Origin of the sequence: Micromonospora yangpuensis, from assembly GCF_900091615.1 — a bacterium.
In the GTDB taxonomy this organism is placed as follows: domain Bacteria; phylum Actinomycetota; class Actinomycetes; order Mycobacteriales; family Micromonosporaceae; genus Micromonospora; species Micromonospora yangpuensis.
Map to the genome: position 1 here is coordinate 3,141,460 of NZ_FMIA01000002.1, position 56,757 is coordinate 3,198,216.

A 56,757-nucleotide genomic window follows, 5' to 3' on the forward strand; every position below is an offset into this window, starting at 1 on the left:
CAACACCTGGCCGTTCATCCGAGTCAACATCAACCAACCGCCGTTGAGGATCAGCGCGGCGTCCTCCGGCCGGCTCCGGAGGACCTTTCCGACAGTCCGGATCATGTGCGGTCGGCCTTTCTCGGCGAGCACCTCGCTGTCCATGTGAAAGGTGACGTCCACACTCCTTGCCGGCTCCCACTGCCACATCTCGCCGTCATCGCTCTCGGCCTCGTAATAGCCGTCGTCGGTCTCGATGATGCTCACGACGTAGCCGTGTTCGTCGTTCAGGCTGGCGCTCAGCACCCGGTTACCAGCGGGTGACCAACTCTCCGTCGCCCCGGGCGCGGCGATGCTCGCTACCTCATCGAGGGTGAGGTCCCCGCCGAGGGTCAGACGGTAGTCGACGGACATGTCACTGCTCCTGTCGGTGTCGCTGAGTGAACTGTGAGATGCGCCCGGTTCGATCGAGGATCGCGAGCTCCTTGAGGCCGCTGACGGGCCAGGAGTCGAACTGCCGCTTCAGCATCGCGATATCCCCCCGCCAGTCGGTGAGGTTGATGACCACTCGTTGGGTCTGCTCGCTCCTCACCTTGTGGCTGACTTCCGTCCAGATCGATCGCACCGACGTCTTCTGCTGGGGTGAATAGCAGTCGAAGACATGACCCTCGATCAGGTAGTCCGGCCTTCGTGACGGTCTGCCGGTGTCCCCGGTCCGCTCTCTGGCTTCGGCGACCTCCTGGATGGCCGGGCGCTGATGTACCCGGTAACCCTTGTGCGCGATCGTAGCGGCGCACTCGTTCTCCAGTTCGTAGGAGCGCCGCTGGGCCGGTTGCTCCCTGGGCGAGATGGCCGCCGGGTGCCCGGTGGGCCGACCACCAGGGACGCCCGTCGGTCTCCTGGACCACGGTGCTAGGGGCGCGGGGTCACTCGTCGCGTGCGCGACCGGGTTGCTCCCAGCGTCGTCCGAGCGGGCGGGGCTGGCCGGCGGGGTGCCGCCAGCCCCGGTCAGTTTCCCTGGTCACCCAGGCGGCGGGCGTGGTCGATGGTCGCCTCGACCGTCTGCTGGGCGCTCTGGGTGCGCTGCACCAGCAGCACCAGGATCTGCTTGATGCTGTCGAGAGCCTGGAGCAGCGGGCCGGGTTGACCGCCCTGCAGGGCGGCGGTGACGAGTTGCTTGGCTGTTTCGACGTGCCCGATGGTGGCGGTGCAGGCCTCCCGGGCGGCGGTGATGCCCTGCCGCACGGGGCCGAGCGCGGCGATCGTCTCCTGCGGAGTGGCCTCGCGCGGCACGGCTGCGGTCGCCGTGAGCGCTTCCCCGCCGGTGGTCGCGAGGGCGCCAAGGCCGCCCTGGATGGTGACGACCGCGGAGCGTACCCGGGCGAGACCGGCGGCGACGGCGACGAAGCCTGCACCGGCCGCCCGGGCGGCGATTGCCTGGGCCTGGTTGTCGACGGCGGCGGCCAGGCCCTGCGCCCGCTCGACCCCGGTGAGCAGGGTACGAAGCTCGCCGGCTATTTCCTCGACAGTGGACACGGGGCACCTCGCGCGCAGGTAGCAGGGGTGGGTGCGAGAGGTGAAAGATACCCGCTTACCGTCGGCCCCGGGTCAGTCCTTGAGGAGTTGCCTGGCCATGACGATGCGTTGGACCTGGTTGGTGCCTTCGTAGATCTGGGTGATCTTGGCGTCGCGCATCATGCGTTCGACGGGGTAGTCGCGGGTGTAGCCGTAGCCGCCGAGGATCTGCACGGCGTCGGTGGTGATCTCCATGGCGGCGTCGGAGGCGAAGCACTTGGCCGCCGCGCCGAAGTAGGTCAGGTCGGCGTCGCCGCGTTCGGACTTGCCGGCCGCGGCGTAGGTCAGCTGTCGGGCGGCTTCGAGTTTCATGCCCATGTCGGCGAGCATGAACTGGATGCCCTGGAACTCGGCGATGGCCTTGCCGAACTGCCGGCGTTCGGCGGCGTACGCCTTGGCGTAGTCGAGCGCGCCCTGGGCGATGCCGACGGCCTGGGCGGCGATGGTGACCCGGGTGTGGTCCAGGGTCCGCATGGCGGTGCCGAAGCCGGTGCCGGGTTCGCCGATGATGCGGTCGGCGGGGATCCGGACGTTGTCCAGGTAGACCTCGCGGGTCGGCGAGCCCTTGATGCCGAGTTTCTTCTCCGGCGCGCCGAAGCTGACCCCCGGATCGGACTTCTCGACCACGAAGGCGGAGATGCCCCGGGACCGGGCGGCCGGGTCGGTGACAGCGAAGACCGTGTAGTACTCGGAGACGCCGGCGTTGGTGATCCAGCGTTTCACCCCGTTGAGGACCCAGTGGTCGCCGTCGCGGACGGCCCGGGTGGTCATCGACGCGGCGTCGCTGCCGGCCTCCGGCTCGGACAGGCAGTACGAGAACATCGCCTCACCCGCGGCCACCGGCGGGAGGTAGCGCTGCCGGAGGTGCGCGGAGCCGGCGAGCAGCAGCGGCATGGTACCGAGCTTGTTGCCGGCCGGGATCAGGGCCGAACTGGCGCAGGCGCGGGCCACCTCCTCGATGACGATCGCGGTGGCCAGGGCGTCGGCACCCGCGCCGCCGTACTCGACGGGCACGTGCGGGGCGTGGAAGTCGGCGGCCCGCAACGCCTCGTAGGAGGCCTGCGGGAACTCGCTGGCTTCGTCGGCGGCGGCGGCGTTCGGCGCGACCCTGGCGTCGCACACCGCCCGGACGGCCTCCCGGATCGCCCCGTGCTCCTCGGGCAGCTGGTACGCCTCGAACACCACGAACCTCCTCGTCACGGCACCTGTGAGCGCACCATACCATCCGGTCGGTATGTAGAACCCGGGTGGAGAGGAAGGTCGGGGGTGTGGCAAATACCTCCCAGTCGGAATGTAATAAGGTCCGAGTGGGACGTCCCCCGACCGAAGGTGGCCCGCGCCGATGCGAACCGCGAAGCAGACGACCGTCCGTACCCCGAGTGACCTGCTGGAGCTGGTCGGCCAGGAGCTGGGGGTCAGCGAGCCCCAGGTGGTGACCCAGCAGCAGGTCGACCAGTTCGCCGACGTCACCGGCGACCATCAGTGGATCCACGTCGACGTGGAACGGGCGCGCTCCGGGCCGTTCGGCACCACGGTCGTGCACGGGTTCCTGACCCTGGCGCTGGTGCCCCGGCTGCTCGCCGACATCCTGGTGGTCCGGGAGTTCTCGATGGGGGTCAACTACGGGCTGGACCGGGTCCGGTTCATCAGGCCGCTGCCACCGGGCGTGGCGATCCAGGGTGTGGCCACGCTCGTCGCGGCGGAACCGATCGCGGCCGGCACCGGCGCACCCGGCGGCGTGCAGGCCAAGGCCTCGGTGCTGGTGGAGTTCGCCGACGAGGGCACCCCCTGCTGCGTGGCCGAGGTCCTGTTCCGCTACCTGGCCTGACCGCCGTCGCCCTCCGGCCGGGTCGTCGTGACCCGGCCGGGGCGCAGGCGGTGATCTACTCGGTGGCCGCGTCGGACGGGGCGACGAACCGGCCCCGGTAGAACGACAGCGCCGGCACGGTCGTCGGCTTCAGGTGCACGTGGTCCACGTCGATCAGGATGATCACGTGGTCGCCGCTGGTGATCACCTCGTCGCGGCGGCCGGCGAGGATGGCCGGCGTCTCGGGCAGCAGCGGCACGCCGTCGGGGCCGGGTGCCCAGGACACCCCGTCGAGCTTCTCGGCGCCGGACAGGCCCGAGGTGGCGAAGCGTCGGGCCACGTCCTGCTGGTCCTGGCTGAGGATGTGGATCGCGATGCGCTCGGCGGTGGTCAGGGTGGTGAAGCTCGACGAGTGGCTGGTGACGCAGAACAGCACCTTCGCCGGCTGCAACGAGACCGAGGTGAACGAGTTGACGGTCAGCGCCGCGAGCGTGCCGCCGGGGGCCACGGCGGTCACCGCGGTCACGCCGGTGGGGAAGTGCCCGCACACCTGACGGAACTCGGTGGAGTCGAACAGGGGCTCGGCCATCATCGGTTCACCGCCGGGGGTCGGGAGGGGTGTTTGGGACGGAGCCCGCCTTCGAGCTGGATGAGGCAGAGCGTGTGCCCGCCGGGATCCTTGACCAGGTGCAGCCGCCCGTGCGGGCTGTCCACCGGGCCGACGGTCGGGGTGCCGCCCAGGGCGCGGACCTGCCGGAGGGCGTCGTCGAGGGAGGCGACGGCGAAGTAGGTGATCCACCTCGCCGGGATCAGGTTCGGCCACTCGTTGTCCAGCGCCAGCACGCCGGCGACCGGGGTGTCGGCCAGCATCAGCAGCGTGTACGGCCGGGCGGTGGGGGAGTCGCCGTGCTGGCGGGTGGTGTAGCCGAACAGGGACCGGTAGTAGGCCACCGACCGGGCCGGCTCGCCGGTGTCCAACTCGTTCCAGCACAGCGCGCCCACCGAGTTGAGCGCCTGCACCCCGGCGCGTGACTCGCCCTGGTAGAGGCCGAAGGCGGCACCGAACGGGTCGACGACGGTCGCGCCGGTGCCGGCCGCGGGCAGGTAGCGCGGTGGCGTGACCAGCTCCCCGCCGAGGGCGACCGCCTGCCGTGCCGACGTCTCGATGTCGGCGACGGCGAAGTAGGTGAGCCAACCCCGGGGTCGGCCGCCGTGCAGGCCGGTGGCGTCGGAGATGCCGGCCACGTCGCGGCCGTCGACACTGCACATCCGGTACGTGGTGGCGCCCAGCCGTTCGGCGCGTACGGTCCAGCCCAGCAGGGCGGCGTAGAAGTCCTCGGCCCGCTGCGGGTCCGTGGTGCACAGCTCCACCCAGACGGCTTCGCCGGGGGAGAAGGGTCGGCTCATCGGGATGCCCCCTGTCTGGTCAGGCCGGCGACGATGGTGCCGGCCGAGATGTCGTACGCGGCGTCGGGGTGCCCGGTGGCCAGGCTGGACTCGATGACCTCGACCACCGCCCGCAGGGTCGGACCGCCCACCGCCAGCAGGCTCTCGACCAGGGCGTCCACGGCGGCGTCCAGCTCGTCGTCGGCGACCACCCGGGCGACCAGGCCCCAGTCGAGCAACTGCTCGGCGGTGGCGGTGCCCGCGCCGGTGAGCAGGTGGTAGGCGTGTGGCCGGGGGACCGCCCGGGTGATCGTGTGGCCGACCCCGGCGGGTGCGAAGCCGTAGCGGGCCTCCGGCAGCGACAGCCGCGCCCCGGCGGCGGCGATCGGCAGGTGCACCGCGCTGAGCAGGCCGGCGCCGAAGCCGATGACCTGACCCCGCACGGCCGCCACGACGGGTACCGGCAGCTGGCGGATCCGGTGCAGGGTGCGGTCGCTGTCGCGCAGCTCGGCGGCGACGGTGTCCCGGGTCGCGCCGGCCAGCCGGGCGAAGGAGGAGGTGTCCCAACCGCCGCAGAAGTGCCGGCCGGCCATGTCGAGCCGGATCACCACGCACCGGTCGTCGGCGGCGGCGGTCTCCAGGGTGTCGACGAGTTCGTGGAGGGTGGCGCCGTCGAAGCAGTTGCCGCGGGCCGCGTTGTCGAAGCGGACGTACGCGAGGCGGCCGTCGTGCCCATGGGTGAGGGTGATGGTCACGCCAGCATCATACATACCGGTCGGTATGAATACAACGTTGCTGGCCGGCGCAGGTTTGTCACGCGAATGTCATGGTCGAGATACGGTCTCGACCCGTTGACTTGATACCGGCTGGTCGGTACTTTGTGGCCAACGTCACCGTCGCCTCACGCCGAGACGTGACGGGTCCATCGCTGTGAAGGACATCCATGATGATCATGAAATCCTTGCGCTCTCGGCGCCCCCTGGCAGTGGCCGCCACCCTTAGCCTCCTGGGCGTCGGCCTCACCGCGTGCGGTGGTTCCGACTCCGACGACACCGGGGCGGCCGGCACGGTGACCATCCGGGCCCTGCTCGCCGCCCAGCCGGCCACCCTCGACCCGATCGTCGGTGCCCGCTCCGCCCAGATCGTCTGGGCCACCATGCTCGAACCCCTGATCGACACCGACGACACCCTCGCGCCTACCGACACCGGCCTGGTCACCAGCTGGGACCGGACCGACGCGACGACCTGGACCTTCACCGTCCGGCCGGACATCAGCTTCAGCAACGGGGAGAAGGCCGACGCAGCCGCGGTCGCCAACACCATCACGCTCACCCGCGACAGCGAGGCCTCGCAGCTCAAGAGCTACTTCGGCAACGTCAGCGAGATCACCACGCCGGACGCCACCACGGTGGTGGTCAAGACCACCACCCCGCAGTACAACATTCCCGACCTGCTCACCACGGTCTACCTGGTGCCGCCGGCGTACTACCAGGAGAAGGGCTCGGAGGGCTTCGCCGCCGCGCCGGTGGGCACCGGCCCGTACGTCTGGGCCGGCGGGAACGCCGGCCGGGACATCTCGGTCAAGAAGAACCCCGACTACTGGGGCCCGAAGGCGGAGAACGAGGGCATCACCTTCACCTGGGCCAACGAGGCCGCGCAGCGGCTGGCGCTGATCCAGAGCCGCAGCGTGGACGTCTCCTTCGACCTGCCGCCGGCGCAGGCCAACGCGGCCAAGGCCGCCGGAGTCGAGGTGGTGAGCACCGAGACCGCCATGAAGATCATCGCGTTCCTGGACTCGACCAAGGCGCCCTTCGACGACCCGAAGCTGCGCGAGGCGGCGGCCCTGGCCATCGACCGCAACGCGATCGTCGACGGCATCTTCGACGGCCAGGCCGCCGCCGACGCCGGCCTGCTCAACGTCCGGCCGGGCGAGCAGCCCGCGCAGAGCGTGACCGCCGACCCGGCCCGCGCCAAGGAACTGGTGGGCGGCGCGGCCCCGACCGTGCAGATCACCTACCCGGCGGCCCAGTACACCAACATCGAAGAGGTCTCCCAGGCCATCGGGGGCAGCCTCGAACAGGCCGGTTTCAAGGTCAGCTACGTCCCGCTCGACTACGGCACGCTCGTCAAGCGGATCATCGGCCGCCAGGTCCCCGGCATCTCGATCTTCGCCGGAGTGCCGAACGTGGCGGTGCCGGACTACTTCGTCAGCGGTTTCATGAAGACCAAGTCGATCACCGGCAACTGCCCCGACCCGCAGATCGACCAGCTCGCCCAGCAGGCCCTGGAGCAGGACGACGCCGCCCAGGCCGCGCCGATCTACGAGCAGCTCAACAAGATCGGCGTGGTCGACAAGCACTGCTACGTGCCGCTGTACCGGCAAATCTTCAACTACGCCACCGGCCCCGGCGTCTCCGGTGTGGAGTTCGGCCCCCTGAACACCGTCGACTTCACGAAGACGACCCGCTGACGATGTCCGAGGCAGTCCAGACGGGGATGCCGGGCGGCGATGCCCGGCATCCCCGCCACCCCGCCACCGACCCACCCGTGCTGGTGGTCGACAACCTCGTGGTCGACCACCGCGACCGCGGCACCGGCGAGGTCTTCCGCGCCGTCGACCACGTGTCGCTGCGCATCGACGCCGGGGCCAGCGTCGCCGTCGTCGGCGAGTCCGGCTCCGGCAAGACCACCCTCGCGATGGCCGCGACGGGACTGGGGGTACGCGGCGACGGCGACATCCGGCTGCTCGGACACTCGCTGTCGGCGATCGGCCGGACCCAGCTGAGGCGACTGCGCCCCGAGGTGCAGGTGGTCTTCCAGGACCCGCACGGCTCACTCGACCCCCGCCAGTCCGTCCGCTCCGGCCTGCGTGAACTGCGCTCGCTGCAACCGCAGCGGACCGCCTGGACCGACGACACCGACCTGCTCGGTCGGGTCCGGCTCACCCCGGAGATCCTCGACCGGTACCCGCACCAGCTCTCCGGCGGCCAGGCGCAGCGGGTCTGCATCGCCCGCGCGCTGCTCATGCGCCCCCGGCTCATCGTCGCCGACGAACCGACCTCCGGCCTGGACGTCTCCGTCCAGGCCGACGTGCTGGCGCTGCTCCGGCAGATCCGCAGCAGCACCGGCGCGGCGCTGCTGATGATCAGCCACGACCTGGCCGTGGTCCGCTCGCTCTGCGACGTCGTGCACGTCATGTACCGCGGCCGGGTCGTCGAGGCGGGACCGTGCGAGACGGTCCTGGTCGCACCGGAGCACGAGTACACCCGCGAACTGCTCGCCGCGATGCCCGGCGCGCGCTGGAGGTCCCGCAGATGAAGGCCCGTACCGTCCGTCGGGTCGGCGGCCGGCTCGCGTCGCTGTTCGCGTCGCTGCTCATCGCGCTGAGCCTGGCGTTCGTGCTCGGTCGCCTCTCCGGCGACCCGACCGCGACCATCCTCGGCCCGATGGCACCGCCGGAACAGCGCGAGGCGCTGCGCCAGGAACTCGGCCTCGACCTGCCCCTGGTCGTGCAGTACCTGGATTACCTCAGGAGCGTCTTCACCGGCGACCTCGGCCAGTCGCTGCAGTTCTACCAGTCGAACACCTCGATGATCGCCGACCGGCTGCCGTTCACCCTGCAACTGGTCGGCGCCGGGATGGCCCTGGCGCTGCTGGTCGGCGTACCCCTGGGGGTGCTCGCGGCCACCCGGGAGGGCACCTGGTGGGACCGGGGCGCCTCGACCCTGGCCCTGCTCGGCCAGTCCGTGCCGGTCTTCTGGTTCGGCATGATGCTGGTGGTGCTCTTCGCCGTGAACCTCGGCTGGCTGCCCGCCGGTCAGTCCGGCAGCTGGCGGCACCTGGTGCTGCCCGCGCTTACCATGGCCGTCTACCCGATGGCGCACATCGCCCGGCTCACCCGGGCCTCGATGAGCGAGGCGCTGGCCGAGCCGTACGTCGACGCCGCGCGGGCCCGGGGCATCGCCAACCGGCAGGTGGTGTGGCGGCACGCCTTCAAGAACGCCATGATGCCGATCCTGACCATCGTCGTGCTGCAGACCGGCATCCTGCTCTCCGGTGCCGTCGCCGTCGAGTACGTCTACTCCTGGCCCGGCCTGGGACAGCTCGCCCTGCAGGCCATCCAGTTCCGGGACTTCCCGCTGGTGCAGGCGATCGTCGTCTTCGGCGCGCTGGTCTTCGTCGTGCTCAATCTGCTCGTCGACGTCATCCACTCGATCGTCGACCCGAGGGTGAGGTGACTTCAGTGAGCCAGCTGGAGCTCGATCCGGCCACCAGCGCCACGGCCGTGCCGCGCCGGGCCGCCCGGCGCCGGCGTACCTCGGTCTTCTGGTTGTCCCTGCCGTTGGTGGTCGTCGCCGTCGCGGCGTTCCTGCTGCCACTGACCGGACTGCTGCCGGAGGCCGGCCAGAACCTCGCCGCGACCCGGCAGCCGCCCGGCTTCCTGCCCGGGGGCAGCTGGGCGCACCCCCTCGGCACCGACAAACTCGGCCAGGACGTGCTCACCCAGCTCGTCTCGGCCGGCCGGCTGACCATCGTCATCGGCCTGGTCGGGGCGTTGGTGGCGATCGGCCCCGGCACCCTGCTCGGCGTGCTGGCCGGCTACTTCCGGGGCTGGGTCGACCAGGTCATCTCGATCCTCATCAACGCCCAACTGGCGCTGCCGTTCATCCTGGTCGCGCTCGCCATCATCGCCAACCGGGGCAGTTCGCTGCCGGTGCTCTTCCTGGTGCTGGCACTGACCGGCTGGGCGGTCTGCGCCCGGGTGACCCGCTCGGCCACCCTGGCCATCCGGGAGCGCCAGTTCGTCTTCGGGCTGCGCGCCGCCGGTGCCTCGGAGTCCCGGATCGTCTTCCGGCACGTGCTGCCCAACCTGGCCGGCACCGTGGTGGCCCTGGGCACCCTGCAGGTCGGTACGGCGATCCTGATCGAGAGCGCGCTGAGCTTCCTCGGCCTGGGCGTGGTGCCGCCGATGATCAGCTGGGGTTCGATGCTCGCCTCCGGCCAGGACGAGCTGAGTCAGGCCTGGTGGATCGCGTTCTTCCCCGGCCTGGCCATCACCGCGCTGGTGCTGCTGGTGAACCTGCTCGGCGACGCGCTGCTCACCCACCACGACCCGCGAAAGAGGCGACGTTGACCACGCTGCTGCGCATCTCCGGGCTCTCCGTGACCGCCCGGCTCGCCGCCGACGACCTGCGTCTGCTCGACGAGGTCGACCTGGAGATCCGCCGGGGCCAGATCGTCGGCGTGGTGGGCGAGTCCGGCAGCGGCAAGACCACCCTCGCCCGCTGCGTCGTCGGCCTGCTGGAGCGCAACGTGCGCGTCGAGCACGGCGCGGTCACCCTCGCCGGTGAGCAGGTGGTCGCCCCCGGCCTCGACCGCACCGACCGGGTCCGGGGCAGCGCCGTGGGCATGGTGTTCCAGGACGCCTCCCGGTCGCTGAACCCGCTGATGAAGGTCCGCACCCAGCTCGCCGAGGTGCTGCGCCGCCACGTGCCCGGCATCGACCGGGCCGAGGTGGAACGCCGCTCGGTGGAGGTGCTGGAGCAGATGCGGATCAGCGAGACCGCCCGGGTCCTGGGCAGCTACCCCCACCAGCTCTCCGGGGGACTGCGCCAGCGGGTCGCCATCGGGCTGGCCGTGGTCACCCGCCCCGCGCTGGTGATCGCCGACGAGTGCACCACCGCCCTGGACGTCACCACCCAGACCAAGGTGGTCGGCCTGTTCCGCACCCTGGTCGACGAACTCGGCATCGGTCTGCTCTTCGTCACCCACGACCTGATGCTCGCCAGCGACCTCTGCGACCGGATCGCGGTGATGAGCGCCGGCCGGGTCGTCGAACAGGGCGACACGCTGCGCGTGCTGGACAACCCACAGCAGGAGTACACCCGCGGACTGCTGGCCGCCATTCCCTCGTGGAGCTGAAGGAGAACCAGCCGGACATGCCTGACCCCACCGGAATCGACGCCTACGCGGCCTACCTGCCGGCGTACGCGCTCACCGACAACCGACTCGACCCGACCGGGCCACCCCGGGCCGGCGGGCCGAGCCGCAGCGTCGCCGCGTACGACGAGGACAGCATCACCATGGCCGTCGAGGCGCTGCGGCACCTCGCGGCCGGCACCCCCGCCGGCCGGCAACTGCTGCTGGCCACCTGCAGCGCCCCGTACGAGGGGAAGACCTCGGCAGGGGTGGTGCACGAGGCCCTCGGGCTCGACCCCGGGGTCGGCGCGGTGGACCTGCGCGGCCACCGGGCCGGCGCGACCGCGCTGGACCTGGTGCTGCGGGCCGGCGCGCTGGCCGGGCTGGCCGAGGTGCGCACCACCCGCCCCGGCGCCCCCGACGAGCTGGCCCAGGGTGACGCCGCCGCGGCCTTCGTCGGCGGCGGTACCGCCGCCGCCGCGCTGCTGGCCCGGGCCGGGCACACCGTCGAGCTGCTGGACCGCTGGCGGCTGCCCGGTGACCGGCACGACCGGGTCTGGGACGAGCGGTTCACCGCCGACGTCCTGGTCGCCGCCGGCCTCGACGCGGCCCGCCGGGCCCTGGCCGAGGCCGGGCTGGACGGCGTCGACCAGGTGGTCGTGTCGTCGTCGAACGCCCGCGCCGCGGCCACCCTGCGCCGCGCGCTCGGCGGTTCGGGCGACGACGCCAGCATCGAGCGGGCCACCGGATTCACCGGCGCGGCCCACCCGGGTCTGCTGCTGGCCGCCGCCCTCGACCAGGCCCGACCCGGCCAGACGATCCTGCTGCTGTCGGCCACCGAGGGCGCCGACGCGTTCGTCCTCGCCGTCGGTGACGCGGTCGCCGCGGCCCGCCGCGGGCCGTCGGTGCGCGCCCAACTCGCCGACCGGCGGCAGCTCGGCTACGGCCGGTACCTGCGCTGGCGGGGGCTGCTGGACGTGCAGGGCCCGGCCCGGCCGGCCGCCCCGGCACCGGCGTCCCCGCCGATGCACCGCCGCGCCGGCTGGAAGTACCGGCTGGAGGGCAGCGCCTGCGGCGTCTGCGGCGCGGTCACCACCCCACCGGGCCGGATCTGCGCGGCCTGCGGCGCCACCGGATCCGACGGGTCCGGCACGGTGTCGCTGCGCGACCGGACCGCCCGGGTGGTCTCGGTGACCCGCGACCACCTGACCACCATGCCGGAGCCGGAGGTGGCGATCGTGGTCGCCGACGTCGACGGCGGCGGCCGGCTCAGCGCGTACGCCACCGACGTGGTGCCCGCCGAGGTGACGGTGGGCCAGCCGATGACGCCGACCTTCCGGCGGCTGTGGACCACCGACGCGATCCACAACTACTTCTGGAAGCTGCGTCCCACCGAGGAGAGCACCGATGGCCAGTAGGCGAATGGCGCACGACGTCGCGATCGTGGCGATGGGCTGCACCCCGTTCCGGGACCACTGGCAGGCCTCGGCCGACGACCTGCTCGTCGACGCGGTACGGGAGTGCGTCGGGTCGTTGCCGGCGGTCAGCCTCGACGACGTCGACGCGTTCTGGGTGGGCACCCAGGGCTCGGGCATGTCCGGGCAGACCCTGGCACGTCCGCTGCGGCTGGTCGGCAAGCCGGTGACCCGGGTGGAGAACTACTGCGCCACCGGGTCGGAGGCGTTCCGCAACGCGGCGTTCGCGGTCGCCTCCGGGGCGTACGACATGGTGATGGCCACCGGGGTGGAGAAGCTGAAGGACTCCTCGTACTCCGGGTTGTCGGCGGTCTTCCCACCGGCCGACGGCACCGACGTCGACTGGACCGCCCCGGCCGGGTTCTCCCTGCTCGCCCCGGCCTACCAGCGGGCGTACGGGGTGGACGACCAGGGCATGCGCGCCGCGCTGACCCGGGTCGCGGTGAAGAACCACGCCAACGGCGCGTTGAACGGGCGGGCCCAGTTCCGCAAGGCGGTCACCGCCGAGGCCGTCGAACGGTCTCCCCGCATCGCCGGGCAACTCGGCGTCCTGGACTGTTCCGGGGTATCCGACGGCGCGGCGGCGGCCATCCTGGTCCGGGCCGAGGACGCCTACCGCTACACCGACCGGCCGGTCTTCCTCAAGGGCATGGGCTTCGTCGCCGGCTCCGGGGCCGGGCTGGCCACCGACGGCTACGACTTCACCACCTTCCCGGAGGTGGTCGCCGCCGCCGGGCAGGCCTACGAGCAGGCCGGCGTCACCGACCCGGCGACGCAGATCTCGCTGGCCGAGGTACACGACTGTTTCACCCCGACGGAGGTGGTACTCATGGAGGATCTCGGTTTCTCCGCACGCGGCCGGGCCTGGCAGGACATCCTGGACGGCCGGTACGACCTGGACGGCGCGCTGCCGGTCAACACCGACGGCGGCCTGAAGTCGTTCGGCCACCCGATCGGCGCGACCGGGCTGCGGATGATGTTCGAGTGCTTCACCCAGCTGCGCGGGGACGCCGGCGACCGGCAGGTGCCCGACGCGCGGCTGGCGCTGGCGCAGAACCTCGGCGGACAGCCGGGCTCCTGCGTGGCGTTCGTGGCGGTCCTGGGGAGCCAGCGGTGAGCGCCGCGGTACGCCTGGACGGCCGGGTCGCGCTGGTCACCGGCGCCGGCAACGGCATCGGCCGGGCGCACGCGCTGACCCTGGCGCGGCACGGCGCGGCGGTGGTGGTCAACGACCTCGGGGGAGCGGTCGACGGGTCGGGGTCCTCGCAGGGCGCGGCCGAGCGGGTCGTGGCCGAGATCCGGGCGGCCGGCGGCACCGCCGTGGCCTCGACCGACTCGGTGGCCACCGCCGAGGGCGGCGCGCGCCTGGTCGGGCGGGCCGTCGACGAGTTCGGCCGGATCGACGCGGTGATCCACAACGCGGGCATCCTGCGGGACCGCACGCTTGCCAAGCTGAGCGACGAGGACGTCCGCGCGGTGCTCGACGTGCACCTGGCCGGCGCGTTCCACGTGCTGCGGCCGGCCTGGCCGCACCTGGTCGCCCAGGGCTACGGCCGGATCGTGCTGACCAGCTCCTCGTCCGGGCTGTTCGGCAACTTCGGGCAGGCCAACTACGGTGCGGCCAAGGCCGGCCTGATCGGCCTGATGAACGTGCTCGCCCTGGAGGGGGCCCGCCGGGGCATCCTGGTCAACGCGATCGCGCCCACGGCGGCGACCCGGATGACCGAGAACCTGCTCGGTGAGCTGACCGACCGCTTCGACCCGCAGCACGTCGCGGCGGTGGCTACCTACCTCGCCGCCGAGCAGTGCCAGCTCAACCGGCACATCCTCACCGTCGGCGGCGGGCGGGTCGGGCGGATCTTCCTGGGCGTCACCCCCGGCTGGTACGGCGGTGAACAGCCGGCCTCGCCCGACGACATCCACGCCGCGATCGACGACATCTGCCGACTGGACGACTTCGTCGTCCCCGACAGCGGCGCCGACGAGGTCACCCTGATCCAGCGGGTCCTCTCCGGCGGCTCCGGACCCGCCGCCTGAGACGGCGGATCCCCGAGCCGCCGGATCTTCCGAGAAAGCGAGTCACCATGCCGGTCAGCGAAGTACACCACGTGGCCATGACCGTCTCCGACGTCGACCGCGCCGCGGAGTTCTACGAGAAGGCGCTGGGCTACCGCCGGACCCTGCGTACCGACGTCGGCGGACCCGGCATCGAGGTGTCGTTGGGGCTGCCCGCCGGCACCACCGGTCGGGTCCAGTACCTGCAGGGCCCGAGTCAGGTCGGCCAGCTCGAACTGATCGAGTGGAACGGCACCCCGCGGCGCACCGCCACCGGCGGGCACCTGGAGCTGGGCCCGTTCCTGCTCAGCTTCGCGGTGCCGGTGGAGGAGATGGACGAGCTGCACCAGCGGCTGGTCGACCTGGGGGCCGAGTGCCTGACCACGCCGAACCGGGTGCTGCTGGAGAACTACGGCCACATCACCGCGTTCGCCGCCCGGGACCTCGACGGCAACCTGCTGGAGTTCGTCTCGTTGCCGTCCCGCGAGGAGATCCGCGCCCAGCGGCGCGAGGGCGGCCGCTGATGGCCGGCAGCAACTTCACCGAGCACCTGCGCCGGCAGGCCCTGCGCCGCGCCGACCACCAGGCCCTGGTCGACGGGGCGGACCGCTGGACCTACGCCGAACTGGACGCCGACGTCGACCGGTACGCCGCGGCGCTACGCGAGGCGGGCGTGGCCACCGGTGACCTGGTCGGCGTGCTGGGGCGCAACACCGGCCGGTACGTCCTGGAGCTGCTGGCGCTGAGCCGCCTCGGCGCGGTCTCGGTGCCGCTGAACTGGCGGCTGCACGCCGCCGAGCAGGCGTACGTCGTCGAGCAGGCGGGCATCACCGGGCTGCTCTACGACGACGACTTCGCCGACGAGGCGGCCCATGTGGCCGGTGCCACCGGGCTGCGGCTGCTGGTCGCCAACGAGACCCGGGTGGTGGCCGACGCCCGGCGGCTGGCCGACCTGCTCGCCGCCCAACCGGCCGGGGTGCGGGTGCCCGACGTCGAGCGCGGACCCGCCGACCTGCACCGGCTGCTCTACACCTCGGGCACCACGGCCCGCCCCAAGGGCGTGATGCACACCTGCGGCAACCTCACCGCCAACCACCTCGCGCAGATCCTCGAACTGGAGCTGACCCCGGCCGACCGGATCCTGGTCTCCGCGCCGCTGTTCCACGTCAGCGGCCTGGAGGCGCCGGGGCTGGCGGTCTTCGTGGCGGGCGCGACGATGGTGCTCACCCCGACGTTCCAGCCGGCCGACATCGCCCGGATCGCCGACGCGGAACGGATCACCGGGATGGTGCTCGCCGCGCAGATCCTCTTCGGCCTGCTCGACCTGGCCGAGCCGCCGGAGTTGGCCACCCTGCGGTACCTGCTCTTCGCCGGGGTCGCGCCGAGCGTGCGGCAGCAGGTCAAGCGCCGGCTGCCGCACGTGCGCCTGGTCGACACCTTCGGCATGACCGAGCTGTGCAACGGCGTCTGCTACCTCGACGCCGCCCACGAGGAGTCCAAGTTGGGCGCGCTCGGCGCGCCGTTTCCCGGGGTGCACATCCGGATCGTCGACGAGGACTTCCAGCCGGTCGCCCCGGGCGTCGAGGGGGAGATCATCGTACGGGGGGAGAAGATCTCTCCCGGTTACTGGCGCGACGACGAGGCGAACCGGCGGACCCGGCGCGACGGCTGGTTCCGCACCGGCGACGTGGGGCGGATCGACGCCGACGGCTACCTGTGGTTCGTCGACCGGCGGACCGACCTGATCAAGTCCGGTGGGGAGAACGTCGCCAGCGCCGAGGTCGAGCGGGTCCTGGCCCAGCACCCCGACGTGGCCGAGGTCGCCGTGATCGGGGTGCCGGACCCGCGCTGGGACGAGGTGCCGAAGGCGTTCGTCATCCTGCGCGAGGGCGCGACCACCACCGCCGAACAGCTGCGCGAGCACTGCCGGGCCGCGCTGGCCCGCTACAAGGTGCCCAGGTACGTGCAACTGGTGGCCACGCTGCCGCGCAACGACTCCGGCAAGGTGCTCAAGAAGGCCCTGCGCGAGGAGCCGGTGGTGCCCCGGTGAGCACCGCGAACATCGCCGCCATGCTGGCCGGTAACGCGCTCCGTTTCGGCGACGACGACGCGCTGGTCTTCGAGGACCGCCGGTGGACCCACCGGCAGCTCGACGTCGACGTCAACGCGCTGGCCGCCGGCCTGTCCGCCGAGGGGGTACGCCGGGACAGCCGGGTGGCGATCGTGGCGAACAACGTCCCGGAGTTCCTCCTCCTCTCCCTGGCGCTGGCGAAGCTCGGCGCGGTCTTCGTACCGCTGAACTACCGGTTGACCGCGGGGGAGCTGGCGCAGCTGATCGGCCATGCCCGGGTCGAGGCGGTCGCCACCGTTCCGGAGTACGCCGAGCTGACCGACGCCGCCCTGACCCGGGCCGGCGTGGCGGGGGTACGCCGGTTCGCGCTGGAGCCGATCGGAGAGCCGGCCGGTCGCCGGGGAGCAGGCGACGCGAGCTGGGTGGACCTGCGCTCGCTCGTCGCGGCCCACCGGGGCACCCGGGTCCCCGACGCCGAGCTGGACGACGGCGCGCTGCAACGGATCGTCTACACCTCCGGCACGACCAGCCTGCCCAAGGGGGTCCTGCTCACCCACGGCAACGTGAACATGAACATGCACGCCCAGGTCGTCGAGCTGGGGTTGCGCCCGAGCGACCGGATCCTCAACGTCGCGCCGCTGTACCACGTCGGCGGCACCGACCTGCCCGGCTACGGAATCTGGCACGTCGGGGGCTGCATGGTGCTGCAACGGCGGTTCGAGCCGGCGGCCGTCCGGCGGGTGATCGAGGCCGAGCGGATCACCGGGATGGTGCTGGCGGCGACGATGCTGGACATGGTCCGGCGGGCCACCGAGGTCGAGGCGGACCTCTCCTCGGTGCGGTGGGTCATCTACTCCCAGGTGACCTCGGCGTTGTTCGCCGTGGCGCGTGAGCTGTTCCCGCGGGCGCGACTGATCGAGGGCTACGGGCTCACCGAGACGTGCAGCGGGTTGACCTACCTGGACGCCGCGCACCAGGAGTCCAAGCAGGGCTCGGTGGGCATCCCGGTGCCGTGGGTGCAGGTCCGGGTGGTCGACCCGGACGGCCGCGACGTGCCGGTGGGCCAGGACGGCGAGGTGGTCGCCCGGGGTCCGAAGGTGAGCCCGGGGTACCTGGACGACCCGGCGGCCACCGCGGCGGCGTTCCGCGACGGCTGGTTCCACACCGGCGACGTGGGCCGGCTGGACGCCGACGGTTACCTGTACATCCGCGACCGGCTCAAGGACATGATCCGCAGCGGAGGGGAGAACATCTCCAGCGCCGAGATCGAGAACGTGCTGGCCGACCATCCGCTGGTGCTGGCCGCCGCGGTGGTGGGCGCGCCGGACCCGGTGTGGCAGGAGGTGCCGGTGGCGTTCGTGGTCGGCCGGCCGGGGCTGACGCCCGAGGACCTCATCGGGCACGCCCGGCGGCGGCTGGGTCGGTTCAAGGTCCCGAAGGAGGTCTACCTGGTACCGGAGTTCCCGACGAACCCGTCGGGCAAGGTGCTCAAGCGTTCCCTGCGTGAGCTGCGCGGCACGCTGCGGCCGGACTGGCGCTACGCCGGCAGTGCCGGCGACGCCGGCAGCGGGGGCTGACCCCGCTACCGGCGGGCGGTGCCGGCGGGCGCTACCGGCGGGCGGTGCCGGCGGGCGGTGCCGGCGGGCGCTACCGGCGGGCGGTGCCGGTGGCGTGGCGCAGCAGGGCCAGGGCGTGCACCAGGGCGAAGCGGCGGGTGCCCCGGCCCAGGTCGTCCCACGGCTTCTTCCAGGTCATCCGCTGGGCGAGCTGCCAGGCGGTGACGCCGCCGGCGGCGGGGTCCGCCCCGGCGGTGCCGGCGTGCAGGTCCGCCCCGGCCGTGCCGGCGTGAAGGTCCGCCCCGGCGGTGCCGGCGCGCCGGTCCGGCCCGGCCGCGTCGTGGGCCAGCTGCCGTACCGTGTCGATCTCGTCGCGGTGGAACGCGGCGAGCCGCTCGGCCCGGCCGGCGGGGTCGCGGTAGGGGTACTGGTGGGCCGGGCAGGCAATGGCGGCGCCGAGGTCGCCGATGCGCGCCAGCGAGTCGAACAGGTCCCGCGCCGGGTCGTCGTCGGCGCGGCTGACGATGGCGAGCTGGGTCGGCCCCTCGGCCATCATGGTGTCGCCGGTGAAGACCAGCCCCCGGTCGTCGAGGTAGACGGTGTGTCCGTAGGTGTGCCCGGGGGTGGGCACCGCGTGGATGGTCACGTCGCCGAAGCGCAGCGCGGTGGCGTCGGTCAGGGCCAGGTCCAGCGGCAGGTTCTCGTGGTGTTCGGCGACCGCGACGGCGTCGGCGTACATCGCCTCGACGACCGCGCGGGGTGCGCCGGTCAGCTCCAGCGCGGCACGCAGCTGGTCGAGGAAGGGCCCCCGGGTACGGTGCATCGTGGCGAAGTCGTCGGCGGCACCCATCACGATCCGCGCCCCGGCCACCTCGCGCAGCCGGGCGGCCAGCCCGACGTGGTCGGGGTGGTTGTGGGTGAGCAGGACCGTCGTGATGGCCTCGACCCGGTGACCGAGGGCGGCCACCGACTCGCGCAGCGACGTCCAGCAGCTCGGGTGGTCGTAGCCGGCGTCCACGAGGACCAGCCCGTCGGCGGTGTCGATCAGGAAGACGGTCACGTAGCGTAGCGCGCTGCCGTGCAGCGGAACGGGGACCGCCCAGACCCCGTCGACCAGCTCGGTGGTGGCCGGTACCTGGCGGGCGCGGTAGCTGGCGGCGTGTGCGTCGCTCACGGGTATGGACATCGTCGGGCGGCTCCCTTACTGTGAGACATCAACATACCGGATGGTCGGAATCAAACTCAAGGAGTCCGATGAGCGAGGAGCGGACCGGCTTTCGGCTCTGGGCAGCTGCCGAGCCCGACCTGTGCGCGATCGTGACCGCCGACGACCGGCGGATCTCCTACGGGGAGCTGTTCGCCGAGGTGAACCGGATCTCGCACGGCCTGCGCGAGCACGCCGGCCTGCGTACCGGCGACACGGTGGCCGCGGTCATGACCAACAGTGCGGGACTGGTCGCGCTCTACCTCGCCGCCATGCAGTCGGGGCTCTACCTGGTGACGCTCAACTACCACCTCACCGAGCCCGAGGTCGCCTACATCCTGGCCGACAGCGGGGCGAAGGTGGTGGTCGGCTCCGAGCGGGTGGAACACGTCGTGGTCGCCGCCGCCGGGAGCACCGCCGCCGGGAGCACCGACGGCATCCAGGTCTTCGTCGACGGCACCCCCACCAGCGACCGGGCCCAGCCACTGTCGGCGCTCACCGCCGGGCAGCCCGCGACCAGCCCCGAACAGACCCCGGCCGGGTCGCTGATGATGTACACCTCCGGCACCACCGGTCGGCCCAAGGGCGTCAAGCGGCCGTTGAGCGGTGTCGACGCGGACACCGGCGCGCTCACCTACACCTGGCTGTTCCGGGAGTTCGGGATGGAGCGTCCGGCCTTCGCCTCCTGGCTGGTCTGCGCCCCGATGTACCACTCGGCAAACATCACCGGCGCGATGGGCGCGCTGCACGCCGGCGGCACGATGGTGCTGATGGACGGCTGGACCCCGGAGGGTTTCCTGCGGCGGGTGCAGGACCGGCGGGTCACCGGGACCAGCATGGTGCCGACGCACTTCTACCGGCTGCTGCAACTGCCCCCGCAGGTCCGCGAGAGCTACGACGTCTCCTCGCTGCGCTACGTGCTGCACGGTGCCGCGCCCTGCCCCCGCGAGGTCAAGCAGCGCATCCTGGACTGGTTCGGCCCGGTGGTCTACGAGTACTACGGCTCGACCGAGGTGGGCACCACGGTCGCGAGGCCCGAGCAGTGGCTGGCCCACCCGGGCACGGTCGGGCGGCCCGCCTCGATCTCGACCCTGAAGATCCTCGACGAGCTGGGCAACGAGGTGCCCGCCGGGCAGACCGGCATCGTGTACATGCGCCAGGGCGACGACCGGGTCGAGTACCACAACGACCCGGGCAAGACCGACGGCGCGCGGCGCGACGGGCTGATGACCGTCTGGGACGTCGGCCACGTCGACGCCGACGGGTTCCTCTACATCACCGGCCGGGCGGCCGAACTCATCCTGGTCGGCGGGGTCAACGTCTACCCGGCCGAGATCGAGGCGGCGCTGCTGGAGCACGAGTGGGTAGCCGACGCCGGCGTGGTCGGGGTACCCGATCCGGAGTTCGGCGAGGTGCCCCAGGCGCACCTGGTCCTCGGTGAGACCGCGCCCGGTGCCGACGCCGCCCTCGCCGAGCTGCGCCGGCACCTCGCCGACCGGCTGGCCAAACCGAAACGACCGGTGTCCTACGTGGTACGCGACGCGCTGCCCCGGGACCCCAACGGCAAGCTCTACAAGGCCCGGCTCACGCCCCGTACGCAGGTGTCCGCGTGACCGGCACGGTGCACGACCCGGTGGGAGGTGGGCATGGACTTCGCTGACAGCGACACCGATCTGGCGTTCCGGCGCGAGGTCGGCGACTGGCTCGACGAGGCGCTGCGCGACGTGCCCGACCAGGAGGACCTGTCGCAGGACGAGCGCGAGCACTACTCCCGGGTGTGGCAGGACCGGCTCTGCGCCGGCGGCTGGGCCGGGCTGTCCTGGCCGGTCGAGCACGGTGGCCGGGGACTGGACGCGCTGGCCCAGGCCATCTTCAACGAGGAGGCCGCGGTCCGCGGCGCGCCGTACCCGCTCAACGGGGTGGGCATGATGCTGGCCGGGCCGACGATCATCGCGCACGGCACCGACGAGCAGCAGGCCCGGCACCTGCCCGGCATCCTGCGCGGCGACGAGTACTGGTGTCAGGGCTTCAGCGAGCCCGGTTCCGGCTCCGATCTGGCCAGCCTGCGTACCGCCGCGACCCGGGTGGACGGTGGCTGGCGGATCAACGGCGCGAAGATCTGGACCTCCAACGCGCACAACGCCTCCCGGTGCCTGCTGCTGGCGCGCACCGACACCGACGCGCCGAAGCACCGGGGCATCACCTACTTCCTCGCGCCGATGGACGCCTTCACCGTCCGTCCACTGGTGATGATCAACGGGGACACCGAGTTCAACGAGATGTACCTCGACGACGTCTTCGTGCCCGACGCCGACGTGCTCGGCGGGGTGGGTAACGGCTGGACGGTCGCGCTGACCACGCTCGCCTTCGAACGCGGCAGCATGGCGCTGAACCTGTGGGTCTGGGCCCGTCAGGCGGTGGACCGGGTCGTCGACCTGGCCGTCGCCCGGGGGATGGCCGACGACAGCGCCTTCGTCGACACCGTCGGGGCGTTGCAGTGCGACGCCGAGGCGGTCCGGATCGGGTCGATGCGGATGCTTGGCGAGAGCCGGGCCGGTGGCGTACCGGGGCCGGAGACCTCGGCGCTCAAGAGCCTGTGGGCCGGGGTGGTGCAGAACGCCAACCGGCTCGCCGTGCAGCTCGACGAGGCCGGGGGGGTGCTGCTGGACGGTGCCGGGGCCGCGGCCCGGATGCACCGGTACCTGCGGGCCCGCGCCCACACCATCGAGGGCGGCACGGAGGAAGTCCAGAAGTCGATTCTCGCGGAGCGGGTGCTGCACCTGCCCCGCTCACGCTGAGCGGAGTGGCCGCATGCGCGCGACCTTCACTGACGAACAACAGGACATCGGCCGGACCGTACGGTCGCTGGCCGCGGCCGAGCCGGGTACGGCACGCGCCGCGCTGAACGACGGGTGGCAGGCCCCGGCCTGCGACGGGCCGTTGCTGCGCGACTTCGGGCTGCTCGGGGTGCCCGAGTCAGCCGGCGGCATCGGATCCGGCCTGATCGACCTGCTCGTCGCCGTCGAGGCGCTCGGCGCGCAACTGGTGGCGAGCCGGTTCCCGGCCCACGCCGCAGCCGTGCAGCTACTCGTCGGTGCCGGTGGCACCGGGCCGGTGCCCGAGGAGGTGCTGGAGGGCCGTCGGGTGCTCACCACCGCCGTCGACGTGCCGGGTGCCGCCGGCTGGGCCGACCGGGTCAGCCCGGACCCGCTGGTGCGGACCCTGGTGCCGTACGCGGCGCAGGCCGACGGCTTCGCCGTGCTGGGCGCCGAGGGGGTCTGGACCGCCGGGTCCGCCGGGATCACCGCACGGCAGTCGGTCGACCCGTCGGTGCCGCTGTCGGAGGTCACCCTCACCGCACCCGCGCACGCCGACCCGGCGGGCGCCGGGGTGCGCCGGGCCGCCCTGGTGGTCGCCGCCGAGCTGTGCGGGGTGGCGCAGGGGGCGATCGACCTGGCCGCCGAGCAGGCCCGTACCCGGCAGCAGTTCGGTCGGGTGATCGGCTCGTTCCAGGGGGTCGCCTTCCAGCTCGCCGAGGCCCTCACCGCGCGCAAGGCCGCGTGGGACCTGACCCTCTACGCCGCCTGGGCGGTGGAGAACGACCGCCCGGACGCGGCGATCCAGGTGCACGCCGCGAAGGCGGCGGCGGGCCGGGCGGCGGTCTTCGCCGCCGAACGCTGCATCCAGGTGCACGGCGGGATGGGCATCACCATGGAGGCCGACCCGCACCTGTTCCTGCGCCGGGCCCTCGTGCTGGACGCCCGGTTCGCCGCCGGCTCCTGGCACCGGCGGCGTACCGGTGAACTGCGGATCCGGGATCGCCGGGCGGCATAGGGCCTGACCTGCGGAACTCTTGCAGGCCCGGCAGCAGACCAGTAACATACCGGCTGGTCGGAATAAACAAGGAGAAGCCGTGAAGTTCGGAATCATGAACCTGTTCCCGGTGGCCGACGGCGCATCCGACCACCAGGTGCTGCGGGACACCCTCGACGAGATCCAACTGGCCGACGAACTCGGCTTCGACTCGATCTGGCTGGCCGAGCACCACTTCTCGAAGTACGGCATCCTCGGCAGCCCACTGAACTTCGGCATGGCCGTGGCCGAGCGGACCACCCGGATCACCATCGGCACCGCCGTGCTCGTGCTGCCGCTGCACGACCCGCTGCGCCTGGCCGAGGACATCGCCGCGCTCGACGTGCTCAGCGGCGGCCGGGTCTCCATCGGCGTCGGCCGGGGCTACCAGCCCGCCGAGTTCGCCGGCTTCGGCATCCCGTTGGCCGAGTCCAAGCAGCGCTACCAGGAGACCCTGGAGATCCTGCGGTTGGCGCTGACCCAGGAGAGCTTCTCCTACCACGGCGAGATCTTCCACTACGACGACGTCACCACCTACCCCCGGCCGTTCACCCCCGGTGGCCCGCCGATCCTGCAGGGCACCGTCTCGCCGGACAGCTTCCGGGAACGCGGCGCCCGCGGCGAGTCGATCATCACCTCACCCAACTTCACACCGTTGGGCATCATGCAGAAGAACTTCAGCCTCTACCGGCAGGCCATGCGGGACAACGGCTTCGACCTCTCCGGCTACGACGTGCCGTTCATGCAGCAGGTCTGGTGCGGCGACGGCGAGGAGGGCCTACGGACCGCGGCCCAGGCGGCGATGAACTACTACAAGTCGGTCGGCAAGGTCATCCCCGGCTCGGAGGACGCCATCGCCCAGGAGAAGGCCTACTACGCGGCGGTGGCCAAGAACATCGAACTGCTGACCCTGGAGCAGACGCTCACCCACGGCGGGAACTTCGGCTCGCCGCAGCGGGTCATCGAGACCATCGAGATGCTGCGCGAGCAGCTCGGCATCAACCACTACATCGGCTGGCTGCGGATCCCGTCGCTGGACCGCAGGGCCGCCCTGCGGTCGATGGAGGAGTTCGCCGACAAGGTCATCCCGCACTTCCGGGCCCAGGACACCGCCGCCACCGACGCCGGCCGCACCGACGTTCCGGCGGTCGCCACCGAGGCGGTCGTCGGGTGAAGATCAGCTGCTTCCTGAGCGCCCAGTTCGACCCGTCGGCCTCCGCCGTCGAGGGCGTCGACGGGGTCCTGGCCCAGGCCGCCGCCGCCGAGGCCGCCGGCTTCCACGCCGTCTACCTCGGACACCACTTCCTGGCCCGCTCGGCGTTCGTCCAACCGATCCCGCTGGCCGGCTATCTGGCCCGGGCCACCAGCCGGGTCCGCATCGGCTTCGGGGTCCTGCTGGCGCCGCTGCTCAACCCGGTCGCCCTCGCCGAGGATCTGGCCAGCCTCGACGTGCTCTCCGGCGGCCGGCTCACCGTCGGCATCGGCGCCGGCTACCGCCGCCGCGAGACCACCGCCTTCGGCGTGGCCTGGGAGGACCGGCTGCGGCGGCTGCGCGAGTACGTGCCGATGCTGCGGGCGCTGTTCGCCGGCGAGACCATCGACATCGCCGGCAGCTGGGGCGAGGTCCCCGGCGCGTCGCTGGCCCTGCGCCCGGTGCAGCCCGGCGGCCCACCGATCTGGATCGGCGCGTTCGCCGAGCCGGCCATCCGCCGCGCCGCCCGCCTGGACGCCCCCTGGCTGATCGGCCCCAAGGGCGACGACACCGAACTCGCCCGGCTGCTCGGCATCTACCGCGCCGACCTGGCCGAGCGCGGCTTCGACCTGACGCGGGAGTACCCGATGAGCCGCGAGGCCTACCTCGGCGACAGCTACCGCGCCGCCGTCGCCGACGTCCGCCCCCACCTGCAACGCCAGTACGCCGGCTACAAGTCGTGGGACGACGCCCAGGGCATCGACCTCGACCGGTACCTGGCGCGGGACTGCCTGGTCGGGTCGGCCGACGAGATCGTCGAGAAGCTCCGGCGCTGGGAGAACGACCTCGGCATCACCGAGGTCTCGCTGCGCCACCAGTTCGTCGGCGTCGGCCAGGCCGAGGCGATGGACCAGCTCGCCCGCTTCGGCGCGGAGGTCATTCCCCGGGTCAGCACCCCGACCACCGCCGGTGAGGTGACCCGGTGAGCGCCGGCAACCTGGCCCGGATCCTGCAGGGCCGGGCGCTGGACCGCCGCGACGTGCCGGGCCTGCACGGCGAGGACGGCCGGTCGTGGACCTTCGAGCAGATCGACCTGCTCGCCGGCGGGGTCGCCGCGGCGCTGCGCGCCGAGGGCGTCGGCGCCGGTGACCGGGTCGCCTACTACCTGACCAACGGCCCCGAGACGGTCTTCTTCCTCTTCGGCGCCTGGAAGATCGGCGCCGTGCCGGTGACCGTCAGCAGCCTCTACAACGCCGCCGAACTCGCCGAGTCGGTGGCCAAGACCGACCCCCGGCTGCTGCTGGTCGACGACCGCCGCCCGGAGGTGGTCGCCGAGGTGCTCGCCGGGGCCCGGATCCCGCTGCGCAGCGTCGGGGAACCGCTGGCCGGCGTACCGTCGCTGCCCTGGCGGCAGGAGGTCGTGGTGCCGCCGGTCGAGGTCGACCCGGCGGCCGAGGCCTGCATCCTGTTCACCGGCGGCACGACCGGGCGGCCGAAGGCCGTCAGCGTCACCCACGGCGGCACCCGGGAGTCGCTGATGCGCCTGGCCCGGGTCAGCACCGGCAGCGACTCCGAGGGCACCGCCGCGCCCGGGGCCAGGCCGAACCTCATCGCGTTGCCGCTGTTCCACAGCGGCGGCCAGCACTCGCTGCTCTTCGCGTTCTTCGTCGGCCGGCCGGCGGTGGTCTGGGAACGCTTCGGCGTGGACCGGCTCGCCGACCTGATGGAGCGGTTCGCCTTCGACAACTTCTTCTTCCTGCCCACCATGGTCTTCGACATCGTGCACGCCGAACGGGACCTGCCCTTCGCCGGGGTGAAGTCGGTCCTGGTGGCCGGCCAGGCCATCTCCTGGCCGGTCCGCCGCGCCTTCGAGCAGCGCTACCGGGTACCCATCCTGGTCAACTACGGCTCCACCGAGGCCGGGCACATCGCCGGCTGGACCGGCCGGGACATGAAGGAGGGCCGGTGGAAGCCCGGCTCGGCCGGTCGGGTCTACCCGGGGGTGGAGCTGGAGATCCGCGACGAGGCCGGCGCCGCCCTACCTACCGACGCCGAGGGCGAGGTGGTGGTGCGCTCCGCGCTGACCCGGGGGTACGTCGACGACGCCGAGGCCTCCCGGGACCTGGTCCGCGACGGCTGGGTGCACACCGGCGACATGGGCTACGTCGACGCCGACGGGGTGCTCTTCCTGGTCGGCCGGAAACGGGACATGATCAAGTGCGGTGGGTTCCAGGTCTGGCCCGAGGAGATCGAGGACGAGTTGCGCGGGCATCCGCTGGTGCGCGACGTACGGGTGCTCGGTCGACCCGACGACCGGCTGGGGGAGATCCCGGTGGCGCTGGTGGTCCGCGCGTCCGACGACACCGTCACCGACGCCGACCTCACCGCACGCCTGGTCGCCTTCGCCCGGGACCGGCTGGCCCACTTCAAGACCCCCCGGCGGATCGAGTTCGTACCCGAACTGGAACGCAGCAGCACCGGTAAGACCAGCCGCGCAGCGGCCCCCCTGCCGGAGGCCGTTGAGCCCAGCCGCGCAGCGGCTGTGTCGGCGGAGACGGGGGGTGGGCGATGAGGTTCGGCATCATGGCCTCGCACCAGTACCCGCACGGTGACGACCTCGGCCGGCACCTGGACGACCTGTTCGGCACCGTCGAACTCGCCGCCGAGCTGGGCTACGACTCGGTGTGGACGATCAACCACTTCCAGTCCAACCTGGCCACCCCGCAGCCGATCTCGATGCTGGCCAGCCTGATCCCCCGCTCCGGCGACATGATGCTGGGCACCGGCATCCTGCTGCTGCCGATGTTCCATCCGGTGCACATCGCCGAGGAGTTCGCCACCCTGGACCACCTCTCCGGAGGTCGGGTCGTCCTCGGCGTCGGCGCGGGCTACCGGGAGAACGAGTTCGCCGCCCTCGGCGTCGACCCGGAGAGCCGGTTCCGGCGTTTCGACGAGAGCCTGCGGCTGATCCGGGCGCTCTGGAGCGGCGAACGGGTCGACCACGACGGCGAGTTCTACCCGCAGACCGACGCCACGATCGGCATCCGGCCGCTGACCCCGGGCGGTCCGCCGATCTGGATCGGCGCCGGCGGCAAGAAGGCGGTCCGCCGGGCGGCCCGGCTCGGTGACGCCTGGTACGCCCCGGGCAACTCGCCGAGCCGCCGGTTCCTCCCCGAGCACCTGGCCGTCTACAACGACGCGCTTGCCGAGTACGGCCGGGACCCGGCATCCGTGCAGCGGCCGGTCGGGGTGGAGCTGTACTGCGCCCCGAGCACCGAGCAGGCAGTCGCCGAGGCGCTGCCGCACGCCCGGGTCGAGTACTCGACCTACGCCGAGTACCCGGCGCTGCGCTGGCAACGGGACCGCTTCGACGACCTGGTCCGCAACACCCTGCTGCTGGGCTCGCCGGAGTTCCTCGTGGAACGGATCTCCGCCCTGCGGGACCTGGGCTTCGACCATCTCATCTTCCGTCCCGGGTGGCTGGGCATGCCCACCGAGAAGCTCCGCGCCTCGCTGCGGCTCTTCGCCACCGAAGTGATCCCCGCCTTCCGTACCCCCTGACCTAAGGAACCGCCGTGAAGAAGACCGAAGCCGAGCTGCTGGAGAACCAGTGGGACGTCGAGAACATGGAGGTCGACCCCGAGGTCCTGGCGAGGTACGTCCGGTACGACGTCGACGAGCAGCGGGCCGTCGCGACCATCACCTTCGACCGCCCCGAGCGGCTCAACGCCATCCCGGTGGCCGCCTTCGAGCGCGTCGGTGACCTGGTGAAGGAGGCCGAGACCGACGACCGGGTCAAGGTCATCGTCTTCAAGGGCGAGGGTGAGCACTTCGGCACCGGCGCGGACGCCGCCGAGTTGGGCCACTACATCGGCTACAAGACCGGCACCGACAAGGCCTCGCGCCGCCGGCCGGCGCAGCGCCAGCGGATCCTGCCCGACCGCAACGTGCTCAGCTCCGGCTTCACCCGCCCGATCATCGAGTCGCTGAAGGCGACCATCTGCCAGGTGCAGGGTTACTGCTACGGCGGCCACTTCCAGATCGCGCTCTCCGCCGACATCGTGATCGCCTCCCCGGACGCCCGCTTCACCCACCCGGCGTTCCGGTACCTGGGCCCCGCGCCGCAGGACATGTACCACTGGATCGAGAAGGTCGGCCTGACCACGATGAAGGACGTCATGCTGACCATGCGGGCCATCGGCGCCGAGGAGGGCGAACGCAAGGGCCTGGTCACCAAGGTCGTCGAGCGCGACGAGCTGCAGCGCTGGGTCGACGACTACGCCGACGCGATCGCGGTGATGCCGCTGGACTCGCTGATGATGGGCAAGTCGATGATGCAGGTGGTGATGGAGGCCCGGGGCAAGGGCCTGGGCGCGATGACCGGCTGGGTCGGGCACGGCTGGGCCACCAACGTCAGTTTCGAAGACGGCGACTGGAACTTCCTCAAGGAGCGCCGGGAGAAGGGCATCGGCCAGGCGCTGGCCGACCGGGACCGGCTGGTCGCCCCGTACTTCCGGCTCAGCGACACCCGGTCGCGGGAAGAGTAGGCCCGGCGTGAGGTTCGGCATCCTGCTCGACCACCAGTACGCCCCCGGCGACGACCTGCGGCGACGCCTCGACGAGACCGTCGAGTACGTCCAGCACGTCCGCGACCTGGGCTACGACTCGGTGTTCGGCATCCACCACTACCTGTCCTCGCTGAGTACCCCGCAGCCGCTGCCGCTGCTGAGCCGCCTCGTCGACCACTCCGGGACCATGCAGCTGGGCACCGGCATCCTCATCCTGCCGCTGGGCCACCCGGTGCACTGGGCCGAGGAGATCGCCACCATCGACCAGATGTCCGGCGGCCGGTTCGTGCTCGGCATCGGCTCGGGCTACCGCGACGTCGAGTTCTCGGCCTTCGGCATCGAACGGCGGACCCGGGTCTCCCGGATGACCGAGGCGCTGGAGGTGATGCAGCAGCTGTGGACCGGCGAGCCGGTGCACCACGAGGGCAAGCACTTCACCCTCGACGGGGTGCGGTGCAGCGTGCTGCCGGTGCAGCGACCGCACCCACCGGTCTGGGTGGGCGCGAACGGCCCGACCGGCATCGCCCGCATCGCCCGGCAGGGACTGCCCTGGCTGGCCCCGTCCAACGTCCGCCGCAACTGGGCGGTGGGTAACCTGACCGACTACCGCGAGCAGCGGCGGGCGGCCGGTTTCGACGAGCGGGACGCGGTCTTCCCGATCCACCGGGACCTCTGCGTGGCCGACTCCGCCGACGCCGCGTTCGCCGTCGCCGGTGACGCGGTGAAACGCTCCTACGGCGAGTACGTCCAGTACGGCATGGACTTCTTCGAGTCGCAGTGGGACGCCATCAAGGCCAAGGCGCTCTTCTTCGGCTCACCCGACGACATCGCCGCGAAGATCCAGGACTTCGCCGACGCCGGCTTCAACCACTTCGTGTTCCGCGCCCAGTGGCTCGGCCTGCCGATCGAGCGCTCCGTCGAGATCGTGGAACGGTTCGCCCGCGAGGTCATGCCGAGGTTCCGGCCATGAGGATCGGACACGTGATCGTCCCCGCCGCCGACCTGGACGCCCAGCTCGCCTGCTACACCGCCCTCGGGCTGACCGTGAAGTTCCGCGACGGTGACCGGTACGCCGCGCTCACCGACGGCACCGTCACCATCGGCCTCGCCGACGCCTCCCAGCAACCCGTGGCCGGCCGTACCCTGCTCGGGGTCGCCGTGGACGACCTGGACGCCACCCTCGCGCAGCTGGTGGCGGCCGGCGCCACCGCCGCCGAACCCGTGGTCGGGCCGCACGAGCGGCGCGCCGTGGTGACCGACCCGGGCGGCAACCCGTTCGTGGTCTACCAACGCCTGCCCTGATCCTCCGGCCGGTACGAGAGAAGGAACCCCATGACCATCAGTGACGCGCTGCGCGGCCGGACCGTCGCCGTGCTCGGCGGCACCGGCCCGCAGGGCCGGGGGCTCGCCCGCCGTTTCGCCGCCGCCGGACTCGACGTCGTCCTCGGCTCCCGGGACGCCGACCGGGCGGCGCAGACCGCCGCGGCCCTGCCCGGCCGGGTCCGGGGGGCGGACAACGCCGACGCCGCCGCGGCCGGCGACATCGTCGTGGTGGCCGTCCCCTTCGACGGCCACGCCGACCTGCTCACCGCGCTCGCCCCGACGCTGGCCGGCAAGATCGTGGTCGACTGCGTCAACCCGCTGGGCTTCGACAAGCAGGGCGCCTACCCGTTGACCGTCGCCGAGGGCTCCGCCGCCCAGCAGGCCGCGGCCATCCTCACCGACTCGACGGTGGTCGGGGCGTTCCACCACGTCTCGGCGGTGATCCTGGAGGACCCCGACCTCGACCAGGTCGACACCGACGTCCTCGTGCTCGGTGACGACCGGGCGGCCACCGACCTGGTCCAGGACCTGGCCGCGGTCATCCCCGGCGTGCGGGGCGTCTACGGCGGGCGGCTGCGCAACGCCCACCAGGTCGAGGCGTTCACCGCCAACCTCATCGCGGTCAACCGGCGGTACCGGGCCCACGCGGGCCTGCGCGTCACCGACGTCTGATCCGCCCCCGCAGCAGAAGGAGCACCCCCGATGGACCTCGCCCGTACCGTCGCCATCGTCACCGGCGCCGCCTCCGGCCTCGGCGCGGCCACCGCCGCGGCCCTGGCCGCCCGGGGCGCCACCGTCCACGGCTTCGACCTCGGACCCGCCGTCGCCGCCGCCGAGGCCCCACCCGGCGTGCGGTACGTCGAGGTCGACGTCACCGACGCGGCGGCGGTCCGGGCGGCGGTCGCCGACGCGGCAGCCGGCGACGACCCGCTGCGGACCGTGGTCAACTGCGCCGGGATCGCGCCGTCGCAGCGGATCCTCGGCAAGCGCGGCAGCCACGACCTCGACCTGTACGCCACCGTGGTGCGGGTCAACCTGATCGGCACCTTCACCGTGCTGACCCTGGCGGCCGAGGCGATCGCCCGGACCGCGCCGGACCGGCACGGTCAGCGGGGGGTCATCGTCAACACCGCCTCGGTAGCCGGCTACGAGGGTCAGATCGGCCAGGCCGCGTACGCCTCGTCCAAGGGCGGGGTGCTCGCGCTGACCCTGCCGGCCGCCCGGGACCTCGCCCCGCACGGCATCCGGGTGATGACCGTCGCGCCGGGCATCATGCAGACCCCGATGATGGAGACCGTGTCACAGGAGTACCGGGACGGCCTCGCCGCCGGCGTACCGTTCCCCAGCCGCTTCGGCACCACCGGGGAGTACGCCGACCTGGTGTTGGCCATCATCGGCAACGACTACCTCAACGGCGAGGTCATCCGTCTCGACGGCGCGCTCCGGATGGCACCACGCTGACCGGCCGCCAGGGGTGCACCGGCACCCCCGGCACCTCCACGTCCACCACGAAGAGCGCACCGGCCGCCGGGTCGCCGCCCGGTTCCCGGCCCAACGCGCTGGTGGTGACGAAGAGGGTCCGCCGGTCCGGTCCGCCGAGCGCGACACTTGTCGGCCGGCGTACCGGCAGGGCGATCTCGTCGGTCAGCTCGCCGTCGCGGGACCACCGACGCACCATCGCGCCGTCGAAGAGCGCGACCCAGACGCCGCCGTCGGCGTCCACGCACATCCCGTCGGGGCTGCCCGGCGCGCAGGCGGCCACCTCCCGGGGTGCGGTCCAGCGATCGTCGGCCCCCCGGCGGTACTCGCGCAGCAGCCCGGTGGGGGAGTCGACGAAGAGCACCCGCCGGTCGTCGAGGAACTGCTGGCCGTTGCTGACCGTGGTGCCGGCCAACGCCACCTCGATGCGGCCGTCCGCGCGCAGGACGAACACGTCGCCCCGCCCCGGCGCGGTGTCGTAGGCCATCGTCCCGACGAAGAGGGTGCCGTCCGGGGCACACCCGCCGTCGTTGCTGCGTACCCCGTCGGCCAGCGGCAGCTCCCCGACCCGCTCGGGGTGCCCCGCCCCGACCGTGCCGGTCCCGGTGCCGACCGTGCCGGTCCCGACCGGCCCGGTCCGGTCCGGGTCGGCACCGGCGGTCAGGTCCACCCGCCAGAGGGTGCGCTCACCGACCACCAGGTGGTCGGCCGCGCCGGCGATCGGCCGGACGAACGCGGCCACCGGATCGGGGACCTCGACCGCGGTGGTCCGGCCGGTCAGGTCGGTGAGCAGCACCCGCCCGGCGAGCATGTCGACCCAGACGAGTCGGTCCAGCCGGTCGTCCCAGATCGGGCCCTCGCCATGGTGCGCCACCGGCTCGGTGAGCATCCGTACGGATCCGGTCACGCTGTCTGGCTCCTTCGTCGGTGGTCGAGCCGGGCCGGGGCGGATGCCCCCTCGGCGGTGAGTAGTTTTCCACTCCACCGTGCGCCGGCTGATCCCGACACCTCCCCGGAGGGGAACCCGCGTGGGCCTGTGGCGGCCCGCACGGGTTCCCGGTCGTCCGGTCAGCGGTAGCTGAGGTCGGCGGAGGAGTAGAGGCAGTTGGTGCCGTCGGCGCCGGTGCCGACCTGGGTGGGCTCGTTGCCGCTGTTGTTGCCGTTGTACTTGCGGCAGATCACCATCGACCGGCTGGCGTCGTTGACGATGGTGATCTGGGAGAACCGGGCGGTGTCGCCGTAGTTCACGTTGATGCCGGCCACGGTGTTGCCCGGGCGGGTCAACGTGATGTTGCGCAGGACGACGTTGCGCCGGTGCTGGGTGGAGCAGTTGCCGCAGGAGCGGTAGAAGGTGCCGAAGTTGGTGGCCTGGAAGTTCTGGACGGTCAACGTACCCGGGCCGTTGTGTTGGAAGACCTTGTCGCTGGCGCTGCGGGCGCCGCCGCCGTCGACCAGGAAGGTGGGTGAGCCGCTGCCCCGGAAGGTGGCGGCGTCCTCGCCCACGTCCTCCCACCACACGTTGCGCAGCGTGCACGGCCCGGCGCAGTGCACGCCGTCACCGGCGGGCGCGCCGATGATGACGTTCTGCAGGGTGGCCCCGGCGGCGAGCCGGAACATCGGGTCCTGGCTCTCCTCCTGACTGCCGTCGCCGATGCAGCAGTAGCGGCGCAGCCCGCCGTCGAGCGTGCCGGAGACCTCGATCGTGCCGTTGACGTTCACCTGACCGGTGGGGGTGGGCCAGGCACCGGTCGACGGCGGGTTGGTCGGCGGTGGGGTGAAGGGCGGAGTGGTCGGTGGCGTGGTGGGCGGTGCGGTCGGGTTGGTGCCGCCGGTGCAGGTCACGCCGTTGACCGCGAAGCTGGTCGGTGCCGGGTTGCTGGTGTTGTTCCAGCTGCCGTTGAAGCCGAACGAGGTCGAGGCGTTGGTGGCGAGGTTGCCGTTGTAGCTCTCGCTGGCGGCCCGGACCGTGCTGCCGCTCTGGGTGACGGTGGCGTTCCAGGCCTGCACGACCGTCTGGCCGGCGGTGAACGACCAGGTGACCGTCCACGAGGTGAGCGGGTCGCCGACGTTGGTGAGGGTGACGTTGGCACCGAAGCCGCCGGACCACTGCGAGGCGACCGTGTAGGTGACCCGGCAGCCGACGGCTGCCTGGGCGGTGCCCGCCGTGGCCACCACGCCGGCGGCGGCCAGGGTGGCTGTTGTCGTGGTGAGGATGAGCAGCGCCCGGTGGCGCCGGCTGTGTCGCATGTTGTTCTCCTGCTGCTGGGAGGGGCCCACGGGCCGTCCCGGCATCCGCTGCCCGACGGACACCGACGCGGCGGGACCTGGACCGTGCCCGGACGCCCGTCGGAGACGGGACCTGCGCCGCCGGCCCGGACAAGCGCTTTCCCAGCGAACAACATATCGATGATCGTTGCAATGGCCCGTCGCGGGATCAGCCGTCGATGCGGGTGATGTTGCGGATCTTGTTCGCCGCGTCCAGGGCCGCCACCTTGTACGCCTCGGCCAGGGTCGGGTAGTTGAAGACCGCGTCGACCAGGTAGTCGATGGTGCCGCCGCAGCCCATCACCGCCTGTCCGATGTGCACGATCTCGGTGGCGCCGGTGCCGAAGACGTGTACGCCGAGCAGCCGGCCGTCGCTGGGCGAGACGAGCAGCTTCAGCAGCCCGTACGAGTCACCGACGATCTGGCCCCGGGCCAGCTCCCGGTAGCGGGCGATGCCCACCTCGAACGGCGTCGAGCTCTCCGTCAGCTGCTCCTCGGTCCGGCCGACGAAGCTGATCTCGGGGATGGTGTAGATGCCGATCGGCTGCAGCTCGTGCATTTCGCGGACCGGCTCGCCGCAGGCGTGCTGGGCGGCCAGCCGGCCCTGCTCCATCGAGGTGGAGGCCAGTGCGGGAAAGCCGATCACGTCGCCGACGGCGTAGATGTTCGCCACACTGGTGCGGTAGTTGGCGTCCACCGTGATCCGGCCGCGCCGGTCGGCCTCCAGGCCGGCCGACTCCAGGGCCAGGTCGTCGGTCTGTCCCTGGCGGCCGGCGGAGTACATCACGGTGTCCGCGACGATCTTCTTGCCGCTCTTGAGCACGCACAGGGCCGCCGTCTGGTGCTTCTCGACCGAGGCGACCTCCTCGCCGAAGCGGAACGTCACGGAGAGGTCGCGCAGGTGGTACTTGAGGGACTCGACGACCTCCTCGTCGCAGAAGTCGAGCATCTTGTCCCGCCGCTCCACCACGGTGACCTTGGTGCCGAGGGCGGCGAACATGGAGGCGTACTCCATCCCGATCACCCCGGCGCCCACCACGACCATGCTGCGCGGCACGGCCTGCAGGTTGATCACGCCGTCGGAGTCGACGATGGTCCGGTCGTCGAAGTCGACGCTGTCCGGGCGGGCCGGGCGGGTGCCGGCGGCGATGATCGCCTTGTCGAAGGTCACCCGGGACTCGCGGCCGGAGTCGCCGTCGACCAGGATGGTGTGGTCGTCGGCGAACCGGCCGGTACCGGTGATCATCGAGACCCGGTTGCGGGCCAACTGGTTCCGGATGACGTCGGTCTGCCGGCTGATCACGTGCTGGGTCCGGGCGGCCAGGTCACCGACGGTGATCTCGTCCTTCACCCGGTAGCTGCTGCCGTACAGGTCGCGTTGGCTCAGGCCGGTCAGGTAGAGCACGGCCTCGCGCAGCGTCTTGGAGGGCACGGTGCCGGTGTTGATGCACACCCCACCGAGCATGTCGCGGCGGTCGACGATGCCGACCCGCCGGCCGAGCTTGGCGGCGGCGATCGCCGCCTTCTGACCACTGGGTCCGGAGCCCAGCACCAACAGGTCGTAGTCATACACGCCCGACAGCCTCGCAAGATGCGGCCACTCGCGCCAGTGGAGCGGTCGGCGTCACACCACGGCACCGGCGGGACAACCACGACATAGGTCGGACAACCAGTCTGTTTCGCTCGCGTTGACCAGGGTAGCGGGTGGGGCAGTGGCCGTAGCCACCAGCAGTGCCCGGCAGCGATCGCATGGAGGTACCCGTCCAGATGGATTCCCGTAAGCCCGCCAAGGTGGTCAAGGACGCCGTGGAGAAGGTCGTCGACGTGCTGACCCCGGACATTCCCGGTGCTCCGGGCAGTGCGCCTCCGACGCTTGAGGAGCCGACGACGCCCCGCGAGCCGTTGCCCCCGAAGAAGGAGCAGGGGTCCCCCGAGACCGTCACCCCGACCGGCGCGCCCACCGGGGTCCCGGCGGTCGCCAAGGGCCAGCAGGGCGCGTACCTCACCACCGCGCAGGGGGCGCGGCTGCGCGACACCGACCACTCGCTGAAGGCCGGGCCACGCGGACCGACGCTGCTCCAGGACCACCACTTCCGCGAGAAGATCACCCACTTCGACCACGAGCGCATCCCGGAGCGGGTCGTGCACGCCCGCGGCGCGGGGGCACACGGCGTGTTCAAGGCGTACGGCACCGCCACGGCGGTCACCCGGGCCGGCTTCCTGGCCAAGGACCACGAGACCGACGTCTTCGTCCGGTTCTCCACCGTCCTGGGCTCGCGAGGCTCGGCCGACACGGTGCGCGACACCCGGGGCTTCGCCACCAAGTTCTACACCGAGGAGGGAACCTTCGACCTGGTCGGCAACAACATGCCGGTCTTCTTCATCCAGGACGCCATCAAGTTCCCCGACATCATCCACGCCGGCAAGCCACACCCGGACCGGGAGATCCCGCAGGCGCAGAGCGCGCACGACACCTTCTGGGACTTCGTCTCCCTGCACACCGAGGCGCAGCACCACACCATGTGGAACATGTCCGACCGGGGCATCCCGCGGTCGTACCGGACGATGGAGGGCTTCGGGGTCCACACCTTCCGCCTGATCAACGCCGCCGGTGAGACGGTGCTTGCCAAGTTCCACTGGAAGCCCCGCCTCGGCGTGCACTCCCTGGACTGGGAGGAGGCGCAGCTGATCAACGGCATCGACCCGGACTTCCACCGGCGAGACCTCTACGACGCCATCGAGGCCGGCGCGTACCCGGAGTGGGAGCTGGGCATCCAGGTCTTCCCGGACACCGAGGAGGAGACCTTCGCCGGCATCGACCTGCTCGACCCGACGAAGATCGTGCCGGAGGAGCTGGCCCCGGTGCAGCCGGTCGGCCGGCTGGTGCTGAACCGTACGCCGACGAACTTCTTCGCCGAGACCGAGCAGGTGGCGTTCCACCTGGGGCACCTGCCGCCGGGCATCGACGTCACCAACGACCCGCTGCTGCAGGGCCGACTCTTCTCCTACGTCGACACGCAGCTGACCCGCCTCGGCGGGCCGAACTTCTCGCAGATCCCGATCAACCGCCCGCACGCGGCGGTCAACGACATGCTGCGCGACGGTTTCCACCAGCATGCCGTGCACGCCGGGGTCGCGCCGTACCGGCCGAACTCGCTCGACGGGGGCAACCCCTTCCCGGCCGGCGACGCCGAACACGCGTTCCTCGACGTGCCGGTGACGGTGGCCCAGGCCCCCAAGGTACGGGCGAACCCGGCCTCCTTCGACGACCACTTCAGCCAGGCCCGCCTGTTCTGGCTGAGCATGTCGCTGGTGGAGCAGGAGCACATCGTCCGCGCCTACACCTTCGAGCTGGCCAAGTGCTACCACCAGGCGATCAAGGAGCGCCAGCTGCAGTGCCTGGCCAACATCGACCCGGTGCTCTGCGCCCAGGTCGCCGCCGGGCTGGGCCTGCCCGCGCCGCAGCCCACCGAGCCGCTGGCCGACGTCGCGCCAAGCCCGGCGTTGTCGCAGGTCGGCCGGGAGTGGCCGGCCGACGGTCGGCTGGTCGGGATCGTCGTCGACGGCGACAGCGACCTCGACGGGGTCAGCGAGGTCCGGCGGGCGGTCTTCGCCGCCGACATGGTGCCGCTGCTGATCGCCCCGCACGGCGGGAAGCTGGGGGAGCTGCCGGTGCAGCGGACCTTCGCCACCGCCCGGTCGGTCGAGTTCGACGTGGTCCTGGTGGCGGCGGCACCGCCACCGGCGCCGGACGCGTTGGCCGCCCGGGACGCCAAGGCGGGCGCGGCCAGCTCGGTCACCGTGGATCCCCGGGTCCTGCTACTGGTCCAGGAGGCCTGGCGGCACGCCAAGGCGATCGGCGCATGGGGGACCGGTGCCGCCGTGCTGGAGCAGGCGGGGCTGACCGGCACGCCCGGCGTCGTCACGGGCGACTCCGCTCCGGAGGTGCTCGCCGAGGTGCAGCAGCTGCTCGCCGCGCACCGGGTGTGGCAGCGGTTCCCCACCTCGCTCGGCTGAGTTCCACCCACCGGGGCCGCCCTCGCGCACCGTCGCGCGGGCGGCCCCGGTGGGGGCGGGCCGCCGACGGGCGCGGGACGGGTCAGGCGAAGCGGCTCGGGTCGCCAGCGCCGACCCGGACGATCTCGGGCTCGCCGTCGGAGAAGTCGATCACCGTGGTCGGCTCGGTGCCACAGTCACCGGAGTCGACCACCGCGTCGACCACATGGTCGAGGCGTTCCTTGATCTCCCAGCCCTGGGTCATCGGCTCGGGGTCGCCGGGCAGCAGCAGGGTGCTCGACAGCAGCGGCTCGCCCAGCTCGGCCAGCAACGCCTGGGCGACGGTGTGCGCGGGGATGCGGACGCCGACGGTCTTCTTCCGCGGGTGCAGCAGCCGACGCGGCACCTCCCGGGTCGCCGGGAGGATGAAGGTGTAGCTGCCCGGGGTGGCCGCCTTCACGGCCCGGAACACCGCGTTGCCCAGGTGCACGAACTGGCCCAGTTGCGCGAAGTCGCGGCACACCAGGGTGAAGTGGTGGCCGCTGTCGAGGTGGCGGATCTCCCGGATCCGGTCCATGCCGTCCTTGTTGCCCACCTGGCAGCCCAGCGCGAAGCACGAGTCGGTCGGGTAGGTGATCAGGCCGTCCCGGCGGATCAGGTCGACCGCCTGACCGATCAGCCGGGGCTGCGGGTTGTCCGGGTGCACGTCGAGGTACTTCGCCATGGTCGGAAGCTTAGGCCGACCCGTGCGGTGTCAACTTCCCGACAGTGCCCGCCCGACGGTGCGGGTAGAAGCCCATCGTTGTCCGCATGGTCGTACGCATCAACCGCCGCTCCGACCCGGGCCTGCTCCAGCATCCCCCGATGCCCGGCACCGTACAGGCCACCGTGCTGATCTTCGCGCTGCTGGCCCTGCTGTTCGCACTCGCGACGGTGCACCGGCTGGTGGCCGAGGACGGCTCACTCGGTGCCGCCGGGTTCTTCGCCGCGATGGCCGGGGCCAGCACACTGGTGACGGTCGCCCTGGCCGGCCGGCGACGATGGGCGGCGTACCCGACGTACGTGGTGACGATCCTGCTGGCGACCGCCTCGCTCGGGCTGTTCGGCGCGATCACGATCGTCGGCCTGGGCCTGCTGGCCTGGGTGGTCTTCGCGCTGAGCACCCGGGCGGCCCGGGACTGGCTCAGCGGTCGCCGCCGCCTGCGCTGACGGTGGCCAGCGGTGCCGCCGGTCGGCGTCGCCCGCACCGGCCCGTGGCCGCCGAGCGAGGGGGTCGCGGCGACCCGGGGCCGTCGGGGTGCCCGCCGCGCCGCCGAGGTCGCCGCACGCGGTCCGCGCCGCCCTACTCCGCGCCGGAGTTCTCCGCCGCCGGCTCCGCCTCGGCCGCCCGGGGAGCGGTCACCTCGGCGGTGGGGCCGGTCGCCTCGACGGTGGCCGGGTCGGCGGTCTTCGGGCGTGCCCAGGAGAACTCGATCTCGACCGAGAACTCGTCCTCGTCCTCCTGCTCGATCTCCAGCTCGCAGTGCACCTCGTCGGCCACGGCGATCGTGCCGGCAGCGCCGTAGAAGATCTGACCGGTGCTCTCCAACTGGCTCGCCACCTGACGCAGCCAGGCGGCCAGATCCGCCCGGGACACGGTCCGGGCGTCCTCGTAGATATCCATTCCGGAATGCTCTCATCCCGAGATCATCGGGCCGGTCCCGGGCTGCCGTCGGCACTCACCACCGCGACGTCGCCGCCGTCGGGATTCACCACCGCGACGTCGCCGACGTCGGGATTCACCGTCGCGCCGGCCACCCCGCCAGGACGGCAGATAACCCCACCCGGTCCCGGGCGGGATCCGGCGCCGGCCGGGGCGTCGCCGTCGGGGTCCGGTCGAACCGGGGCGCCGGGGCGGGCTGGCGGACGCCGCCGACCTCGACGAAGGTGTGTCGGGCGGCGTTGTGCGGGTGCCGGTGCGCCTCGGTGGGCGTGAGCACCGGCGCGACGCAGGCGTCCGAATCGGCGAAGACCCCGGTCCACTCGTCCCGGGTACGCGCGGCGAAGCGCTCGGCGAACCGGCGGCGCAACTCCGGCCAGCCGGCGCGGTCGTACTGGTCGGGCAGGTCGGCGGCGTCGGCCAGGCCGAGCCCGGTGAGCAACGCGGCGTAGAAGGCCGGCTCCAGCGCGCCCACCGCCACGAACCGGTCGTCGGCGGTGCGGTACGTGTCGTAGAAGGGCGCGCCCCCGTCGAGCAGGTTGTGCCCGCGTGGCGCCGACCACTGGCCCGCGTCGACCAGCCCGTGCAGGAACGTGGTGAGCAGCGCCGAACCGTCGACCATCGCGACGTCGACCACCTGCCCCACCCCGGAGCGTTCCCGCTCCAGCAGCGCGGCCAGCACCCCGGTGACCAGCAGCATTCCGCCGCCGGCGAAGTCACCGAGCAGGTTCGCCGGGGCGTACGGGCGGTCGCCGGCCCGCCCCAACGGCTCCAGCGCGCCGGCCACCGCGATGTAGTCGATGTCGTGACCGGCCCGGGTCGCCAGCGGCCCGTCCTGGCCCCAGCCGGTCATCCGGGCGTACACCAGCCGGGGGTTGCGGTCCCGGCAGACCCGCGGGCCGAGGCCGAGCCGTTCGGCGACCCCCGGCCGGTACGCCTCGACCAGCACGTCGGCGCGCTCCACCAGGCGCAGCAGGTCCGCCACGCCGGCCGGGGACTTCAGGTCGAGCACGACGGCACGTCGACCGCGCTGCACCGGTCCGGTGGCCCCGGGGGTCAACCGGCCCACAACCGGGCCACCGGGACGGTCGACCCGGACCACGTCGGCGCCGAGGTCGGCCAGGACCATGCAGCCGAACGGCGCCGGTGCCAGGCTGGCCAACTCCACCACCCGTACCCCGGCCAGCGGGCCGGTCGCCCCCGGACGGGGTGGGGAGCAGCCCCGGTCGTGGCGGTCCGTGGTGCGGTGGTGCCCGGCGTCCGGCGACATGACTCCAGCTTCACCGGCCGCTGCCGGGCTGTCACCTCGGCGCAGTGACCAGGCTCCGCACGGGTGACGACTTTGGTGGGTTTCCTGCCGGACTTCCGCCATCTGACAACACCGGCTGGCCGTAGTGGTATCAGATGGCGTCGATGTGTCTCCGTAAGGGTGTCCATCCGCACCGCCACCACCAGCGGAGGCTGCGGACGCCCGACCTCGGGAGGAAAATGTGTCCACACGTCTGACGCGCCGAGCACGTCGCTCCGTGTTCGTCATGCTCACCGGCGCGGCGTTGGCGACGCTGCTGTCGGTCACCTCGGCCGGTGCGGTGCCGGCGCTGCGCCCGGCCGCCGACCGGCCCGGCACCCTCGCCGCCGCCGACCGGCCCGGCACCCTCGCCACCGCCGACGTCTACCTGAAGGACACCCCGGCCGACGTCGGCCTCCAGCCGCACGCCCTGAACCCGTTGTGGGAGAGCGCCGACATCAAGGTCTGCCCCACCGCGGTCGAGTGCGCGACCAGCCAGAACCCGATCGTGGGCGTAACGAACTACATCTTCGTCAAACTGCGCAACCCCGGCCCGTACGGCTCGGGTCAGACGGAGGAGGGCACCATCCACGTCTACCGGACCACCCCGGGTGGGGGCGGGGCCTGGCCGGGCGACTGGACGGAGATCGTCTGGACGGCTGTCTCGGTCCCCGCCGGGGTCACCACGGTCGTCCTGCCGTGGGACGACGTGCCGGGGCCGGGCCACTTCTGCCTGGTGGCGCGCTGGGTCTCCGACAACGACCCGATGGTCGCCGAGGGCCCGGACATCGGCGTCAACACCCGCAACAACAACAACGTCACCTGGCGCAACGTCAACTCGGTGGCGCTGGGCGCGGGTGGCACGGCGCAGGTGCGGCCCTTCGCGATCGGCAACACGCTGCCCCGGGCGACCCGCAACAGCCTGGTCTTCAGCGAGGTCGGCGCACCGCTGCGGGTCGCCGGTGGCCGACTGGTGGCCGACCTCGGGCCGACGCTCTTCGAGCGCTGGGTCAAGGGTGGCCGGGCCGGCAAGGGCATCCGTGAGGTGGGACGTAACCAGGTGGAGATCGTCGAACCGGGCCAGGCCAGCCTGGACAACCTGACGCTGGAGCCGAAGGAGCGGATCGCCTTCTCGCTCAGCTTCAGCGCCACCACGGTGACCAAGGAGAAGATCGCCCTACGGGTGACCCAGATCGGTCCGGACACCAGCGGCGCCGAACGGGCCGACCTGGGCGGCGTGCGTTACGACATCACGGTGGGCCAGCGGGCCGGCTAGTCCACGAGGGGGAGGGACGGAGGTCGCGGCCGGGATCCCGCGACCTCCGTCTCCTGCTGTCTCAGCGCAGGCTGACCCAGGAGGTGACCACCGTGTGTCCGCCGGTACGGGCCCGGAACTGCACCGGCCCGGCGGGTAGCGAATCCATCGAGAAGTACCCCATCGAGTCGGTCGGTACGTTCTCGTACCGGCCGGCGGTGGTGCGGGCACTGACCCGGCCCAGACCGATCGGGCTGAGCTGACCGACGATGCCGGTGGCGGTCACCTCGATCTCGATGACCACCTCGCCGCTGCGGAAGGTCAACGTCCGGTCGGTGCCGCCGGAGCGCAACAGACCAGCCGACTCCCGGTCGCAGGCCGAGTCGAAGATGAGCTCGGCCAGCGCCAGCTCGGCGTCGACCGTACGCCAGCTGAACGCCGCCAACGCGGTGTTGAGGAACTCCTCCGAGACCGGCCCGGAGTCCAGCAGCGCCGCACCCAACTCGGCAAGCAGGGCGTCGTCAGCGGCGGGCGGCCACTGCTCCATCGCGTTCACCTCCGGTCGCAGGAGCCCGGCCCGCCACGGCTCGGACGTACTGGGCCAGTGCCGGGCAGTTGCGCAACTTGGCCAGGCACCGGGCCTGGGTGGGCCCGACACTGCCGACCGGCATGTCGAGGCGCTCGCCGATCTCCCGGTAGCTGGCCGGCGGGTCGGCGGCGAGCAGGGCGAGCAGTTCCCGGCACCGGGTAGGCAGTTGGTCGAAGGCGTCCCGGAGCGCCTGCTGCCGTTCGGCGCGCAGCAGGTCCTCGTCCGGGCTGCTCGCGTCGGCCAGCAGGAAGGCGCCGGCCGGGCCCTGCGCCGAGTCGTCGTACGGGTCGAAGGGTTGACTGCGCCGGCCGATCCGGACCTGCCGGTGACACTCCCGGCGGGTGGTGGTCACCAGCCAGGCCGGTAACGCGGCGGGCTCGCGCAACCGGTCGAGCTGCTCCACCAGGCGCAACCAGACGGTCTGGTTGACGTCGGCGGCATCGGCCCGGTCGAGCCCGTGCGCCCGGATCACCGACAGCACCAGCGGCGTGTACCGGCGTACCAGCTCCGCCCAGGCGCTCTCGTCGCCGGCGGCGGCGGCGGTGACCAGCTCGACGGGCTCACGCACGGGTGGCACCCGGCCGTCGTCGACGGCCCTCAACCGACCAGCACCCCGTAGTCGGGATGCCAGCGCGCTCCGGCGACGAGGGCGGCCCGAGCCGCCTCGGCATCCAGTCCGGTGCTGGTCATCAGGGCGGCGAGCCGGCCGGAGACGTGGGCGGTGGCGAACGACGTACCGGCCCACGCGGCGAAGCCGGCGAACAGCAGGCCCGGCTGACCGGGCAACCGCAGCTCCCCGTCGACGTAGGTGCTGACCCGGTCGCCCACCGCGCAGGCGTCCACCCAGGGGCCGTGGCCGCTGTAGTCGGCGGGCAGCAACCCGTCGGGGCCCTCGGCCACCGCCGCCACGGCCAGCACCCGGGGCGACGCGGCGGGCCAGGCCGGGCGGGCACTGCCGGCGTTGCCCGCCGCCGCCACCACGGCGACCCGGCGGGGCAGCCCGGCGAGGAGGTTGACAAGCGGCAACGGTGGCTGGTCGTCCTGGGTGAAGTAGCCCAGCGACAGGTTGACCACACTCACCTGCGGGTCGAGCCGACCGACGGCGGCCACCAGGCTCTCCTCGTCGCCGACGCCGGTGGCATTTAGCGCGGCCTCCGGGTCGAAGCGGACCCCGGGGGCGGCCTGCCGGACCAGGCCGGCCACGAAGGTGCCGTGGCCACCCTGCAACGCCAGCAGTCCGGCGCTGACGTACAGCGGGTCGATGTCGTCGGGTTCCGGCAGGTAGCTGCCGCCCAACCACTGCGGGTGGGCGGTGCCGGCGGAGGCCCAGATGCCGGTGTCGCAGACGCCCACCGTCACCCCGGCGCCCTCACCGAGGCGGGCCGGGTCCGGCGCCGGTAGGGCGGCGGCGGCCCGTGGCGGGGCTCCCGGGTTGCCCATGATGTTGCCGAATCCGACCAGCACGTGGTGCGGCTGCACCTGGGGGACCGGCTGACCGGGCCACTGTTTCGGGTCGCGCAGCTGGCTCACCACCGACGGGATCTCGGTCTCCCGGGCGAAGAGCAACCGGCCGACCCCGGCGAACCCGCTGCCCTCGGTCACCTGGTGTCCCAGGGCGCGCAGCCGGGCCGTCACCCGGGCGAGGTCCTGGCGGGCGACCAGCAGCTGCCGGGGCCGGTAGAGGAACTCCCGCCCGGCCACGGTGTGCCGGCGGACCGTCTTGTCCGCCGCGACGGCCTCGGCGAAGGCCCGCTGGTAGCTCTCCGGCGTCTGGTCGGCGGCGTGCGCCGGGCGCGGCCGGGCGGCCATCCCGAGGGGCAGCGCGGCGGCGGCCAGCGCGGACCACCTGACCACCTGGCGTCGGGAGAGTCGACCCGGCGGATGCGGCACGCCGGAACAGTCAGGCGACACAAGCCCTCCAGGTGGTGGAAGATGCGCGGCCGACGACAGCGGGGGAAGCCACGTTTGCGCTCTCCGCGCAGGGAGGCTATCTCCCGGCGTGACCCTCGGTCAATTGTCGGTCATCAATCGTCATCGGAGTGTCGGGTCACCGACGGATTGACCGGTGGTACGGGGTCGGGGATTCTGCATGGCATGGCCGACCGCAACCGATCCGGCATCGGCCCGGCGCAGTCCGCCCTGGACGCCGTCCAGCGGTACCCCCACGAGGCGCTCACCATCGCCCGCGCGGTGCTCGGGGCCACGTCGGACACCCACGAGCGGTCGACCGCCGAACGCGCCATCGGGCTGGCCCTGCGGGAACTCAACGACCTTCCCGGCGCGCTGCGCCACCTGCGCCGCGCGGTCCGGGCCACCGACGACCCGCGGCTGCGGGCGTTGGCCCGGATGAGCCTGGGGTACGTGCTGGCCAACGCCGGCCGCACCGTCGCCGCCCTGCGCGCGGTCACCCTGGCCCTGCCCATGTTGACCGGTGCCGACGCCGGGCGGGCCCGGATGCAGCGCGGCGTGGTGCTGCACTACCGGGGACACTTCGACGAGGCGCTGCGGGACTACGACGTCGCGGTGGACATCGCCCAACGCGAGGGCGACCTGCTGCTGGAGGCCCGCGCCCGCAACAACCGTGGCCTGCTCAACGCCCACCGTGGTCCGGGCCGCAGCATCGACGACCTGCACCGGGCCGCCACCGTCTTCGGGCGGCTCGGGTTGGATCTGGCCGCCGCTGACGCCCGGTGGAACAGCGGCATCGCCGCCGGACAACGCGGCGACGTGGCGGGCGCGCTGCGCTGCTTCGCCACCGTCGACGCCGAGTACCGCCGGCTCGCCGTGCCCCGGCCGGCGTTGCTGCTGGACCGCTTCGAGCTGCTGCTGTCGGTGCCGCTGATCGACGAGGCGGTCGAGGTGGCCACCACCGCCGTGGCCGAGCTGCGCCGTCGTGGCATGGCCTCCGACCTCGCCGAGGCGCTGCTGGCCCGGGCCCGCGCGGCGCTGCTGGCCGGGGACCTGGCGACCGCCACCGACGCCGCGGTGGCCGCCCGCACCCGGTTCCGCCGGCAGGGGCGCCGCACCTGGGCGACCTTCGCCCGACACGTCGAACTCCGGGCCGGGTACGCCCAGGGGGTCCGCACGCCGGCGTTGTTCGCCGCGATGGTGCGTACCGCCGGTCTGCTCGACGCGACCGGCTGGCCGGGACCGGCGCTCACCACCCGGATCGAGGCCGCCCGCCTCGCCGCCACGTTGGGCCGGGACCGGCGCGCGGCACACCTGCTGACCGTGGCCGCCACCGCCCGTCGCCGGGGCACCGCGCCGCACCGGGCCCAGGGGTGGTACGCCCTGGCGCTGCGTCGCCGGCTCGACGGCGACGAGCCGGGCGCGGCGCGGGCCCTGCGCCGGGGACTGGCGGTGCTGGACGGGCACCGTGCCTCGCTCGGTGCGACCGAGCTGCGCACCCACAGCGGCGCGTACGGCCGGGAGTTGGCCGCCGAGGGGTTGGACATCGCGGTGCGCAGCGCCGCCCCGGCGCGGGTGCTGGCCTGGGCCGAACGCTGGCGCGCCAACGCCCTGCGGATGCGGCCGGTCTCCCCACCGTCGGATCCGGCGCTGGCCAGCGCCCTGGCCGAGCTGCGGATGGTCAGCACCGCGCTGGAGGACGCGCTGCTCACCGGCCACCCGGTGCAGGCGCTGCGCCGCCGGCAGGCCCGGCTGGAGCAGCGCATCCGGGAACTTGCCCGGAGCGCGGCCGGTGGTGGGCCGCTGGTGACACCACCGGGGGTGCGCGCCCTCGCCACCGCCCTCGGCGACGCCGTCCTGCTGGAGCTGGTCGCGCACGGGCCCCGGCTGCGCGCGGTGCTGGTCCGCGACGGGCGGGCGACGCTGCACGATCTCGGCCCCCTGGCCGAGGCGGTACGGCTGGCCCGGCTGCACCGGTTCGGCCTCCGCCGGCTGGTCACCACCGGGGACCACGCCGACGCCCGGGCCCGGGTCGACCATCTCGCCACCGCCCTGGACCGGCAGCTCTTCGACCCGGTGCGCTCCCGGCTCGCCGACCGTCCGCTGGTGATCGTGCCGATCGGCGACCTGCACGCCGTACCGTGGTCGGGTTTGCCGACCTGCGCGGGCCGGCCGGTGACCGTGGCGCCCTCGGCGACGGCCTGGCTGCGCGCCGCCGGCCGGGTCGCCCCCGCCGGGCCGCCGGTGCTGGTCGCCGGGCCACGCCTGCCCGCCGCCGAGACCGAGGTACGCCAGCTCGGCGCGGTCCTGCCCGGCTCCCGGGCGTTGACCGGCGCGGCGGCCGCGGCGGACGTGGTGACCGACGCGTTGAACGGCGTGGGGCTGGCCCACATCGCCGCGCACGGCCGGTTCCGGGCGGACAACCCGCTCTTCTCCACCCTGGAGGTGGCCGACGGGCCGCTGACCGCCTACGAGCTGGAGCGGCTGACCAGCCCACCCGGCTGCGTGGTGCTCTCGGCGTGTGACTCGGGCCTCGCCGGGGTCCGCCCCGGCGACGAGGTGATGGGGTTCAGCGCGGTGCTGCTGGCCCTGGGCACCCGGAGCCTGATCGCCACCGTCCTGCCGGTGCCGGCCGACCTGACCACCGCGCTGATGCTGGACCTGCACCGCCGGATGCGGGCCGGTGCCGGGCCGGCCCTGGCGCTCGCCGAGGCGCAACGCGCCTTCGACGGGCCGCGCCTGGAGGCCGGGTCGGGTGGGGGAGCGGCGCACGCCACCGCCGCCGCCTTCGTCTGTTTCGGCGCGGGCTGAGAGTAAATCGATCGGCACTCCTCGATGAAATGTGTTAACGTTCACAGGCTGACCCGGGTGGGGTGCCGCCTGGTCGGGCCACTCGGACCCCGGTCTACCACCCTCGCGTACCAGCACCGGGAGGATCCATGTCACGAGCAGGCAGCCGCTGGAGTGTTGCCGCGACCGTCGCGACGGTCGTCGCCGCCGCCCTGGCGTTCGCGATCGGCCCGGCGAACGCCGAGGCGGACACCGGCGTCCGGGTGATGCCCCTTGGCGACTCGATCACCGACGGCTTCAATGTGCCCGGCGGTTACCGGATCGAGCTGTGGCGTCGGCTGGTGGCCGGCGGCCACCAGGTCGACTTCGTCGGCTCGCTCGTCAACGGGCCGAGCAGCCTGGGTGACCGCAACCACGAGGGACACTCGGGGTGGACCATCGCCCAGATCGACGCCAACGTGGTGAACTGGCTGCGCACGACGACCCCCCGCACGGTGCTGCTGCACATCGGCACCAACGACATGTACGGCGACACCTCGGGTGCCCCGGCCCGGCTCTCCGCCCTGATCGACAAGATCACCGCGACCGCGCCCGCCGCCGACGTGTTCGTCGCGACGATCGTCCCCCGCTCCGGCGCGGACAACCAGGTACGGGCGTTCAACGCGGCGATCCCCGGCATCGTGCAGAGCAAGGTCAACGCCGGCCGCAAGGTGCACCTGGTCGACATGTACAACGCGTTGACGCTCGCCGACCTGGCCGACGGCGTGCACCCCAACCTGGGCGGCTACGACAAGATGGCGGCCGTCTGGCACAACGCCCTGCGCGTGGTGCCGGGCAGCATCGGCGGCACCACCCCGCCGACCACCCCACCGCCCACGCCACCCAAGTCCACGCCGCCGCCGACCACGCCGCCGTCGGCCGGTGCCTGCCGGGTCGGGTACGCGGTGAACGCCTGGAACAGCGGCCTGACCGCCGAGGTGACCGTCACCAACACCGGCGCCACCGCGGTCAACGGCTGGGCCCTGGCCTTCACCCTGCCGGCCGGGCAGAGCGTCAGCAGCGGCTGGAACGCCACCATCGCCCCGACCAGCGGCGCGGTGACCGCCCGCAACGTGTCCTACAACGCCGCGCTCGCCCCGGGGGCCTCGGTCAGCTTCGGCTTCCAGGCCACCCACACCGGCAACACCGCCCGACCGTCGGCCTTCGCCCTCAACGGCAGCACCTGCACCACCTCCTGAACCCACGCCACCCGAGCGCGCCGCCGGACGACGCACCCGTCCGGCGGCGCGGCCGTCGGCGGGCGTGGGCGTCCGTGGTCGGCGGCGGGCGTCCGTGGTCGTCGGCGGCCTCGATGGCCGCGCGACCGGCCGACCGAAAACCCGAAACCCGCCAGGCGCGCCGCGCGGATCGGCGATGGTGGGTGCGCACCGGTCGGAAAACCGGGAGACCAGGTACGCGGCGAGGAGTGGGCGGTGTCGACGAAGGAGGTCGTGCAGGCGATCGGGGGCCTGCTCGACCTCGCCGGGGTCCTCGTCATCGCCGTCGGCGTGGCCCTGGCCACGGTGGTCTTCGTGGTCGGCTACTGGCGTACCCGGACGTTGACCGAGGTCTACCGCCAGTACCGGCAGGGGGTGGGTCGGGCGATCCTGCTCGGGCTGGAGCTTCTCGTCGGCGGTGACATCATCCGGACCGTGGCCGTCTCGCCGTCCTTTCGCAGCGTGGGAGTGCTGGCCCTGATCGTGCTGGTCCGGACGTTCCTCAGCTTCTCCCTGGAGGTCGAGTTGGAGGGGCGCTGGCCGTGGCAGCCGAGGCGCACCGGGGCAACCGTGTCGGCCAGCTCAGTCCCCGCCGAACCGCCCGGTGGTGGGTGAGCCGCAGTGTGGATCGGGATGTGCCGCTGGGCCAGCGCCGCCTCGGGAGCCCGCCGCCCCCGTGCGATGGGCACCGCCCCGCGTGGGGGTGTGAGTGGGGTGCCCCTCTCGACCGTAATCGTTAAGAAGGGGCCCCTCCTTTCAGACGATCATGCCGGCGGCGATGGTGCGGTTGGTGGACTCGTCGATGATGATGAAGCCGCCGGTGGTGCGGTTGCGGCGGTACTCGTCGGCCAGCAGGGGGACGGTGGTGCGTAGGTGGACCCGGCCGATGTCGTTGAGGCGTAGTTCGGTGGCGGTTTCGTCGCGGTGCAGGGTGTTGATGTCCAGGCGGTAGTTCAACGCCCGGATGATGGTGCGGGCGGTGCGGGTGGTGTGTTTGATGGCGTACTTCCCGCCGACGCGCAGGGGCTGGCTCTCGTCCATCCAGCAGAGCATCGCGTCGATGTCCTGGGTGGGGGTGGGGGCGTTGTGCGGCCGGCAGATCAGGTCGCCGCGGGAGATGTCGATCTCGTTGGCCAGGCGGACGGTGACCGACATGGGTGGGTAGGCCTCCTCGACCGGTCCGTCGGCGGTTTCCACCGCGCTGATGGTGGAGGTGAACCCGGACGGGAGGACCATGACCTCGTCGCCGGGCTTGAGCACCCCGGAGGCCACCTGCCCGGCGTAGCCCCGGTAGTCGGTGACGGTGGTCGACTGCGGCCGGATGACGTACTGCACCGGGAAGCGGACGTCGACGAGGTTGCGGTCGGAGGCGATGTGCACGTGTTCCAGGTGGTGCAGCAGCGCCGGGCCCTCGTACCAGGGCATGTTGGTCGAGCGGGTGGCGATGTTGTCACCGGCCAGGGCGGAGACCGGAACGATCGTCAGGTCGGTGATGTCGAGTTTCGCGGCGAACGCGGTGAACTCGTCGGCGATCGTGTCGAACACGGCCTGGTCGTAGTCGACCAGGTCCATCTTGTTCACACACAACACCAGGTGCGGCACCCGCAGCAGCGAGCAGAGGAACGCGTGCCGCCGCGACTGCTCGACCAGGCCCTTGCGGGCGTCCACCAGGATCAACGCGAGGTCGGCGGTGGACGCGCCGGTGACCATGTTGCGGGTGTACTGGATGTGCCCCGGGGTGTCGGCGATGATGAACTTCCGCCGCGGCGTGGCGAAGTACCGGTACGCCACGTCGATCGTGATGCCCTGCTCCCGCTCGGCCCGCAGCCCGTCGGTCAGCAACGCGAGGTTGGTGTACTCGTCACCCCGCGCCGCCGACACCGCCTCGACCGCTTCCAACTGGTCGGTGAACAGGCTCTTGGTGTCGTACAACAGCCGGCCGATCAACGTCGACTTACCGTCGTCGACACTACCCGCGGTGGCGAACCGCAACAGGTCCATCGGCCGACCGGCCGTCGTCGCCTCGGACGTGGCCACCCCGGCGCCCACAGTGTCGGTGCTCATCAGAAGTAGCCCTCCCGCTTACGGTCCTCCATCGCGGCCTCACTCACCCGGTCATCACCCCGGGTCGCCCCCCGCTCCGTGATCCGCGTCGCCGCCACCTCGGCGACCACCGCCGCCACATCAGCGGCATCAGAGCGCACCGCCGCCGTGCACGAGGCGTCCCCCACCGTCCGATAGCGGACCCGCTCCACGAACGGGACCTCACCGGCACGCGGGCGGATGAACTCGTTCACCGCGTACAACATGCCATCCCGCTCGATGACCTCACGGTCGTGCGCGAAGTAGATCGACGGCAACGGGATCTCCTCCCGACCGATGTAGTGCCACACATCCAACTCGGTCCAGTTCGACAACGGAAACACCCGAATCGACTCACCCGGATGATGCCGACCGTTGTACAACGACCACAACTCCGGCCGCTGGTTCTTCGGATCCCACTGCCCGAACTCGTCCCGGAACGAGAACACCCGCTCCTTCGCCCGCGCCTTCTCCTCATCCCGACGCGCCCCACCAAACAGGGCGTCGAACCGGTGCTTCTCCACCGCCTCCAACAACACAGGCGTCTGCAACCGGTTCCGCATCCCGTCCGCGGACTCCCGCACCAGACCACTGGCCAGGGCCTCCGGCACCGACGCCACCACCAGATGCAGCCCCAACCCCGCCACCCGCGCGTCCCGGTACTCCAGCACCTCGACGAAGTTGTGCCCGGTATCCACGTGCATCACCGGAAACGGCACCGACCCCGGCGCGAACGCCTTCTGCGCCAACCGCAACATCACGATCGAGTCCTTACCACCGGAGAACAACAACACCGGCCGCGCCATCTCCGCCACCACCTCCCGCATCACGAAGATGCTCTCCGCCTCCAGGGCATCGAGATGGGAGACCTGGTACACCGCCGATCCGCTGCTCAACGGAGCTCCTTCCGGGACGAGGGGACGACAGACGCGGCCGTGGCCACCGTGCCGGACAGGTGCCGGCGGTTGGCCACCGTGCCGGACAGGTGCCGGTGGAGGGCCGCCAGCAGCGGCCCGGCGAGATCCGTGCGGCAGACCAGCAGGTCGGGCAGGCGTGGATCGGCCTCGTTGTATTTCAGCGCAGATCCGTCGATCCGGGAAGCGTGCAGCCCGGTGGCCGTCGCCACAGCCACCGGCGCGGCCGAGTCCCACTCGTACTGGCCACCCGCATGGATGTACGCGTCCACCTCACCGGTCACCACCGCCGCGATCTTCGCCCCCGCCGACCCCATCGGCACCAACTCCGCACCCACCTCCGCCGCCAGCTCCGTCAGGAAGGCCGGCGGCCGACTCCGACTGGCCGCCAACCGGACGCGCCGGTCGGAGCGGTCCGGTCGGGCCGGTCGGTCCTGGGTGGTCAGCACCCGCAGCTGCGCGGGCAGCCCCACGGCGGCGGCGACCAGACGGTGCGAGGTCGGGGCGTCGCGCGCCCAGAGCGCCACGTGCACCGCCCAGTCCGACCGGCCCGCCTCGGAGAACTCCCGGGTACCGTCCAACGGATCGATGATCCACACCCGGTCGGCGGTCAACCGGCCGCCCGCTTCGGTGGCCACCGTCCGGGAGTTCACGTCCTCCTCGGACAGGACCGCGTCGGCCGGGCGGCACCTGGCCAGCTCGGTGCGGAGGAAGTCGTGGGCGGCGCGGTCACCGGCGGCCTTCAGCGTCGCCGGATCGTCGTGGCCGTGTGCGGCGCGTACCCAGAGCAGCAGTTCGCCGGCGCGGGCGGCGAGCCGGCGGGCCAGCGCCGGGTCGGATTCGGTGGGGTTCACGGGCTCCTCGGCTTCGGCGACGGGACGGGGGCGGGGGCGGGCGGTCGTCACTGGACCGCCCGACGGATGAAGCAGCGGACGCTGACCCAGGTCAGCGCCACCGCGGTGCCGGTCAGCACGGTCAGGCAGAGCCAGCCCGGCAGGTGCGGCACGTCCGGCAGGAGCGCACCGCGCACCCCCTCCGAGACGTACGTCATGGGGTTGAGGGCGGTGAGGGTCTGGTACCAGGGCACCGACGACAGTCGTGGCCACGGGTAGTGGATGCAGCCGGTCCAGATGATCGGGGTGAGGATCACCGAGAAGGTGACGTTGATCCGCTGCACCGGCAGCGTGGTGGCCAGGCTCATTCCGATCGCCGCGCCGATCCAGGCCCCGAGCAGCGCCGTCAGCAGGGCGGTCGGCAGGCCGGCCGGTCGCCACGGGGCCGAGCCGACCACCAGGGCGCCGAGCGGGTACACCAGGACGGCCGCGAGCAGCCCCCGGATGGTGGCGATCACCAGCTTGCCGATCGCGACCAGGCCGGTGGGCAGCGGGGCCATCAGCCGGTCCTCGATCTCCATGGTGAAGCCGAACTCCTTCACCAGGGGCAGGGCCACGCTCTGCAGCGCGGTGGTGAGGGCGGCCAGGGCGATGATGCCGGGCAGGAAGAGGTCGGCGAAGCCGGGCCCGACGATGCCCTGGGCGCCCAGGATGGTGTCGAAGACGAAGAGCATGAACAGCGGGGTCAGCCCGACCTGCAGCAGGATCACCCAGAGTTCCCGGCCGGTGATCATCAGATCGCGACGGAGCAGGGCGGCGAGGACCCGTGCCGGGTGTGGCCGGGGTCGGGGCTGCCACGCGGTGCGCAGCGGGGTCGGGGTGTCGACAGCGGTCACCGTGGCGCCCTTCCGGTCAGTTCGATGAAGACGTCCTCCAGGCTGGGTTCGCCGACGTCGATGGCGGCGAGCGCCGCCGACCGTCCGGTCAGCACGGTCACCGCCGCACCCAGCAGCGCCGCCGGATCGCCGGCCAGGTGCAGGCGGATGCGGATCCGGCCCCGCCCGTCCGGTGCCGACCGGGCCCCGTTCGCCAGCGCCGCCAGCGGCCCGGCACCGGCCCGGCCCGCCAGGCCCCCGCCGGTCGCGGCCAGGCCCGCCAGGTCCCCGCCCCCGCCGGTCGCGGCCAGGCCCGCCTTGCCCCCGCCGGCTGCGGCGCGGGCGGCGAGGGCCGCCCGCACCCCGGGTGGCAGGTTTCCCGGCCGTACGCCCGGTGGCAGGTTCGCGCCGGGCCGGCCGCCGCCCCCGCCGGTGGGCAACGCCAACCGCTCCGACTTGCGTACCCCGTCCAGCGCGGCGAGGGCGGCCTGCAACGAGTCCGGGTCGTCGGCGGCGGCCGGGGTGACGGTGAGGTCGAGGATCGCGTCGCCGGCCAGGCCCCGGACCAGGTTCTGCGGGGTGTCCAGGGTGAGCAGCCGGCCGTGGTCGACGATGCCGACCCGGTCGACCAGCCGGGCCGCCTCGTTCATCGCGTGGGTGGTCAGCACGATCGCCACCCCCCGCTCCCGCAGCTGCCGGATCTGACCCCAGATCAACAGCCGGGTCTGCGGGTCCAGGGCGTTCGTCGGCTCGTCCAGGAAGAGCACCGCCGGCTCGTGGGTGAGCGCGCGGGCGATCATCAACCGCTGCGCCAACCCCCCGGAGTACGCCTCCAGCCGCCGGTCGGCCCGCTCGGTGAGCCCGAAACGTTCCAGCAGCTCCCCGGCGCGGGCCTGGGCCTGCCGCCGGGGGACCCCGTGGTACGTGGCGTGGTGCACCAGGTTCTGCCGGGGGGTCAGCGCCCGGTCCAGGTTGTTGTGCTGGGGCACCACGGCCAGCTGGGCGCGGGCGGTGGCCGGATCCCGGTCGACGTCGACCCCGCCGACGACCACCCGGCCACCGGTGGGCCGCAGCCGGGTGGTCAGGACACCCACGGTGGTGGACTTGCCGGCCCCGTTCGGCCCGAACAACCCGAAGATCTCACCCGGCGCGACGTGGAAGGACAACCCGTCGACGGCGTTGGTGTCACTGCGGGGGTAGCGCTTGACGAGGTCGTCGACCTCGACCACGGCCGGGCCGTCTCTGCTGGGCATCGTGTCTCCTTCGCTGCCGGGGTCTCAGCCGCCCCGACGGTGCCGACGGTCACCCGCCGGCGGGTTTGGGATGGTCGTGGAAGAACCGCCAGATGGTTTCGGTGGCGTTCAGCGCGGTCGAGGGGGGATCGAGGTTGAGCAGCTGCTGCGCCCGGGGCGGGTTCGGCCGGCCGCCGGGCCACTGGTGACCGGCGTCGGCGATGGTGACCAGTTCGACGGCCCGCCCGTCGGGGCAGGTCGCGGTGGTGCGGGTGACCGGCCCGTCGGTGGTGGTCGTCGGCTTCGCGCACCTGTCGACGCCACGCCAGCGGGCTGCCAGCTCCGGGGTGGGTGGCCCGTCGATGCGTACCGGGTTGCGGCCGGTGCCGCCGTTGTCCCGGCGGCCGGGGCCACCGCCGTACGGCATGGTCTTGTCCTGCTGGCCGTGGATGTGCAGCACCGACACCGGTGCCGGGTCCGGGCACTGGCCGGTCAGCGTGGTCGCCACCGCGCCGACCGCGGCGAAGATGCTGGTGTCGCAGGCCAGCCGGTACGCCAGCAGGCCACCGTTGGAGATCCCGGTGACGTAGGTGCGGGCCGGGTCGACCGGCAGTTGGGTGCCGATCCGGTCGACCAGTTCGGTGACGAACCGGACGTCGTCCACGCCCTCGCGGGCCGGTGCGCCGCAGCACCCCGGTCCGGCCGCCCAGGCCCGCTGCACCCCGTCGGGGAAGGCGACGACGAAGCCGTCCCGGTCGGCCTGCCCGGTCCAGCCGTACGCCTGCTCGGCCTGCTCGCCGGTGCCGGCCGCGCCGTGCAGCATCACCACCAGCGGGACCGGGGCGCCCAGGTCGGCCGAGCCGGGCCGGTACAGCCGGTAGGTGCGTTGCCGCTGGTCCACCTCGATGGTGTGCGCCGACGAGCCGACGGGCACCGCCGAGGCGTCCGGGGCCGCCCCGGAGGGTGCCGCCGGTCCGGCGGACCCGGCGCCGGTCGACGAGCCGGCGGCCTCGGGGGCGTCGTCGCGACCCGGGGTGCAGCCGCCGACGGCGGCCAACCCGACCAGCAGAGTGAGCGTCGCGGCGACCCCGGCCGTCCGCGGCCGGCGGGACCGGTGGGCGGCCGACGTGACCGCGCCGGAGGAAAGGACAGTAAAGGGCATCATATGGGCACTTTCCCAGGGCTTTGTTCGAGCCAGGTCAGGACCACGCCAGGGTCGGGCAAGGACCGCCGGCCCGGTGGGTCACGCCACCGGGCCGGCGGGCCCGGTCACCAGAGGGTGCGCAGCCGGATCAGCTCCCAACCCCCCTCGGGTACGTCGTCGTCCGGGTCGGTGCGCAGGTTCATCGGGTTCGCCATGCCCAGGTAGAGGGTGGTGCCGTCGACGACCATGTTGCGCACGCCGTAGTTCAGGTAGTTGCCCACCCCGGCGTCGCTGACCGTGGTGGCCGGCTTGCCGGGCGCCGGGAAGGCGTACAGGTCACCGCCGTACACCGCCGGGGGCACCTGCGGGTCGGTCGAGGTGGCGGCCACCATCGGCGCGGTGGCCATCGCCGCGCCGACCGACGGGGAGAGCCCCTGCTCCTCGGCCGTGGCCTGGCCCAGCTCCTTGGCCAGGTAGCTCCAGTCCATGGTGCCCACGAAGAGCTTGCCGCCGGCCACCGCCATCTTCCAGGTGTAGTTGTTGTACGGGTTGCCGAAGCCGGCCGGCCCGTACTTCGGGGTCAACCCGTTGGACACCACCGACCACGCCCCCGCTCCGCCGTTCGCGGCCGGGTCGTACGCCGGCAGCTCCGAGGCCCCGTAGAGCAGCTCGACCTGCTGCGTCCGGGTGCCGAAGCCCTTGCCCCGGTGGATGCTGATCGCCCGTTGGGTGTTCTGCACGGTGGCCCGGATGCCCGCCTCGTCGGTCGGCGGGTAGATGCTCAGGTGCAGGGTGCTGGCCTTCAGCGGCACGTGCATGCTGCCCCAGTACAGGTAGCCGCCGTAGGAGGCCAGCCCGCCCAGGCCGTAGCTGCGGGCCACCACCGCGTCCGGTTCGTAGCTGGTGACGTTCCAGACCTGCTGCCAGGCGTCGGCGTCCTCCGGGTTCAGCCCCGGCGCGCCGGTGGAGAGCTTCGGGCTCATCCAGACCGAGGCGATGCTCGCCGGCACCGGCGTCGAGGGCGTCGCCGCGGCCAGCTCCTCGGTGCCGCCCGGCCAGGTGGTGACGAAGATCCGCCCCTGGTGGACGGTCAGGTCGGCGGCCTGCGCCGGCAGGGTCGCCACCTCGGCGAAGGCGAACGGGTCGGTCTTGCTGCCCAGCCAGCGCAGCACGTGACCCCGGTTGCCGCC

At 72.6% G+C, this 56,757-nt stretch carries 54 protein-coding genes (2 of these 54 cut by a window edge); 30 read left to right on the forward strand and 24 right to left on the reverse strand.

Annotation, left to right across the window (positions count from 1 at the left end; translation table 11 throughout):
- The 4 genes from GA0070617_RS14315 to GA0070617_RS14330 all read right to left on the reverse strand — a co-directional run.
- Positions 1-393 carry the 5' portion of a SitI3 family protein gene (locus GA0070617_RS14315; protein WP_091437587.1) on the reverse strand. The gene continues 57 nt to the left of window position 1, outside the view, so only the first 393 of its 450 coding nucleotides appear in the window; its start codon is at positions 391-393; its stop codon lies off the left edge, out of view.
- Between the two features lies 1 nt (position 394).
- On the reverse strand, positions 395-829 hold the full coding sequence (locus GA0070617_RS14320; protein WP_091437590.1) for a CdiA C-terminal domain-containing protein: 435 nt from the start codon (positions 827-829) through the stop codon (positions 395-397).
- Between the two features lie 158 nt (positions 830-987).
- Positions 988-1,515, reverse strand: coding sequence for a DUF6244 family protein (locus GA0070617_RS14325; protein WP_091437593.1), 528 nt, complete (start codon positions 1,513-1,515; stop codon positions 988-990).
- Positions 1,516-1,587: 72 nt separating this feature from the next.
- Complete coding sequence (locus GA0070617_RS14330; RefSeq protein WP_091446406.1) at positions 1,588-2,736, reverse strand: acyl-CoA dehydrogenase family protein; 1,149 nt, start codon at positions 2,734-2,736, stop codon at positions 1,588-1,590.
- Positions 2,737-2,896: 160 nt separating this feature from the next.
- Between GA0070617_RS14330 and GA0070617_RS14335 the strand changes: the two genes are divergently transcribed.
- Positions 2,897-3,382 (forward strand): MaoC family dehydratase, encoded by a 486-nt coding sequence (locus GA0070617_RS14335; protein ID WP_091437597.1) that lies wholly within the window; start codon positions 2,897-2,899, stop codon positions 3,380-3,382.
- A 55-nt stretch (positions 3,383-3,437) separates the two neighbouring features.
- Here GA0070617_RS14335 and GA0070617_RS14340 read toward each other — a convergent pair whose 3' ends face one another.
- From GA0070617_RS14340 to GA0070617_RS14350, 3 genes are read right to left on the reverse strand one after another with little or no spacing between them, the layout of a single operon-like run.
- Complete coding sequence (locus GA0070617_RS14340; protein ID WP_175440532.1) at positions 3,438-3,950, reverse strand: flavin reductase family protein; 513 nt, start codon at positions 3,948-3,950, stop codon at positions 3,438-3,440.
- A complete protein-coding gene (locus GA0070617_RS14345; protein WP_091437605.1) occupies positions 3,950-4,768 on the reverse strand; it encodes a VOC family protein in 819 nt (272 codons plus the stop codon). The genes GA0070617_RS14340 and GA0070617_RS14345 overlap by 1 nt, the downstream gene beginning before the upstream one ends.
- Positions 4,765-5,502 carry an enoyl-CoA hydratase/isomerase family protein gene (locus tag GA0070617_RS14350; protein WP_175440533.1) on the reverse strand — a complete coding sequence of 246 codons (738 nt, stop codon included), beginning with the start codon at positions 5,500-5,502 and terminating at the stop codon, positions 4,765-4,767. Before GA0070617_RS14350 ends, GA0070617_RS14345 begins: the two co-directional genes overlap by 4 nt.
- A 230-nt stretch (positions 5,503-5,732) precedes the next feature.
- Here GA0070617_RS14350 and GA0070617_RS14355 point away from each other — a divergent pair, with 230 nt between their 5' ends.
- The 11 genes from GA0070617_RS14355 to GA0070617_RS14405 are packed head-to-tail and all read left to right on the forward strand — an operon-like array spanning position 5,733 to position 17,844.
- Positions 5,733-7,217 carry an ABC transporter substrate-binding protein gene (locus tag GA0070617_RS14355; RefSeq protein WP_175440534.1) on the forward strand — a complete coding sequence of 495 codons (1,485 nt, stop codon included), beginning with the start codon at positions 5,733-5,735 and terminating at the stop codon, positions 7,215-7,217.
- A gap of 2 nt (positions 7,218-7,219) precedes the next feature.
- Positions 7,220-8,065 (forward strand): ATP-binding cassette domain-containing protein, encoded by an 846-nt coding sequence (locus GA0070617_RS14360; RefSeq protein WP_217628811.1) that lies wholly within the window; start codon positions 7,220-7,222, stop codon positions 8,063-8,065.
- The gene (locus tag GA0070617_RS14365) at positions 8,062-8,985 is read left to right on the forward strand and encodes an ABC transporter permease (RefSeq protein WP_091437621.1); all 924 of its coding nucleotides are present in this window, start codon (positions 8,062-8,064) and stop codon (positions 8,983-8,985) included. Before GA0070617_RS14360 ends, GA0070617_RS14365 begins: the two co-directional genes overlap by 4 nt.
- 5 nt (positions 8,986-8,990) lie before the next feature.
- Positions 8,991-9,881: an ABC transporter permease gene (locus GA0070617_RS14370; RefSeq protein WP_175440535.1), complete on the forward strand. Its 891-nt coding sequence runs from the start codon at positions 8,991-8,993 to the stop codon at positions 9,879-9,881.
- Positions 9,878-10,669 (forward strand): ABC transporter ATP-binding protein, encoded by a 792-nt coding sequence (locus tag GA0070617_RS14375; protein WP_175440536.1) that lies wholly within the window; start codon positions 9,878-9,880, stop codon positions 10,667-10,669. Before GA0070617_RS14370 ends, GA0070617_RS14375 begins: the two co-directional genes overlap by 4 nt.
- Before the next feature lie 17 nt (positions 10,670-10,686).
- Complete coding sequence (locus GA0070617_RS14380) at positions 10,687-12,084, forward strand: hydroxymethylglutaryl-CoA synthase (protein ID WP_139135663.1); 1,398 nt, start codon at positions 10,687-10,689, stop codon at positions 12,082-12,084.
- Positions 12,074-13,258 carry an acetyl-CoA acetyltransferase gene (locus GA0070617_RS14385; RefSeq protein WP_091437634.1) on the forward strand — a complete coding sequence of 395 codons (1,185 nt, stop codon included), beginning with the start codon at positions 12,074-12,076 and terminating at the stop codon, positions 13,256-13,258. The genes GA0070617_RS14380 and GA0070617_RS14385 overlap by 11 nt, the downstream gene beginning before the upstream one ends.
- Positions 13,255-14,178 (forward strand): SDR family NAD(P)-dependent oxidoreductase, encoded by a 924-nt coding sequence (locus GA0070617_RS14390; RefSeq protein WP_091437637.1) that lies wholly within the window; start codon positions 13,255-13,257, stop codon positions 14,176-14,178. The genes GA0070617_RS14385 and GA0070617_RS14390 overlap by 4 nt, the downstream gene beginning before the upstream one ends.
- Before the next feature lie 47 nt (positions 14,179-14,225).
- Positions 14,226-14,720 (forward strand): VOC family protein, encoded by a 495-nt coding sequence (locus GA0070617_RS14395; protein WP_091437640.1) that lies wholly within the window; start codon positions 14,226-14,228, stop codon positions 14,718-14,720.
- The gene (locus GA0070617_RS14400) at positions 14,720-16,246 is read left to right on the forward strand and encodes a class I adenylate-forming enzyme family protein (protein ID WP_091437644.1); all 1,527 of its coding nucleotides are present in this window, start codon (positions 14,720-14,722) and stop codon (positions 16,244-16,246) included. The genes GA0070617_RS14395 and GA0070617_RS14400 overlap by 1 nt, the downstream gene beginning before the upstream one ends.
- Positions 16,243-17,844, forward strand: coding sequence for a class I adenylate-forming enzyme family protein (locus tag GA0070617_RS14405; RefSeq protein ID WP_091437648.1), 1,602 nt, complete (start codon positions 16,243-16,245; stop codon positions 17,842-17,844). The genes GA0070617_RS14400 and GA0070617_RS14405 overlap by 4 nt, the downstream gene beginning before the upstream one ends.
- Before the next feature lie 70 nt (positions 17,845-17,914).
- Here GA0070617_RS14405 and GA0070617_RS32030 read toward each other — a convergent pair whose 3' ends face one another.
- Entirely contained in the window at positions 17,915-19,009 is a 1,095-nt protein-coding gene (locus GA0070617_RS32030; protein WP_091437651.1) for an MBL fold metallo-hydrolase, read from the reverse strand.
- Between the two features lie 68 nt (positions 19,010-19,077).
- Here GA0070617_RS32030 and GA0070617_RS14415 point away from each other — a divergent pair, with 68 nt between their 5' ends.
- From GA0070617_RS14415 to GA0070617_RS14470, 12 genes are all read left to right on the forward strand, one after another.
- A complete protein-coding gene (locus GA0070617_RS14415; protein ID WP_091437655.1) occupies positions 19,078-20,640 on the forward strand; it encodes an AMP-binding protein in 1,563 nt (520 codons plus the stop codon).
- Between the two features lie 33 nt (positions 20,641-20,673).
- Entirely contained in the window at positions 20,674-21,825 is a 1,152-nt protein-coding gene (locus GA0070617_RS14420) for an acyl-CoA dehydrogenase family protein (protein ID WP_091437658.1), read from the forward strand.
- A 13-nt stretch (positions 21,826-21,838) separates the two neighbouring features.
- Positions 21,839-22,861: an acyl-CoA dehydrogenase family protein gene (locus tag GA0070617_RS14425; protein ID WP_091437662.1), complete on the forward strand. Its 1,023-nt coding sequence runs from the start codon at positions 21,839-21,841 to the stop codon at positions 22,859-22,861.
- A 79-nt stretch (positions 22,862-22,940) separates the two neighbouring features.
- Entirely contained in the window at positions 22,941-24,053 is a 1,113-nt protein-coding gene (locus GA0070617_RS14430) for an LLM class flavin-dependent oxidoreductase (protein WP_091437664.1), read from the forward strand.
- Entirely contained in the window at positions 24,050-25,057 is a 1,008-nt protein-coding gene (locus GA0070617_RS14435; RefSeq protein ID WP_175440538.1) for an LLM class flavin-dependent oxidoreductase, read from the forward strand. Before GA0070617_RS14430 ends, GA0070617_RS14435 begins: the two co-directional genes overlap by 4 nt.
- Positions 25,054-26,643 (forward strand): class I adenylate-forming enzyme family protein, encoded by a 1,590-nt coding sequence (locus tag GA0070617_RS14440; RefSeq protein WP_091437668.1) that lies wholly within the window; start codon positions 25,054-25,056, stop codon positions 26,641-26,643. Before GA0070617_RS14435 ends, GA0070617_RS14440 begins: the two co-directional genes overlap by 4 nt.
- Positions 26,640-27,632: an LLM class flavin-dependent oxidoreductase gene (locus GA0070617_RS14445; protein WP_091437671.1), complete on the forward strand. Its 993-nt coding sequence runs from the start codon at positions 26,640-26,642 to the stop codon at positions 27,630-27,632. The genes GA0070617_RS14440 and GA0070617_RS14445 overlap by 4 nt, the downstream gene beginning before the upstream one ends.
- A gap of 14 nt (positions 27,633-27,646) precedes the next feature.
- Positions 27,647-28,618 carry an enoyl-CoA hydratase/isomerase family protein gene (locus GA0070617_RS14450; RefSeq protein WP_091437676.1) on the forward strand — a complete coding sequence of 324 codons (972 nt, stop codon included), beginning with the start codon at positions 27,647-27,649 and terminating at the stop codon, positions 28,616-28,618.
- Between the two features lie 7 nt (positions 28,619-28,625).
- Positions 28,626-29,609, forward strand: coding sequence for an LLM class flavin-dependent oxidoreductase (locus GA0070617_RS14455; RefSeq protein WP_091437679.1), 984 nt, complete (start codon positions 28,626-28,628; stop codon positions 29,607-29,609).
- Positions 29,606-29,941: a VOC family protein gene (locus GA0070617_RS14460; protein WP_091437682.1), complete on the forward strand. Its 336-nt coding sequence runs from the start codon at positions 29,606-29,608 to the stop codon at positions 29,939-29,941. The genes GA0070617_RS14455 and GA0070617_RS14460 overlap by 4 nt, the downstream gene beginning before the upstream one ends.
- 30 nt (positions 29,942-29,971) lie before the next feature.
- Positions 29,972-30,634, forward strand: coding sequence for an NADPH-dependent F420 reductase (gene npdG / locus GA0070617_RS14465; RefSeq protein ID WP_091437686.1), 663 nt, complete (start codon positions 29,972-29,974; stop codon positions 30,632-30,634).
- 30 nt (positions 30,635-30,664) lie between these two features.
- Positions 30,665-31,423: an SDR family NAD(P)-dependent oxidoreductase gene (locus GA0070617_RS14470; protein WP_091437689.1), complete on the forward strand. Its 759-nt coding sequence runs from the start codon at positions 30,665-30,667 to the stop codon at positions 31,421-31,423.
- Here GA0070617_RS14470 and GA0070617_RS14475 read toward each other — a convergent pair.
- From GA0070617_RS14475 to sthA, 3 genes are all read right to left on the reverse strand, one after another.
- Positions 31,383-32,348 carry an SMP-30/gluconolactonase/LRE family protein gene (locus tag GA0070617_RS14475; RefSeq protein ID WP_091437692.1) on the reverse strand — a complete coding sequence of 322 codons (966 nt, stop codon included), beginning with the start codon at positions 32,346-32,348 and terminating at the stop codon, positions 31,383-31,385. The genes GA0070617_RS14470 and GA0070617_RS14475 overlap by 41 nt on opposite strands.
- Before the next feature lie 161 nt (positions 32,349-32,509).
- Positions 32,510-33,688 carry a pectate lyase gene (locus tag GA0070617_RS14480; protein WP_139135665.1) on the reverse strand — a complete coding sequence of 393 codons (1,179 nt, stop codon included), beginning with the start codon at positions 33,686-33,688 and terminating at the stop codon, positions 32,510-32,512.
- A gap of 187 nt (positions 33,689-33,875) precedes the next feature.
- Positions 33,876-35,279, reverse strand: coding sequence for a Si-specific NAD(P)(+) transhydrogenase (sthA, locus tag GA0070617_RS14485; protein WP_091437699.1), 1,404 nt, complete (start codon positions 35,277-35,279; stop codon positions 33,876-33,878).
- A gap of 194 nt (positions 35,280-35,473) precedes the next feature.
- Between sthA and GA0070617_RS14490 the strand changes: the two genes are divergently transcribed.
- Positions 35,474-37,723, forward strand: a complete 2,250-nt coding sequence (locus GA0070617_RS14490) for a catalase (protein ID WP_091446409.1) — start codon at positions 35,474-35,476, stop codon at positions 37,721-37,723.
- An 82-nt stretch (positions 37,724-37,805) separates the two neighbouring features.
- Here the strand turns inward: GA0070617_RS14490 and GA0070617_RS14495 are convergent, their stop codons facing one another.
- Entirely contained in the window at positions 37,806-38,426 is a 621-nt protein-coding gene (locus GA0070617_RS14495) for an L-threonylcarbamoyladenylate synthase (protein ID WP_091437701.1), read from the reverse strand.
- 86 nt (positions 38,427-38,512) lie between these two features.
- Here GA0070617_RS14495 and GA0070617_RS14500 point away from each other — a divergent pair, with 86 nt between their 5' ends.
- Complete coding sequence (locus GA0070617_RS14500; RefSeq protein WP_091437704.1) at positions 38,513-38,911, forward strand: hypothetical protein; 399 nt, start codon at positions 38,513-38,515, stop codon at positions 38,909-38,911.
- 133 nt (positions 38,912-39,044) lie between these two features.
- On the opposite strand, the gene GA0070617_RS14505 is transcribed toward GA0070617_RS14500, so the two are convergent.
- Together GA0070617_RS14505 and GA0070617_RS14510 are read right to left on the reverse strand one after the other, a co-directional pair.
- Positions 39,045-39,365, reverse strand: coding sequence for an amphi-Trp domain-containing protein (locus GA0070617_RS14505; protein WP_091437708.1), 321 nt, complete (start codon positions 39,363-39,365; stop codon positions 39,045-39,047).
- 115 nt (positions 39,366-39,480) lie between these two features.
- Positions 39,481-40,671: a CaiB/BaiF CoA transferase family protein gene (locus tag GA0070617_RS14510; RefSeq protein ID WP_091437711.1), complete on the reverse strand. Its 1,191-nt coding sequence runs from the start codon at positions 40,669-40,671 to the stop codon at positions 39,481-39,483.
- Positions 40,672-40,891: 220 nt separating this feature from the next.
- On the opposite strand from GA0070617_RS14510, the gene GA0070617_RS14515 reads away from it, so the two are divergent.
- Positions 40,892-41,965: a hypothetical protein gene (locus GA0070617_RS14515; RefSeq protein ID WP_139135666.1), complete on the forward strand. Its 1,074-nt coding sequence runs from the start codon at positions 40,892-40,894 to the stop codon at positions 41,963-41,965.
- A gap of 61 nt (positions 41,966-42,026) precedes the next feature.
- Here GA0070617_RS14515 and GA0070617_RS14520 read toward each other — a convergent pair whose 3' ends face one another.
- Genes GA0070617_RS14520 through GA0070617_RS14530 form a run of 3 tightly spaced genes read right to left on the reverse strand, consistent with a single transcriptional unit; the run spans position 42,027 to position 44,423 of the window.
- Complete coding sequence (locus tag GA0070617_RS14520; RefSeq protein ID WP_091446411.1) at positions 42,027-42,491, reverse strand: hypothetical protein; 465 nt, start codon at positions 42,489-42,491, stop codon at positions 42,027-42,029.
- On the reverse strand, positions 42,466-43,101 hold the full coding sequence (locus tag GA0070617_RS14525) for an RNA polymerase sigma factor (RefSeq protein WP_091437718.1): 636 nt from the start codon (positions 43,099-43,101) through the stop codon (positions 42,466-42,468). The genes GA0070617_RS14520 and GA0070617_RS14525 overlap by 26 nt, the downstream gene beginning before the upstream one ends.
- A gap of 29 nt (positions 43,102-43,130) precedes the next feature.
- On the reverse strand, positions 43,131-44,423 hold the full coding sequence (locus GA0070617_RS14530) for a S8 family peptidase (RefSeq protein ID WP_229688632.1): 1,293 nt from the start codon (positions 44,421-44,423) through the stop codon (positions 43,131-43,133).
- A 204-nt stretch (positions 44,424-44,627) separates the two neighbouring features.
- On the opposite strand from GA0070617_RS14530, the gene GA0070617_RS14535 reads away from it, so the two are divergent.
- The 3 genes from GA0070617_RS14535 (at position 44,628) to GA0070617_RS14545 (ending at position 49,102) form a co-directional block, all read left to right on the forward strand.
- The gene (locus GA0070617_RS14535; protein ID WP_139135667.1) at positions 44,628-47,252 is read left to right on the forward strand and encodes a CHAT domain-containing protein; all 2,625 of its coding nucleotides are present in this window, start codon (positions 44,628-44,630) and stop codon (positions 47,250-47,252) included.
- A 128-nt stretch (positions 47,253-47,380) separates the two neighbouring features.
- Entirely contained in the window at positions 47,381-48,469 is a 1,089-nt protein-coding gene (locus GA0070617_RS14540; protein WP_091437724.1) for a cellulose binding domain-containing protein, read from the forward strand.
- A 234-nt stretch (positions 48,470-48,703) separates the two neighbouring features.
- A complete protein-coding gene (locus tag GA0070617_RS14545) occupies positions 48,704-49,102 on the forward strand; it encodes a DUF1622 domain-containing protein (RefSeq protein WP_091437727.1) in 399 nt (132 codons plus the stop codon).
- A gap of 141 nt (positions 49,103-49,243) precedes the next feature.
- On the opposite strand, the gene GA0070617_RS14550 is transcribed toward GA0070617_RS14545, so the two are convergent.
- From GA0070617_RS14550 to GA0070617_RS14580, 7 genes are all read right to left on the reverse strand, one after another.
- Positions 49,244-50,551, reverse strand: a complete 1,308-nt coding sequence (locus tag GA0070617_RS14550; protein ID WP_091437730.1) for a sulfate adenylyltransferase subunit 1 — start codon at positions 50,549-50,551, stop codon at positions 49,244-49,246.
- Entirely contained in the window at positions 50,551-51,465 is a 915-nt protein-coding gene (cysD, locus tag GA0070617_RS14555; RefSeq protein WP_175440539.1) for a sulfate adenylyltransferase subunit CysD, read from the reverse strand. Before cysD ends, GA0070617_RS14550 begins: the two co-directional genes overlap by 1 nt.
- Positions 51,462-52,337, reverse strand: a complete 876-nt coding sequence (locus GA0070617_RS14560; protein ID WP_229688371.1) for a 3'(2'),5'-bisphosphate nucleotidase CysQ — start codon at positions 52,335-52,337, stop codon at positions 51,462-51,464. Before GA0070617_RS14560 ends, cysD begins: the two co-directional genes overlap by 4 nt.
- 47 nt (positions 52,338-52,384) lie before the next feature.
- Positions 52,385-53,212, reverse strand: a complete 828-nt coding sequence (locus GA0070617_RS14565; RefSeq protein WP_091437736.1) for an ABC transporter permease — start codon at positions 53,210-53,212, stop codon at positions 52,385-52,387.
- A complete protein-coding gene (locus GA0070617_RS31510; protein WP_139135668.1) occupies positions 53,209-54,444 on the reverse strand; it encodes an ABC transporter ATP-binding protein in 1,236 nt (411 codons plus the stop codon). Before GA0070617_RS31510 ends, GA0070617_RS14565 begins: the two co-directional genes overlap by 4 nt.
- Before the next feature lie 49 nt (positions 54,445-54,493).
- Complete coding sequence (locus tag GA0070617_RS14575) at positions 54,494-55,585, reverse strand: extracellular catalytic domain type 1 short-chain-length polyhydroxyalkanoate depolymerase (protein WP_229688370.1); 1,092 nt, start codon at positions 55,583-55,585, stop codon at positions 54,494-54,496.
- Between the two features lie 107 nt (positions 55,586-55,692).
- Positions 55,693-56,757 carry the 3' portion of a hypothetical protein gene (locus tag GA0070617_RS14580; protein WP_229688369.1) on the reverse strand. It continues 729 nt past the right edge of the window, so only the last 1,065 of its 1,794 coding nucleotides appear in the window; its start codon lies off the right edge, out of view; the stop codon is at positions 55,693-55,695.

What these genes read in the sequence shown, in the direction of transcription:
- GA0070617_RS14335 (WP_091437597.1), top strand. Translation starts at nt 2,897, where the DNA reads ATGCGAACCGCGAAGCAGACGACCGTCCGTACCCCGAGTGACCTGCTG.
- GA0070617_RS14340 (WP_175440532.1), bottom strand. Translation starts at nt 3,950, where the DNA reads ATGGCCGAGCCCCTGTTCGACTCCACCGAGTTCCGTCAGGTGTGCGGG.
- GA0070617_RS14345 (WP_091437605.1), bottom strand. Translation starts at nt 4,768, where the DNA reads ATGAGCCGACCCTTCTCCCCCGGCGAAGCCGTCTGGGTGGAGCTGTGC.
- GA0070617_RS14360 (WP_217628811.1), top strand. Translation starts at nt 7,220, where the DNA reads ATGTCCGAGGCAGTCCAGACGGGGATGCCGGGCGGCGATGCCCGGCAT.
- GA0070617_RS14365 (WP_091437621.1), top strand. Translation starts at nt 8,062, where the DNA reads ATGAAGGCCCGTACCGTCCGTCGGGTCGGCGGCCGGCTCGCGTCGCTG.
- GA0070617_RS14380 (WP_139135663.1), top strand. Translation starts at nt 10,687, where the DNA reads ATGCCTGACCCCACCGGAATCGACGCCTACGCGGCCTACCTGCCGGCG.
- GA0070617_RS14385 (WP_091437634.1), top strand. Translation starts at nt 12,074, where the DNA reads ATGGCCAGTAGGCGAATGGCGCACGACGTCGCGATCGTGGCGATGGGC.
- GA0070617_RS14395 (WP_091437640.1), top strand. Translation starts at nt 14,226, where the DNA reads ATGCCGGTCAGCGAAGTACACCACGTGGCCATGACCGTCTCCGACGTC.
- GA0070617_RS14400 (WP_091437644.1), top strand. Translation starts at nt 14,720, where the DNA reads ATGGCCGGCAGCAACTTCACCGAGCACCTGCGCCGGCAGGCCCTGCGC.
- GA0070617_RS32030 (WP_091437651.1), bottom strand. Translation starts at nt 19,009, where the DNA reads ATGTCCATACCCGTGAGCGACGCACACGCCGCCAGCTACCGCGCCCGC.
- GA0070617_RS14415 (WP_091437655.1), top strand. Translation starts at nt 19,078, where the DNA reads ATGAGCGAGGAGCGGACCGGCTTTCGGCTCTGGGCAGCTGCCGAGCCC.
- GA0070617_RS14420 (WP_091437658.1), top strand. Translation starts at nt 20,674, where the DNA reads ATGGACTTCGCTGACAGCGACACCGATCTGGCGTTCCGGCGCGAGGTC.
- GA0070617_RS14425 (WP_091437662.1), top strand. Translation starts at nt 21,839, where the DNA reads ATGCGCGCGACCTTCACTGACGAACAACAGGACATCGGCCGGACCGTA.
- GA0070617_RS14445 (WP_091437671.1), top strand. Translation starts at nt 26,640, where the DNA reads ATGAGGTTCGGCATCATGGCCTCGCACCAGTACCCGCACGGTGACGAC.
- GA0070617_RS14460 (WP_091437682.1), top strand. Translation starts at nt 29,606, where the DNA reads ATGAGGATCGGACACGTGATCGTCCCCGCCGCCGACCTGGACGCCCAG.
- npdG (WP_091437686.1), top strand. Translation starts at nt 29,972, where the DNA reads ATGACCATCAGTGACGCGCTGCGCGGCCGGACCGTCGCCGTGCTCGGC.
- GA0070617_RS14470 (WP_091437689.1), top strand. Translation starts at nt 30,665, where the DNA reads ATGGACCTCGCCCGTACCGTCGCCATCGTCACCGGCGCCGCCTCCGGC.
- GA0070617_RS14480 (WP_139135665.1), bottom strand. Translation starts at nt 33,688, where the DNA reads ATGCGACACAGCCGGCGCCACCGGGCGCTGCTCATCCTCACCACGACA.
- GA0070617_RS14490 (WP_091446409.1), top strand. Translation starts at nt 35,474, where the DNA reads ATGGATTCCCGTAAGCCCGCCAAGGTGGTCAAGGACGCCGTGGAGAAG.
- GA0070617_RS14495 (WP_091437701.1), bottom strand. Translation starts at nt 38,426, where the DNA reads ATGGCGAAGTACCTCGACGTGCACCCGGACAACCCGCAGCCCCGGCTG.
- GA0070617_RS14500 (WP_091437704.1), top strand. Translation starts at nt 38,513, where the DNA reads ATGGTCGTACGCATCAACCGCCGCTCCGACCCGGGCCTGCTCCAGCAT.
- GA0070617_RS14505 (WP_091437708.1), bottom strand. Translation starts at nt 39,365, where the DNA reads ATGGATATCTACGAGGACGCCCGGACCGTGTCCCGGGCGGATCTGGCC.
- GA0070617_RS14510 (WP_091437711.1), bottom strand. Translation starts at nt 40,671, where the DNA reads ATGTCGCCGGACGCCGGGCACCACCGCACCACGGACCGCCACGACCGG.
- GA0070617_RS14520 (WP_091446411.1), bottom strand. Translation starts at nt 42,491, where the DNA reads ATGGAGCAGTGGCCGCCCGCCGCTGACGACGCCCTGCTTGCCGAGTTG.
- GA0070617_RS14535 (WP_139135667.1), top strand. Translation starts at nt 44,628, where the DNA reads ATGGCCGACCGCAACCGATCCGGCATCGGCCCGGCGCAGTCCGCCCTG.
- GA0070617_RS14540 (WP_091437724.1), top strand. Translation starts at nt 47,381, where the DNA reads ATGTCACGAGCAGGCAGCCGCTGGAGTGTTGCCGCGACCGTCGCGACG.
- GA0070617_RS14550 (WP_091437730.1), bottom strand. Translation starts at nt 50,551, where the DNA reads ATGAGCACCGACACTGTGGGCGCCGGGGTGGCCACGTCCGAGGCGACG.
- GA0070617_RS31510 (WP_139135668.1), bottom strand. Translation starts at nt 54,444, where the DNA reads ATGCCCAGCAGAGACGGCCCGGCCGTGGTCGAGGTCGACGACCTCGTC.
- GA0070617_RS14575 (WP_229688370.1), bottom strand. Translation starts at nt 55,585, where the DNA reads ATGCCCTTTACTGTCCTTTCCTCCGGCGCGGTCACGTCGGCCGCCCAC.